Origin of the sequence: Streptomyces olindensis (genome assembly GCF_040645895.1) — a bacterium.
Lineage (GTDB): Bacteria > Actinomycetota > Actinomycetes > Streptomycetales > Streptomycetaceae > Streptomyces > Streptomyces olindensis.
The window spans coordinates 1-56,224 of the sequence record NZ_JBEYZD010000053.1 but is presented as its reverse complement, the minus strand read 5'-3'; the positions used below and the strand labels follow the sequence as shown (position 1 = coordinate 56,224).

Annotated in this window: 50 protein-coding genes, 1 tRNA gene and 1 pseudogene (1 of these 52 cut by a window edge); 19 read left to right on the top strand and 33 right to left on the bottom strand. The window is 73.0% G+C overall.

The genetic code is table 11. The annotated features are described in order from the left end of the window. Together ABZ948_RS28930 and ABZ948_RS28925 are read left to right on the top strand one after the other, a co-directional pair. Window positions 1-55: the 3' end of a M18 family aminopeptidase gene (locus ABZ948_RS28930; protein ID WP_359764324.1), read on the top strand. The gene continues 1,244 nt to the left of window position 1, outside the view; 55 of the gene's 1,299 nt are visible here — the last part of the coding sequence; its start codon lies beyond the left edge, outside the window; its stop codon occupies window positions 53-55. A gap of 86 nt (window positions 56-141) precedes the next feature. Next, entirely contained in the window at window positions 142-396 is a 255-nt protein-coding gene (locus tag ABZ948_RS28925; protein WP_031118113.1) for a DUF6458 family protein, read from the top strand. A 12-nt stretch (window positions 397-408) separates the two neighbouring features. Here the strand turns inward: ABZ948_RS28925 and ABZ948_RS28920 are convergent, their stop codons facing one another. Both ABZ948_RS28920 and ABZ948_RS28915 read right to left on the bottom strand, forming a co-directional pair. Further along, window positions 409-2,226 carry an NHL domain-containing thioredoxin family protein gene (locus tag ABZ948_RS28920; RefSeq protein ID WP_359764322.1) on the bottom strand — a complete coding sequence of 606 codons (1,818 nt, stop codon included), beginning with the start codon at window positions 2,224-2,226 and terminating at the stop codon, window positions 409-411. Window positions 2,227-2,255: 29 nt separating this feature from the next. Beyond that, complete coding sequence (locus ABZ948_RS28915) at window positions 2,256-2,648, bottom strand: cupin domain-containing protein (RefSeq protein ID WP_359764320.1); 393 nt, start codon at window positions 2,646-2,648, stop codon at window positions 2,256-2,258. 52 nt (window positions 2,649-2,700) lie between these two features. On the opposite strand from ABZ948_RS28915, the gene ABZ948_RS28910 reads away from it, so the two are divergent. Together ABZ948_RS28910 and ABZ948_RS28905 are read left to right on the top strand one after the other, a co-directional pair. Continuing rightward, window positions 2,701-3,699: a GlxA family transcriptional regulator gene (locus ABZ948_RS28910; protein WP_359764318.1), complete on the top strand. Its 999-nt coding sequence runs from the start codon at window positions 2,701-2,703 to the stop codon at window positions 3,697-3,699. Further along, entirely contained in the window at window positions 3,696-4,187 is a 492-nt protein-coding gene (locus ABZ948_RS28905; protein ID WP_359764316.1) for an LURP-one-related/scramblase family protein, read from the top strand. The genes ABZ948_RS28910 and ABZ948_RS28905 overlap by 4 nt, the downstream gene beginning before the upstream one ends. A 10-nt stretch (window positions 4,188-4,197) precedes the next feature. On the opposite strand, the gene ABZ948_RS28900 is transcribed toward ABZ948_RS28905, so the two are convergent. Then, window positions 4,198-4,995 (bottom strand): carbon-nitrogen family hydrolase, encoded by a 798-nt coding sequence (locus ABZ948_RS28900; protein WP_359764314.1) that lies wholly within the window; start codon window positions 4,993-4,995, stop codon window positions 4,198-4,200. Between the two features lie 193 nt (window positions 4,996-5,188). Between ABZ948_RS28900 and ABZ948_RS28895 the strand changes: the two genes are divergently transcribed. Next, window positions 5,189-6,013: a maleylpyruvate isomerase family mycothiol-dependent enzyme gene (locus ABZ948_RS28895; protein ID WP_359764312.1), complete on the top strand. Its 825-nt coding sequence runs from the start codon at window positions 5,189-5,191 to the stop codon at window positions 6,011-6,013. Between the two features lie 57 nt (window positions 6,014-6,070). Next, the gene (locus tag ABZ948_RS28890; RefSeq protein WP_359764310.1) at window positions 6,071-6,805 is read left to right on the top strand and encodes an SAM-dependent methyltransferase; all 735 of its coding nucleotides are present in this window, start codon (window positions 6,071-6,073) and stop codon (window positions 6,803-6,805) included. A gap of 9 nt (window positions 6,806-6,814) precedes the next feature. On the opposite strand, the gene ABZ948_RS28885 is transcribed toward ABZ948_RS28890, so the two are convergent. Further along, window positions 6,815-8,110 (bottom strand): MFS transporter, encoded by a 1,296-nt coding sequence (locus ABZ948_RS28885; RefSeq protein ID WP_359764308.1) that lies wholly within the window; start codon window positions 8,108-8,110, stop codon window positions 6,815-6,817. Then, window positions 8,107-8,757 (bottom strand): GntR family transcriptional regulator, encoded by a 651-nt coding sequence (locus ABZ948_RS28880; protein ID WP_359764306.1) that lies wholly within the window; start codon window positions 8,755-8,757, stop codon window positions 8,107-8,109. Before ABZ948_RS28880 ends, ABZ948_RS28885 begins: the two co-directional genes overlap by 4 nt. Window positions 8,758-8,965: 208 nt before the next feature. Between ABZ948_RS28880 and ABZ948_RS28875 the strand changes: the two genes are divergently transcribed. Further along, the gene (locus tag ABZ948_RS28875; protein ID WP_359764304.1) at window positions 8,966-9,865 is read left to right on the top strand and encodes a D-alanyl-D-alanine carboxypeptidase family protein; all 900 of its coding nucleotides are present in this window, start codon (window positions 8,966-8,968) and stop codon (window positions 9,863-9,865) included. Between the two features lie 81 nt (window positions 9,866-9,946). On the opposite strand, the gene ABZ948_RS28870 is transcribed toward ABZ948_RS28875, so the two are convergent. The 6 genes from ABZ948_RS28870 to ABZ948_RS28845 all read right to left on the bottom strand — a co-directional run bounded on the left by ABZ948_RS28870 (window position 9,947) and on the right by ABZ948_RS28845 (window position 18,781). Next, complete coding sequence (locus tag ABZ948_RS28870; protein WP_359764336.1) at window positions 9,947-10,696, bottom strand: hypothetical protein; 750 nt, start codon at window positions 10,694-10,696, stop codon at window positions 9,947-9,949. Between the two features lie 77 nt (window positions 10,697-10,773). Next, window positions 10,774-13,008 (bottom strand): glycoside hydrolase domain-containing protein, encoded by a 2,235-nt coding sequence (locus tag ABZ948_RS28865; protein ID WP_359764302.1) that lies wholly within the window; start codon window positions 13,006-13,008, stop codon window positions 10,774-10,776. A gap of 155 nt (window positions 13,009-13,163) precedes the next feature. Next, complete coding sequence (locus tag ABZ948_RS28860) at window positions 13,164-14,612, bottom strand: dihydrolipoamide acetyltransferase family protein (RefSeq protein ID WP_359764300.1); 1,449 nt, start codon at window positions 14,610-14,612, stop codon at window positions 13,164-13,166. A gap of 10 nt (window positions 14,613-14,622) precedes the next feature. Further along, window positions 14,623-15,600 carry an alpha-ketoacid dehydrogenase subunit beta gene (locus ABZ948_RS28855; RefSeq protein WP_359764298.1) on the bottom strand — a complete coding sequence of 326 codons (978 nt, stop codon included), beginning with the start codon at window positions 15,598-15,600 and terminating at the stop codon, window positions 14,623-14,625. Window position 15,601: 1 nt separating this feature from the next. Next, a complete protein-coding gene (gene pdhA, locus ABZ948_RS28850; RefSeq protein ID WP_359764296.1) occupies window positions 15,602-16,795 on the bottom strand; it encodes a pyruvate dehydrogenase (acetyl-transferring) E1 component subunit alpha in 1,194 nt (397 codons plus the stop codon). A 390-nt stretch (window positions 16,796-17,185) separates the two neighbouring features. Further along, on the bottom strand, window positions 17,186-18,781 hold the full coding sequence (locus tag ABZ948_RS28845; protein WP_359764294.1) for a protein kinase domain-containing protein: 1,596 nt from the start codon (window positions 18,779-18,781) through the stop codon (window positions 17,186-17,188). 345 nt (window positions 18,782-19,126) lie between these two features. Between ABZ948_RS28845 and ABZ948_RS28840 the strand changes: the two genes are divergently transcribed. Next, a complete protein-coding gene (locus tag ABZ948_RS28840) occupies window positions 19,127-20,776 on the top strand; it encodes a protein kinase domain-containing protein (protein ID WP_359764292.1) in 1,650 nt (549 codons plus the stop codon). Between the two features lie 109 nt (window positions 20,777-20,885). Here ABZ948_RS28840 and ABZ948_RS28835 read toward each other — a convergent pair whose 3' ends face one another. After that, window positions 20,886-21,428: a bacterial proteasome activator family protein gene (locus ABZ948_RS28835; protein ID WP_031118134.1), complete on the bottom strand. Its 543-nt coding sequence runs from the start codon at window positions 21,426-21,428 to the stop codon at window positions 20,886-20,888. Between the two features lie 300 nt (window positions 21,429-21,728). Between ABZ948_RS28835 and ABZ948_RS28830 the strand changes: the two genes are divergently transcribed. After that, window positions 21,729-22,241 (top strand): hypothetical protein, encoded by a 513-nt coding sequence (locus tag ABZ948_RS28830; RefSeq protein WP_359764289.1) that lies wholly within the window; start codon window positions 21,729-21,731, stop codon window positions 22,239-22,241. Window positions 22,242-22,324: 83 nt separating this feature from the next. Here the strand turns inward: ABZ948_RS28830 and ABZ948_RS28825 are convergent, their stop codons facing one another. Then, complete coding sequence (locus ABZ948_RS28825; protein ID WP_359764287.1) at window positions 22,325-23,314, bottom strand: NAD(P)H-quinone oxidoreductase; 990 nt, start codon at window positions 23,312-23,314, stop codon at window positions 22,325-22,327. A gap of 169 nt (window positions 23,315-23,483) precedes the next feature. On the opposite strand from ABZ948_RS28825, the gene ABZ948_RS28820 reads away from it, so the two are divergent. Together ABZ948_RS28820 and ABZ948_RS28815 are read left to right on the top strand one after the other, a co-directional pair. Continuing rightward, window positions 23,484-24,503: an ATP-binding cassette domain-containing protein gene (locus tag ABZ948_RS28820; RefSeq protein WP_359764285.1), complete on the top strand. Its 1,020-nt coding sequence runs from the start codon at window positions 23,484-23,486 to the stop codon at window positions 24,501-24,503. Further along, complete coding sequence (locus ABZ948_RS28815) at window positions 24,500-25,348, top strand: ABC transporter permease (RefSeq protein ID WP_359764283.1); 849 nt, start codon at window positions 24,500-24,502, stop codon at window positions 25,346-25,348. The genes ABZ948_RS28820 and ABZ948_RS28815 overlap by 4 nt, the downstream gene beginning before the upstream one ends. 84 nt (window positions 25,349-25,432) lie before the next feature. On the opposite strand, the gene ABZ948_RS28810 is transcribed toward ABZ948_RS28815, so the two are convergent. The 6 genes from ABZ948_RS28810 to pdhA (ABZ948_RS28785) form a co-directional block, all read right to left on the bottom strand. Further along, complete coding sequence (locus ABZ948_RS28810; RefSeq protein WP_359764281.1) at window positions 25,433-26,530, bottom strand: potassium channel family protein; 1,098 nt, start codon at window positions 26,528-26,530, stop codon at window positions 25,433-25,435. Continuing rightward, complete coding sequence (locus tag ABZ948_RS28805; RefSeq protein WP_359764279.1) at window positions 26,527-27,897, bottom strand: molybdopterin molybdotransferase MoeA; 1,371 nt, start codon at window positions 27,895-27,897, stop codon at window positions 26,527-26,529. The genes ABZ948_RS28810 and ABZ948_RS28805 overlap by 4 nt, the downstream gene beginning before the upstream one ends. Beyond that, window positions 27,894-28,901 carry an NTP transferase domain-containing protein gene (locus ABZ948_RS28800; RefSeq protein WP_359764277.1) on the bottom strand — a complete coding sequence of 336 codons (1,008 nt, stop codon included), beginning with the start codon at window positions 28,899-28,901 and terminating at the stop codon, window positions 27,894-27,896. The genes ABZ948_RS28805 and ABZ948_RS28800 overlap by 4 nt, the downstream gene beginning before the upstream one ends. 86 nt (window positions 28,902-28,987) lie before the next feature. Next, the gene (locus tag ABZ948_RS28795; protein WP_359764275.1) at window positions 28,988-30,544 is read right to left on the bottom strand and encodes a dihydrolipoamide acetyltransferase family protein; all 1,557 of its coding nucleotides are present in this window, start codon (window positions 30,542-30,544) and stop codon (window positions 28,988-28,990) included. Continuing rightward, entirely contained in the window at window positions 30,544-31,548 is a 1,005-nt protein-coding gene (locus tag ABZ948_RS28790) for an alpha-ketoacid dehydrogenase subunit beta (protein ID WP_359764273.1), read from the bottom strand. Before ABZ948_RS28790 ends, ABZ948_RS28795 begins: the two co-directional genes overlap by 1 nt. Then, the gene (pdhA, locus tag ABZ948_RS28785) at window positions 31,545-32,684 is read right to left on the bottom strand and encodes a pyruvate dehydrogenase (acetyl-transferring) E1 component subunit alpha (RefSeq protein ID WP_359764271.1); all 1,140 of its coding nucleotides are present in this window, start codon (window positions 32,682-32,684) and stop codon (window positions 31,545-31,547) included. Before pdhA (ABZ948_RS28785) ends, ABZ948_RS28790 begins: the two co-directional genes overlap by 4 nt. Window positions 32,685-32,871: 187 nt before the next feature. Between pdhA (ABZ948_RS28785) and ABZ948_RS28780 the strand changes: the two genes are divergently transcribed. Further along, window positions 32,872-33,357: an Lrp/AsnC family transcriptional regulator gene (locus ABZ948_RS28780; protein ID WP_359764334.1), complete on the top strand. Its 486-nt coding sequence runs from the start codon at window positions 32,872-32,874 to the stop codon at window positions 33,355-33,357. 11 nt (window positions 33,358-33,368) lie between these two features. Here the strand turns inward: ABZ948_RS28780 and ABZ948_RS28775 are convergent, their stop codons facing one another. After that, window positions 33,369-33,959, bottom strand: coding sequence for a TetR/AcrR family transcriptional regulator (locus ABZ948_RS28775; RefSeq protein WP_359764270.1), 591 nt, complete (start codon window positions 33,957-33,959; stop codon window positions 33,369-33,371). After that, window positions 33,956-35,473, bottom strand: a complete 1,518-nt coding sequence (locus tag ABZ948_RS28770) for a 3-hydroxyacyl-CoA dehydrogenase (protein ID WP_359764268.1) — start codon at window positions 35,471-35,473, stop codon at window positions 33,956-33,958. The genes ABZ948_RS28775 and ABZ948_RS28770 overlap by 4 nt, the downstream gene beginning before the upstream one ends. A 160-nt stretch (window positions 35,474-35,633) precedes the next feature. On the opposite strand from ABZ948_RS28770, the gene paaN reads away from it, so the two are divergent. Continuing rightward, window positions 35,634-37,325, top strand: coding sequence for a phenylacetic acid degradation protein PaaN (paaN, locus tag ABZ948_RS28765; protein ID WP_359764267.1), 1,692 nt, complete (start codon window positions 35,634-35,636; stop codon window positions 37,323-37,325). Here paaN and ABZ948_RS28760 read toward each other — a convergent pair. From ABZ948_RS28760 to ABZ948_RS28750, 3 genes are read right to left on the bottom strand one after another with little or no spacing between them, the layout of a single operon-like run. Next, the gene (locus tag ABZ948_RS28760) at window positions 37,322-38,068 is read right to left on the bottom strand and encodes a TrmH family RNA methyltransferase (protein ID WP_359764265.1); all 747 of its coding nucleotides are present in this window, start codon (window positions 38,066-38,068) and stop codon (window positions 37,322-37,324) included. The two genes, paaN and ABZ948_RS28760, sit on opposite strands and share 4 nt — an antisense overlap. Continuing rightward, window positions 38,065-39,294: an HTTM domain-containing protein gene (locus ABZ948_RS28755; protein WP_359764263.1), complete on the bottom strand. Its 1,230-nt coding sequence runs from the start codon at window positions 39,292-39,294 to the stop codon at window positions 38,065-38,067. Before ABZ948_RS28755 ends, ABZ948_RS28760 begins: the two co-directional genes overlap by 4 nt. Beyond that, a complete protein-coding gene (locus ABZ948_RS28750; RefSeq protein WP_359764261.1) occupies window positions 39,291-40,064 on the bottom strand; it encodes a DUF5819 family protein in 774 nt (257 codons plus the stop codon). Before ABZ948_RS28750 ends, ABZ948_RS28755 begins: the two co-directional genes overlap by 4 nt. A gap of 374 nt (window positions 40,065-40,438) precedes the next feature. Between ABZ948_RS28750 and ABZ948_RS28745 the strand changes: the two genes are divergently transcribed. Next, window positions 40,439-41,572: an acyl-CoA dehydrogenase family protein gene (locus ABZ948_RS28745; protein WP_359764259.1), complete on the top strand. Its 1,134-nt coding sequence runs from the start codon at window positions 40,439-40,441 to the stop codon at window positions 41,570-41,572. A gap of 151 nt (window positions 41,573-41,723) precedes the next feature. On the opposite strand, the gene ABZ948_RS28740 is transcribed toward ABZ948_RS28745, so the two are convergent. The 4 genes from ABZ948_RS28740 to ABZ948_RS28725 all read right to left on the bottom strand — a co-directional run bounded on the left by ABZ948_RS28740 (window position 41,724) and on the right by ABZ948_RS28725 (window position 45,360). After that, window positions 41,724-42,053 carry a rhodanese-like domain-containing protein gene (locus ABZ948_RS28740; protein WP_359764332.1) on the bottom strand — a complete coding sequence of 110 codons (330 nt, stop codon included), beginning with the start codon at window positions 42,051-42,053 and terminating at the stop codon, window positions 41,724-41,726. Window positions 42,054-42,117: 64 nt separating this feature from the next. Next, complete coding sequence (locus ABZ948_RS28735) at window positions 42,118-42,933, bottom strand: hypothetical protein (RefSeq protein WP_359764258.1); 816 nt, start codon at window positions 42,931-42,933, stop codon at window positions 42,118-42,120. Between the two features lie 108 nt (window positions 42,934-43,041). Beyond that, on the bottom strand, window positions 43,042-44,463 hold the full coding sequence (locus ABZ948_RS28730) for a DUF2252 domain-containing protein (RefSeq protein ID WP_359764256.1): 1,422 nt from the start codon (window positions 44,461-44,463) through the stop codon (window positions 43,042-43,044). Between the two features lie 162 nt (window positions 44,464-44,625). Next, window positions 44,626-45,360, bottom strand: a complete 735-nt coding sequence (locus tag ABZ948_RS28725) for a ScbR family autoregulator-binding transcription factor (RefSeq protein WP_359764254.1) — start codon at window positions 45,358-45,360, stop codon at window positions 44,626-44,628. 159 nt (window positions 45,361-45,519) lie between these two features. On the opposite strand from ABZ948_RS28725, the gene ABZ948_RS28720 reads away from it, so the two are divergent. Together ABZ948_RS28720 and ABZ948_RS28715 are read left to right on the top strand one after the other, a co-directional pair. Further along, entirely contained in the window at window positions 45,520-46,689 is a 1,170-nt protein-coding gene (locus ABZ948_RS28720; protein ID WP_359764252.1) for a ScbA/BarX family gamma-butyrolactone biosynthesis protein, read from the top strand. After that, window positions 46,686-47,609, top strand: a complete 924-nt coding sequence (locus ABZ948_RS28715) for an NAD-dependent epimerase/dehydratase family protein (RefSeq protein ID WP_359764250.1) — start codon at window positions 46,686-46,688, stop codon at window positions 47,607-47,609. Before ABZ948_RS28720 ends, ABZ948_RS28715 begins: the two co-directional genes overlap by 4 nt. Window positions 47,610-47,613: 4 nt before the next feature. Here the strand turns inward: ABZ948_RS28715 and ABZ948_RS28710 are convergent, their stop codons facing one another. From ABZ948_RS28710 to ABZ948_RS28695, 4 genes are all read right to left on the bottom strand, one after another. After that, window positions 47,614-48,882: a cytochrome P450 family protein gene (locus ABZ948_RS28710; RefSeq protein ID WP_359764248.1), complete on the bottom strand. Its 1,269-nt coding sequence runs from the start codon at window positions 48,880-48,882 to the stop codon at window positions 47,614-47,616. A 129-nt stretch (window positions 48,883-49,011) separates the two neighbouring features. Next, a complete protein-coding gene (locus ABZ948_RS28705) occupies window positions 49,012-49,710 on the bottom strand; it encodes a ScbR family autoregulator-binding transcription factor (RefSeq protein WP_359764246.1) in 699 nt (232 codons plus the stop codon). 100 nt (window positions 49,711-49,810) lie between these two features. Beyond that, on the bottom strand, window positions 49,811-50,470 hold the full coding sequence (locus tag ABZ948_RS28700) for a response regulator (protein WP_359764330.1): 660 nt from the start codon (window positions 50,468-50,470) through the stop codon (window positions 49,811-49,813). Continuing rightward, on the bottom strand, window positions 50,460-51,731 hold the full coding sequence (locus ABZ948_RS28695) for a sensor histidine kinase (RefSeq protein ID WP_359764244.1): 1,272 nt from the start codon (window positions 51,729-51,731) through the stop codon (window positions 50,460-50,462). The genes ABZ948_RS28700 and ABZ948_RS28695 overlap by 11 nt, the downstream gene beginning before the upstream one ends. A 180-nt stretch (window positions 51,732-51,911) precedes the next feature. Between ABZ948_RS28695 and ABZ948_RS28690 the strand changes: the two genes are divergently transcribed. Beyond that, window positions 51,912-52,637: an ABC transporter ATP-binding protein gene (locus ABZ948_RS28690; RefSeq protein WP_359764242.1), complete on the top strand. Its 726-nt coding sequence runs from the start codon at window positions 51,912-51,914 to the stop codon at window positions 52,635-52,637. Continuing rightward, window positions 52,631-55,048, top strand: coding sequence for an ABC transporter permease (locus tag ABZ948_RS28685; protein WP_359764240.1), 2,418 nt, complete (start codon window positions 52,631-52,633; stop codon window positions 55,046-55,048). Before ABZ948_RS28690 ends, ABZ948_RS28685 begins: the two co-directional genes overlap by 7 nt. Before the next feature lie 113 nt (window positions 55,049-55,161). On the opposite strand, the gene ABZ948_RS28680 is transcribed toward ABZ948_RS28685, so the two are convergent. Continuing rightward, window positions 55,162-55,245 (bottom strand) — tRNA-Leu (locus ABZ948_RS28680). 473 nt (window positions 55,246-55,718) lie between these two features. Here ABZ948_RS28680 and ABZ948_RS28675 point away from each other — a divergent pair. Beyond that, window positions 55,719-56,132 (top strand): annotated as a pseudogene (locus ABZ948_RS28675) (DUF3662 domain-containing protein); the annotation flags it as partial. Between the last annotated feature and the right edge of the window lie 92 nt (window positions 56,133-56,224).

Below are 56,224 nucleotides of genomic sequence, written 5' to 3'. Positions count from 1 at the left end.
CGCCGACGACCCGTTCCTGCTCGCCAACGCGCTCACCGCGTTCCTGGAGGGGTAGAACAGGCCACCGCCGCATGGGTGTTCCCCACGGGGGTACCCGGTGTGCGGACCGGAACGACCGGACCGTACAGGGAGGCGACACTCATGGGCCTCGGCGGATGCATCATCCTCATCGCCGTGGGAGCCATCCTCACGTTCGCGACCGACTGGGACATGCAGGGGGTCAACCTCGACCTGGTCGGCATCATCCTGATGATCGTCGGACTGATCGGCGTCACCACGTTCAGCAGCATCGCCAGGCGCCGGCGGGTGGTGGTGCCACCGACCACACCGGTGGTCGACGACCCGGCGGTGCACCACCACCGCCGCGACGGCTACAGCGACGGATACGGGGTGTGACGCCCCAGGCGATCAGGCGTCCATCCCCGCCAGCACCAGGGGAAGCCGGTCCGTCCCCGCCTCCGTGAGGCGGACGGGGACGCCCCAGTCCTGCTGGTGGACGTGACAGGCCGGGTACTCGTTCGACGGATCGTCGTCGCAGGAGGCTGCCATCGCGGAGACGTGCAACACACCCTCCGGCACGGAGGGGTCGAGTTCGAGGGCGCGGGACAGCTCGGTTCCCGCGCCCTCGCCGCTGCGCAGCAGCTCCGGCGGGCTGGCGGAGACCAGCAGGCGGGTCGAGGGACCGTACCGGGTGTCGAGCTTCTGGCCCGCCGGGGCCTGGAAGACGACGTCCAGACGGAGCCGCCCCGGGGCGACTTCGGTGGCCTCGCGCCGTGTGCGGTGGGCGACCTCCGGCACCTTCACCGCCTCCTCGGGCAGCCGCAGCCGGGTCAGCCGGTGCCGGGCCGACTCCACGACCACGATGTCGTCGCCGTCGAGCACCGCGTCGCTGGGCTCGCGCAGGTCCGTGGCCAGGGTCGTCACCTCGCCCGTCGCCGGGTCGTAGCGGCGCAGGGCGTGGTTGTAGGTGTCGCTGACCGCGACCGAGCCGTCGGGCAGCGCCGTGACGCCCAGCGGGTGCTGGAGCAGGGCCTGTTCCGCGGCGCCGTCCCGGTGCCCGAAGTCGAACAGGCCGGTGCCGACGGCCGTGTGGACGGAGCCGTCGGGCTCCACCCAGCGCAGGGCGGACGTCTCGGAGTCGGCGAGCCAGAGCCGGTCGGGCGTCGCGGCGAGTCCGGAGGGCTGCGCGAACCAGGCCTCGCCGCCCGGTCCGTCGACCAGCCCCTCGTTGGTCGTCCCGGCCGTGACGGACACCGTCCCGTCCGCCGGGTCGTACGCCCACAGCTGGTGGACCCCGGCCATGGCGATCCACACCCTGCCCTGCCACCAGGCCACGTCCCAGGGGGAGGAGAGGTCGGTCTCGCGGGCCGGGCCCGAGGTGGGCGAGCCCTGCCACCACTGCCGGCCCGTACCGGCGAGGGTGGTGACCTCGCCGGTGGCGAGGTCCAGCCGCCGCAGCGCGTGGTTGACCGTGTCGGCGACGACCACCGAGCCGTCGTCGAGGAGGGCGAGCCCCTGTGGCTCGTTGAAGGCGGCCGTCCCGGCGGATCCGTCGGCGAAGGCGCGCGCCCCGGAGCCGATCCGCCGCACGACGCTCTCCCCGTCCTCGGCGAACTCCACCAGTTGGTGCCGGGTGGTGTCGCTCACCAGGAAGCTCCCGCCCGGCAGCAGCAGGGCCTTGCCCGGGAACCGCAGCACAGACGGCTCCGGCTCCGGCGGCACGTACGGCCCGTCCCCGCGCCGCAGCGTCCCCTTCGCCTCGTGCTCGGCCGCCAGCTCCGCCACCAGCCGCTCGATGGCGTGCACATGCCCCTCACCGGCGTGCTGGGCGACGACGTACCCCTCGGGGTCGATCACGACGAGCGTCGGCCAGGCCCGCACGGCGTACTGCTTCCAGGTGGCCAGCTCGGGGTCGTCGAGCACCGGATGCTCCACCCCGTACCGCTCCACGGCGTCGACGACCGCCTGGTGCTCCGCCTCATGGACGAACTTCGGCGAGTGCACCCCGATCACCACGACCGTGTCCCGGTGCTTGTCCTCCAGGGCGCGCAGCTCGTCCAGGACGTGCAGGCAGTTGATGCAGCAGAACGTCCAGAAATCCAGGACGACGATGCGCCCCCGCAGGTCGGCGAGGGTGTACTGCCGGCCGCCCGTGTTCAGCCAGCCGCCCCTGCCGGTCAGCTCGGGGGCGCGGACACGGGCGCGTCGGGGTGCGGAGTGGTTCATGCGTCCAGGGTGTCATCCGGCACCGACAGTCACCCGAGGGCGTGCCCCGTCGTCGCGTCGACGTGGTCCGGGACCTCGTCGTGGCGGTCGCCGACCGTGAGGGTGCCGGTGGGCTCGAACAGCAGGATCGCGGTCGGGACGGGGGCGTACGGCTTGTGTTCGGTGCCGCGCGGGACGGTGAAGACGCTGCCCTTGGGCAGGACGACCGTGCGCTCGCCGGCCGGTTCGCGCAGGGCGATGTGGAGTTCGCCGTCGAGGACGAGGAAGAACTCGTCGGTGTGGTCGTGGACGTGCCAGACGTGCTCGCCCTCGACCTTGGCGATCCGGACGTCGTAGTCGTTGACGGCGGTGACGATGCGGGGGCTCCACTGCTCGGCGAAGGAGGCCAGGGCGTGGGCGAGGGAGACGGGTTCCTGGGTCATGTGCAGATCCTGCGGGGTACCGCGGGGCGGGCACGAGTGCTAGGAATCGCACATGTCGCAAGGATCCTCGCACCGCCCGCACCGGGTCGCCGTGATCGTCGACGAGGGCACCAACCCCTTCGAGGTCGGGGTGGCCACCGAGTTGTTCGGGCTGCCCCGGCCCGAGCTGGGGCTGCCGGGGCCGTTGTACGAGGTGACGCTGTGCGCGCCCGCGCCGGAGATCCGGATGAACCACGGCTTCTTCACGCTCACGGGCGTCCGGGGCCTGGACGCCGTGGACCGGGCGGACACGCTGGTCGTGCCCGGCCGACCGGACAACGTCGTCCCACGCGCCCCCGCCGTGCTGGACGCCATCCGGCGCGCACACGCGCGTGGCGCCCGGGTCATGAGCTTCTGCACCGGCACCTTCGCGCTCGCCGAGGCCGGGCTGCTGGACGGGCGGCGGGCGGCCACGCACTGGCGCTGGGCGGACTCCTTCCGCCGGCTGCACCCGCGGGTGCTGCTGGAGCCGGACGTCCTCTTCGTCGACGAGGGCGACGTCCTCACCGCGGCGGGCAGCGCGGCCGCGCTCGACCTCGGGCTGTACGTCTGGCGCCGTGACCACGGCGCGGAGATCGCCAACCACGTCTCGCGCCGGCTGGTGTTCGCCGCGCACCGCGACGGCGGGCAGCGGCAGTTCGTGGAACGGCCGGTCCCCGACGTGCGGGACGAGTCCCTGGGGCCGCTGCTGGCATGGGCGCAGGAGCGGCTGGGCGAGCCGCTGACGGTGGCGGACCTGGCGGCCCGCGCGCGGGTCAGCCCCGCCACGCTGCACCGCCGCTTCCGCGCACAGCTGGGGACGACTCCGCTGGCGTGGCTCACCGGGGAGCGGGTGGCGCTGGCCTGCCGGCTGATCGAGCGGGGCGAGGAGCGGCTGGACGTGGTGGCGGCCCGGAGCGGGCTCGGGACGGCCGCCAACCTGCGGGCGCGGCTGCGGCGGGCGACCGGGCTCAGCCCGTCGGCCTATCGACGGCGTTTCGGAACCGGTGGCGGGGAAGCCCTGGTCTCATGAGATTCCTCGTGTACGACCGGCTCCTCGGCTTCGGTGACGACTACTGGATCGAGGACGACCGCGGCAGCAAGGTGTTCCTCGTCGACGGCAAGGCCCTGCGGCTGCGGGACACCTGGGAGCTGAAGGATCCCCAGGGGCGCGTCCTCGTCGACATCCACCAGAAGATGCTCGCCCTGCGCGACACCATGGTGCTCCAGCGGGCCGGGGAGCCGCTGGCGACGATCCGCCGCAAGCGGCTGTCCCTGCTGCGCAACCACTACCGGGTGTCCCTGGCCGACGGCAGCGAACTGGACGTCAGCGGCAAGGTCCTCGACCGGGAGTTCGCCGTCGAGTACGACGGGGAGCTGCTGGCGGTGATCTCCCGGCGGTGGCTGACCGTGCGGGACACCTACGGCGTGGACGTCGTCCGCGAGGACGCGGATCCGGCGCTGCTCATCGCGGTGGCGGTGTGCGTGATCCACCTGGCGGAGAAGGAGCGAGAGGACTGAGGGCGCCCGGTCAGGGCCTGCGCGGGGGCTGGAGACCGAGCACCCGGTCCTTCAGCGCCGGGAACTGCTCCCGCGTGGTGGCGACCTTGCCCGGGGCGAACTCCACGGTCAGGACCTCCTCGGCGGCGCCCGCCTCGGCCAGCACCTCGCCCCACGGGTCGACCACGACCGAGTGACCGGACTGGGGAACTCCGGCGTGCGTCCCGGCCGTTGCGCAGGCGAGGACGAACGACTGGTTCTCCACGGCCCGTGCCCGGGCGAGCAGCGTCCAGTGGGCCCGGCGGCGCTCCGGCCAGCCCGCCGACACCACGAGCGTCTCGGCCCCGGCGTCGACGAGCCCGCGGAAGAGTTCGGGGAAGCGGAGGTCGTAACAGGTGGCCACGCCCAGGGTCGTCCCGGGCAGACGGACCGTCACCAGTTCGCGGCCCGCGCCCATCAGCACGGCCTCGCCCTTGTCGAAGCCGAACCGGTGGATCTTGCGGTAGGCGGCGGCGAGGTCGCCGGAGGGCGAGAAGACGAGGGAGGTGTTGTACAGGGGGCCGTCCGGGTCCCGCTCGGGGATGGACCCGGCGTGCAGCCACACGCCCGCGTCGCTCGCGGCCTTGGCCATCGCCTCGTACGTCGGCCCTTCGAGCGGCTCGGCCTCGCGCCCGAACTCCTCGTAGGCGAAGGCACCCGTGGTCCACAGCTCCGGCAGGACGACGAGATCGGCACCGGCCTGGTCCCGGACCATCGAGGCCACCCGCCGACGACGCGATTCGACCGATTCGCCCTCGTCTACGGAGATCTGGATCACAGAGGCGCGCACACTACCACCGTCCTGGCATTCGACCCGTCCACAAGGGCTTCCCCACGGGCCTACGATCGTCACACGAAAGCACTGCCGGGGTGCCTCACAGCAGCGTAACTTAGCTGGCAAGACACCCGCCGACAGCCGCCACCTCCCACTGGCAACGCCGCCACCACCTGCCCGTGCACCGACCGCCGAGGGGTCCCGTTCCGTGAGTCTGCATCCCACCCTCCAGCCCTACGCCGACGCCTGGACCCACTCCATCGAAGCGATATCCGAGCTGCTCCAGCCGCTCGCGGAGGCCGACTGGAACCGGCGCACACCGTGCCCCGGGTGGTCGGTGCGGGACGTGGTCTCCCATGTCATCGGGCTGGACTGCGAGATGCTCGGCGACCCGCGGCCCATCCACACGCTGCCGCGGGACCTGTTCCACGTCACCAACGACCACCAGCGCTACATGGAGATGCAGGTCGACGTCCGCCGCCACCACACGGCGCCGGAGATGACCTCCGAGCTGGAGTACGTGATCATCCGCCGCAACCGCCAGCTGCGGAACGACTCGCGTGACCCGGGCACCAAGGTGCGGGGCCCGCTGGGCAAGGAGCTCACCCTCGAGGAGTCGATGCGGCGGCACGCCTTCGACGTGTGGGTGCACGAGCAGGACCTGCGCACGGCCCTCGGCCGGCCTGGCAACCTCGACTCCCCCGGCGCCCACGTCGCCCGTGACGTGCTGCTCGGCGAACTCCCGCGCGTGGTGGCGGAGGACGCGCAGGCGCCGCGCAGCTCGGCCATCGTCTTCGACGTGCACGGGCCCGTCGAGTTCCTGCGCACGATCCGCGTCGACATCCAGGGCCGCGGCACCCTGGAGACGGCCCCCGCGCTGGGCCCCGCCGCGACCCTCACCCTCGACTGGGAGACGTACGTCCGGCTGGCCTGCGGCCGCGTGAGCCCGGAGTCGGTGTCCGACCGGCTGAAGCTGGAGGGCGACCCGGACCTGACGGCGGCGATCCTCCGCAACTTCACGGTGACGCAGTAGGCGGCTCCCGGAAAATCGCGTGCCGCGGCCCGGCCTCCCGCCGTAGCGTCGCCTGCCATGACCCCACCCCGCCGCACCCGCCTCACCTTCCACGGCCCCCTGTCCGAGGCCCGGGCGAACCGGCTCGTGCACCGCCTCGCGGGCAACGCACCCGCGACCGTCCTGGACATCGGCTGCGGCTGGGGCGAGCTGATGCTGCGCGTCCTGGCCGCCGCGCCGGGGGCGACCGGCACGGGCATCTACCTGGACGCCGAAGACCTGGCCCGCGGCCGGCAGGTCGCCCAGGCGCGCGGGCTCTCGGACCGGGTCCGTTTCCTGGAGGAGTCCGCCACCGGCACCACGCGCGGTCCGGCCGACCTCGTCCTCTGCGTCGGCGCGAGCCAGGCCCTCGGCGACCTCTCCCGGGCCCTCGCGGAACTGCGCCGCCTCGTCCGCGACGACGGGCGCGTGCTGCTCGGCGAGGGCTTCTGGCAGCGCACCCCCGCCCCGGCGGAACTGTCCCGCATGTGGCCGGACGCCGCCGCCACCGACCACCCCGACCTCGCCACGCTCGTGGACTTGACGGTCGAGGCGGGGTTCAGGCCGGAGTGGACGGAGACGGCGAGCCACGACGAGTGGGAGGAGTTCGAGTCGGCGTACCTCGCGGACACCGAGGTGTGGCTCGCCGGGAACCCGGGCCATCCCCTGGCGGAGGAGAACCGGCAGCGTGCCGACCGCCACCGGGCCGCCTGGATGGCCTACCGGGGCGTCCTCGGGCTGGCGTACCTCACCCTCGTGCCGGTGGCCCGCTGACCCGGGCGGCTACGCCGGCACGTGCACCGTCTCCACCCGGCTCGCCACCAGCCGCTCGCGCTCCCGCCGGGCCGCCCGCCTGCGCAGCCGCAGGATCTGGGTGACACCGAGCGCCTGGAGCAGGAACACCACCGAGAAGGCCACGGTGTAGTCGTCTCCGGTGGCGTCCAGCAGGACCCCGACGGCGAACAGCGTGGTCATGGAGGCGACGAAGCCGCCCATGTTGGTGATGCCGGAGGCCGTGCCCTGCCGCTCGGGCGGGTTGGCCGGGCGGGCGAAGTCGAAGCCGATCATCGACGCGGGCCCGCACGCCCCGAGCACCGTGCACAGCGCGATCAGCAGCCACATCGGGGCGTGCGCGCCGGGGTAGGCGAGCGTCGCCGCCCACAGGGCCGCCGTCGTGCCGACCGTGCCGAGCGCGAGGGGCAGCCGCGCCCCGTGGTGGCGGGCGACGATCTGGCCGTAGACCAGGCCGACGACCATGTTCGAGAGCACGACGAGCGTGAGGAGTTCACCGGCCGCGGCCCGGGACAGCCCCTGCGCCTCGACCAGGAACGGCAGGCCCCACAGCAGCAGGAACACCATGGCCGGGAACTGGGTGGTGAAGTGCACCCACAGGCCCAGCCGGGTCCCCGGCTCCCGCCAGGCGGCGGCGATCTGCCGCCGTACGTACGCGGCCCCCTGGTGCGGCAGCGGCTCCGGCTCCTGGCCCTCCGGGTGGTCCTTCAGGAACACCAGCACCAGCACGAAGACGACGGCCCCGGCGACCGCGCTGCCGGCGAACGCCGCCGTCCAGCCGATGCCGTGCAGGAGCCGGGCGAGGACGAGCGTGGAGACCAGGTTGCCCGCCATGCCGACCAGCCCCGCGAACTGGGCGACGAGCGGTCCGCGCCGGGCCGGGAACCACCGGCTGCCGAGCCGCAGCACGCTGATGAACGTCAGCGCGTCACCACAGCCGAGCAGCGCCCGGGAGGCGAGGGCCGTGCCGTACGACGGGGAGAAGGCGAAGCCCAGCTGCCCGGCCGTGAACAGCACCGCGCCGAGCGCCAGGACCTTCTTGGTGCCGAGCCGGTCGACGAGCAGGCCGACGGGTATCTGCATGCCCGCGTAGACCAGCAGCTGGAGGATGGAGAAGGTCGACAGGGCCGAGGCGTTGACGTGGAAGCGGTCGGCGGCGTCGAGTCCGGCGACGCCCAGGGACGTGCGGAAGATGACGGCCACGAAGTAGACCGAGACGCCGATGCCCCAGACGGCCAGCGCCCGCCGGCCGCCCGGAGGATCGCCCGGCATCGCGGTGGCGCTCATCGGACCTCCCCCCGGGCCAGGTGCGAGAACCAGCCGACGTGCCGGTGGACGAGCCCGACGGCCGCCTCGGCGTCCCCGGCGCGCAGCGCGTCGAGGATCTCCTCGTGCTCGGCGAGGGATTTGGCGAGCCGGTCGGGATGGGAGTGCAGGACGGCGACGCCCATCCGCAGCTGGCGGTCGCGCAGCTGGTCGTAGAGGCGGGAGAGGATCTCGTTGCCGCCGCTGCGGACGATCTCGGCGTGGAAGCAGCGGTCGGTGACGGCGGCCCCGGCGAGGTCTCCGGCGGCGGCCTGCTTCTTCTGCCGGGCCAGCAGCTCCTCCAGGCGCTCGATGAGCCCGGGGGGCGCGGGGACGGCCTTGCGCGCCGCGTGCTCCTCGACGAGCAGCCGGGTCTCCACGACGTCGGCGATCTCCTGCGCGGAGACCGGCAGGACGAGGGCGCCCTTCTTCGGGTAGAGCCGGAGCAGCCCCTCGGCCTCCAGCCGAAGCAGCGCCTCGCGCACGGGCGTGCGCGAGACCCCGACGGCCTCGGCGAGCTCGCCCTCGGTGAGGAGGGTGCCGCCCTCGTAGCGGCGCTCCAGGACGCCCTGTTTGACGTGGGTGTAGACGCGGTCGGCGGCGGGAGGTTGCTTCACGGCCAGGGACATGCCGACAGCATAGATACAACAGGTACCCATGGAGTGATACGTCCAGTATGCGGACTCGAATGTCACACATCTGTGGCAAAGCCGGGGTCCCCCTCGGCAAGGACACAACCGGGTGTGCTAGTTACAAGTCAGACACGTGCGGCCCCTTTCCCCTCGTCCTCAACTCGGCCGCACCGATGGGGCATTCAACGCAATCGGGGTACTTCACTTGATAACCGGCATTCAGGGCACCCGTTTCCGGAGAGCCGCGGCCGTGGCCGTGACCACCGGCGCCATGCTCGCGAGCGGAGCCCTCACCATCGCGCCGGCGCAGGCCGCCACGGCGCCCACGATCGCCGCCAAGGGCGGCTACGTGATGAACAACGCGACCGGCAAGTCGCTCTACACCAAGGCTGCCGACACGCGTCGCTCCACCGGCTCGACCACCAAGATCATGACCGCGCTGGTGGTGCTGAAGCAGTCGAACCTCAACCTGGACAGCAAGGTCACGGTCCAGAAGGCGTACAGCGACTACATCGTCGACAACAACTGGGCGTCGAACGCCAAGCTGATCGTCGGCGACAAGGTCACCGTCCGCCAGCTGCTGTACGGGCTGATGCTGCCGTCGGGCTGCGACGCGGCGTACGCGCTCGCCGACAAGTTCGGCTCGGGCTCGACGCGCGCGGCGCGCGTGAAGTCGTTCATCGGCAAGATGAACACCACCGCCAAGAACCTGGGTCTGAAGAACACCCACTTCGACTCGTTCGACGGCATCGGCAAGGGCGCCAACTACTCCACGCCGCGCGACCTGACGAAGCTCGCCAGCGCGGCGATGAAGAACTCCACGTTCCGCACGGTCGTCAAGACGAAGAAGTACACGGCGAAGACGACCACCAAGTCCGGCGGCACGCGGACGATGGCGCCGTGGGAGAACACCAACCCGCTGCTCAGCAGCTACACCGGCGCGATCGGTGTGAAGACCGGCTCCGGCCCGGAGGCCGGGTACTGCCTGGTCTTCGCCGCCACCCGCAACGGCAAGACGGTCATCGGCACGGTCCTGTCCTCGACCAACGGGACCACCCGCAAGTCGGACGCGACGAAGCTGCTGAACTACGGCTTCACCAAGTAGCGAACACAGCGAACACACAGCGAAAAAAAAGGGGGGCTCGCCGCAGCCGGTGGCGAGCCCCCCTTCGCGTGTCCCGGAGCCTTACGCCGCCGTCCGCTGGCGGCGCTCCAGCGCCCGCGCCGCCTTGCGCCGGCCACCGGCCAGCACGTTCACCCGGGAGCCCGCACCGGCCCCCGGCTCCAGCTGCCAGCCGCGGATCCGCGCCGCGACCTCGGCCAGCCGCTTGTCACCCGGCCGTACGTCGATGGAGAACAGGGACTCGTCGGGCGTGCGGTCGTCGCCGCCCCAGCGGACCACACCGTCGAGCTCGGCGAGGATGTCGCGGATGACGACCTCCTGCTGCGGGAAGAACCCGCCCCGGACGCCGCGCGGGTAGGAGCCCGGCCTGATCCGCACCGCCGTGCCGGACGCCAGGTTGGACTCCGGCCGGGCCCGGCCGACCTCGGACGGGTCGTGCCAGCCGACGACGTCGCCCCGGCGCAGGGCGTCGACCTCGTAGTGGAACCGGCGCAGCAGATGGACGAGGACGGTCTCCACGTCACCCATGCGCACGGCGACGCCCTTGAGCGGGGTGCCGGGCACGGGGCGGGTGTAGACGGTGCCGCCGTCGTCGGCGACGTTCTCCATCTCCCAGCCGTTGTGTGAGCGCGAACCGGCCAGCACGCGCCGGGTCCGGTCCTGCGCGCTGCGCAGCGCGTCCCGCACGCTGCCCGGGATGGGGTTGTTCGCGTCGGCGTACGCCTGGGAGAGGAAGTGGGAGACGGGCAGGGCGGCGACGCCCACGGCGCCGCCGATCGCGGCGATCCGGCCGAGCAGGGCACGGCGGGACAGCCCGCGGCGGTGCGCGGCACCGGGCCGGGGCTCTCTGCGGAGGAAGGCGAGCTTCAACGGGATCTCTTTCCGGAGGTTCACGCGTTGCGGGCGATGCTGTTGTACTTCTCGAAGATCTGGTAGACGGCCATGCTCTGGTGCGTCTGGGCCTCCACGTCGGGGTCCCAGGCCCGGTAGCGGCGCAGCAGTTCGGTGATCTCGAACTCGGCGAGGTCCAGGCGCATGGACCGCGGGGTGGTGACGCGGTCACCGGGCGGCAGTTGGCCGCCGGGCCGGCCCCGGGTGCCCCACAGGTGGATCAGGGCCGCGGTGCGCACGCTGAACCCGTCGTCCTTGCTCAGCTGCTGCCACACGGCCCACAGGTCGGCGTCCTTGGCGGGATCGCGGTGGTCGCCGGTGGCGAAACCCCAGCCGATGCAGTGGTTCCAGGCCTGGATGGCGTCGGCGGCGCTGATCTCGCCGATGCCGGTGTGCGAGTCCCTGACCGAGCCGGAGCCCGACAGGTGGTGGTCGGCGACCTGCTGGTCGGTGGCCTGGTCGGCGAGGCTGTAGTCGCGCATGGCCCAGTAGACGACGGTCTGGATCAGCGCCTTGCGCATCGTGTATGTGGTCGACAGCTCGGTGATCAGCGCGTCCTGGTCCTGGATCGCCTCCACGGCCTGCGCGTTGGTGTAGAGCTTGGCGTCACCGCCGACGCCGCCCATGTCGGGCCGTCCGATGGACCGCATGTAGCGCGCGAGGTCGGACCGCAGCGCCGGCACCTGGCGGCTGTCGAAGGCGACGTCCGGGACGGCGGGCCGCGGGCGGTCGAACGAGCCCTGGCCGGTGTCCCGCCCGGAGGCGATGTCGACGTCGACCTCCAGCTGCCCGTCGCCCGAGCCGAGGGTGCGGATGACGAACTGGTCGTAGGCCCAGTCCTGCGGCAAGGGGCGCCCGGCGTTGCCGTCGAAGCCCGGGGACATGTCGGCCACGAAGCTCGCGGTGGAGTAGCCGGCCGCGCCGACCTGCGCGCAGACGTTGCGGGAGCCGTAGACGCCGATCTCGTACGGGTGGCCCGAGTCCGCCATCGCCTCCTTGACGCCCTTGAAGTGCGGCAGCACGTTCGCGGTGATCTCGGCGTCGATCGCGTCGAAGTCGACGGCGAAGAAGATGCGCGTGCCCCGCTTGAAACCGTGGTCCCGGGCGGCGTTGACCGCCGCGTACCCGGCGGTGCGCCCGGCGACGTAGTCGAAGTCGGCGGCCTCGCTGTTGACGGTCTGGTAGATCGGGAAGCAGCGCAGGCCCTGCTGGGCGAGGGTGGCCAGCTCGCCCGGCTGGATGGCCTTCTCCGGCAGGGACTTGGCGCTCGGGTTGGTGAGGTAGCGGCCGACGTAGGTGATGCCCGCCGCCTTGAGCGTGGCCGCCCGCGCCGGCGTGACCTTCGAGACGGTGTCGCAGGCCCGGCCCGGGCGGGACTGGTCGCCGTAGGACGCCAGCAGGGAGGCGAAGGTGGGGAAGTCGCCCTCTCCCGTGGCCGGCAGCGCGACGAAGGTCTGGAAGGCGCGGACGGCCGAGGCGAGGTAGGAGTCGAAGGTGTCGGTGAGGGCGACGGGCCGCCGGTTGAGGACCATCCCGGCGGAGAACAGCCGGACGTACACGCCCGTGTCGCCCTGCTTCACCGGGTGCGACTTCAGGGCCGACTGGGTGCCGGGCCCGAAGTTGCCGTTGGCGGTGCCGTCCGCCATGCCGACCTCGTACTGCACGGCGAAGACCAGCGCCCTGACGGTGTCGCGGGTGACGCGGCCGTCGCAGGCGAGGACGAAGAAGTCCTGCCGCTGGAGGTAGCGGCCGTTGAGCCACTGCTGGACCTCGCGGACCTGCCGGGTGCCCGAGGGGCCGAGGACGTACGCGTCCATCGTCAGCAGCGCCTTGAACACCTTGGGCGTCAGATCCGCGCCGGGGAGGGCCTGTTCGACGCCCATGTCCGTCTTCAGCTTCGTGACGGCCGCCGCCGTCCGCTCGCCGTACGTGCCGTCGAGGTCGCCGCCGTCGTAGCCCTTGCAGTACAGACCGGCCTGGATGATGCGGCAGAAGTCGGGCGAGGGGACGGTGTCCGCGTTGAGCTCGGGGTACTTGGCGGTCAGTGTGGAGAGCGTGGTGGGGCCGAAGTTGTCGGACAGTGCCGTGATGCCCAGCTCGTACTGCAGGGCACGGGTCAGTGCGTAGAGAGTGGCCCAGTCGGCCTCACCGGTCTCCTCCACGGTCGTGCCGATACGGCTGCCGTAGACGGAGTTCACGAATCTCTGGGCCTTGAGCACCATCGCGTCACGCATGAAAGTGATCGTATGTCCGGCTAAACCGCTTACTGTGGGGTACTTGGGCGGGTCCGAGGAGCTTCTTGTGCCCTTCGGACCCCCGCCGGTTCACCCTCGCGGACAGACGCCGACGGCCCCCGCCCCGGGTAGGACAGGGGGCCGCCGGCGGTCGCTCACGCCCAGGTGATCAGCCGCTTCGGCTGCTCCAGGATCGCCGCCACGTCGGCCAGGACCTTCGAGCCCAGCTCGCCGTCGACCAGGCGGTGGTCGAAGGAGAGGGCCAGGGTGGTGACCTGACGGGGCTTCACCTTGCCCTTGTGGACCCACGGCTGGAGCTTGATCGCGCCGACCGCGAGGATCGCGGACTCGCCCGGGTTGAGGATCGGCGTGCCCGTGTCGACGCCGAAGACGCCGACATTGGTGATCGTCACCGTGCCGCCCTGCATCGCGGCCGGGGAGGTCTTGCCCTCCCGGGCCGTGGACACCAGCTCGCCCAGCGACTCGGCCAGCTGCGGCAGCGTCTTGGCGTCGGCGTCCTTGATGTTCGGCACGATCAGACCGCGCGGGGTCGCCGCCGCGATGCCCAGGTTCACGTAGTGCTTGACCACGATCTCCTGGGCCGCCTCGTCCCACGACGCGTTGATCTCCGGGTTGCGCCGGATCGCGACGAGCAGGGCCTTGGCGATCAGCAGCAGGGGGTTCACGCGCAGGCCCGCGAACTCCTTGTCCTTCTTGAGCTCCTCGACCAGCTTCATCGTGCGCGTCACGTCGACCGTCACGAACTCCGTGACGTGCGGCGCGGTGAACGCCGAGCCGACCATCGCGGCCGCCGTCGCCTTGCGGACGCCCTTGACCGGGATGCGGGTCTCGCGGGCGGTGCCGTACGAGGCCGGGGCGGCGACCGGGGCGGGCGCGGCCGACGGCTCGGGGGCCTTCGGCTCGGCGGCGGCCACCGCCGCGTGCACGTCCTCGCGGGTGATGATGCCGTCCGGGCCGGTCGGCACGACCGTCGCCAGGTCGACGCCCAGATCCTTGGCCAGCTTGCGGACCGGGGGCTTGGCCAGCGGACGCTCGGCGGTGACCGGGGCCGTCGGAGCCGGGGCAGCCGGGGCCGTCGGGGCCGGGGCGGCCGGGGCCGTCGGGGCCGGGGCGGCCGGCGCGTGGCCGTTCAGCTCCGTCTGGATCGCCGTGGAGACCTGCTGGACCGGGACCTCCGGGCCCTTGCGGGGGCGGCGGCGCGTGGACGAGGTCGCCACGCCGTAGCCGACCAGGACCGGCTGGCGGCCGGAGCCGGAACCTTCCGCCTTCGGCTCCTCGACGGACTTGGGGGCCTCCGGCTGCGGCTCGGCCGGCGCGGACCCTCCGCTCACGTCCACCGCGATGATCGCCGTGCCCACGTCGACCGTGGTGCCCTCGGGGAAGTGCAGCTCCCGGACGACGCCGTCGTACGGGATGGGCAGCTCTACGGCCGCCTTCGCCGTCTCGACCTCGCACACCACCTGGCCGTCGGTGACCGTGTCACCGGGCTGGACGTACCACTTGAGGATCTCGGCCTCGGTGAGTCCCTCGCCCACGTCGGGCATCTTGAACTCACGCACGGACGCTTCCGTCATCGTCGTCACGACCCTCTCCTCAGTACGCCAGCGAGCGGTCGACGGCATCCAGCACCCGGTCCAGGTTCGGCAGGTACTCCTCCTCCAGGCGGGCCGGCGGGTACGGCGCGTGGTAGCCGCCGACGCGGAGCACCGGGGCCTCCAAGTGGTAGAAGCAGCGCTCCGTGATCCGGGCGGCGATCTCCGCGCCCGAGCCGAAGAACACCGGCGCCTCGTGGACGACGACCAGGCGGCGGGTCTTCTCGACGGAGGCCTGGATCGAGTCGAAGTCGAGCGGGGAGACCGAGCGCAGGTCCAGGACCTCCAGGTTCCGGCCCTCCTCGGCGGCCGCGTCCGCGACCTCCTGGCAGAGCTTCACCATCGGGCCGTAGGCGGCGAGCGTGAGGTCGGTGCCCTCGCGGACCACCTGGGCCTTGTGCAGCGGGCCCGGGATCGCCTCGGTGTTGACCTCGCCCTTGTCCCAGTAGCGGCGCTTGGGCTCGAAGAAGATCACCGGGTCGTCGCTCTGGATGGCCTGCTGCATCATCCAGTACGCGTCCGACGCGTTCGACGGGCTGACGATCTTCAGGCCCGCCACGTGCGCGAAGAGCGACTCGGGCGACTCGGAGTGGTGCTCCACCGCGCCGATGCCGCCGCCGTAGGGAATGCGCACGACGACCGGCATCTTGACCTTGCCCAGCGAGCGGGCGTGCATCTTCGCGAGCTGCGTGACGATCTGGTCGTACGCCGGGAAGACGAAGCCGTCGAACTGGATCTCCACCACCGGGCGGTAACCGCGCAGGGCCAGGCCGATCGCCGTGCCGACGATGCCCGACTCGGCGAGCGGGGTGTCGATGACGCGGCTCTCGCCGAAGTCCTTCTGCAGGCCGTCCGTCACCCGGAAGACACCGCCGAGCTTGCCGACGTCCTCGCCCATGATCAGGACCTTGTCGTCGGACTCCAGGGCGCGACGCAGCGACTCGTTGATCGCCTTGGCCAGAGCCAGTTTCTCAGCCATTTCAGTTGCCCCCCTCGTCGGCGAACGACGCCTGGTACGCGGCGAACTGGGCACGCTCCTCGTCGACGAGCGCGTGTCCGTCCGCGTAGACGTTCTCGAAGATGGCGAAGTGGTCCGGGTCCGGCATGGCACGGACCGCCTCGCGCACTCGTTTGCCCAACGCCTCGGACTCGGCCTCCAGTTCCGCGAAGAATCCCTCGTCCGCGTGGTTTGAGACCTCCAGGTAGCGGCGAAGGCGCAGGATCGGGTCCTTGGCCTCCCAGGCCTGGCGCTCCTCGTCGCCGCGGTAGCGGGTGGGGTCGTCGGAGGTGGTGTGGGCGCCCATGCGGTAGGTGAACGCCTCGACGAGGGTCGGGCCCTCGCCGGCGCGGGCCCGCTCCAGGGCCCACCGGGTGACCGCGAGGCAGGCGAGCACGTCGTTGCCGTCGACCCGGACGCCCGGGAAGCCGAAGCCCTGGGCGCGCTGGTAGATCGGCACGCGGGACTGCTTCTCGGTGGGCTCGGAGATGGCCCACTGGTTGTTCTGGCAGAAGAACACGACCGGGGCGTTGTAGACCGCGGAGAACGTGAACGACTCGGCCACGTCGCCCTGGCTGGAGGCGCCGTCGCCGAAGTAGGCGATCACCGCGCTGTCCGCGCCGTCCTTGGCGACGCCCATCGCGTAGCCGGTGGCGTGCAGCGTCTGGGAGCCGATGACGATCGTGTAGAGGTGGAAGTTGTTGCCGTTCGGGTCCCAGCCGCCGTTGTTCACGCCCCGGAACATGCCGAGCAGGTTGGTCGGGTCCACCCCGCGGCACCAGGCGACGCCGTGTTCGCGGTAGGTGGGGAAGACGTAGTCGTCGTCGCGCAGGGCCCGGCCGGAGCCGATCTGGGCGGCCTCCTGGCCGAGCAGCGAGGCCCACAGGCCCAGCTCCCCCTGGCGCTGCAGGGCGGTGGCCTCGGCGTCGAAGCGACGGGTGAGCACCATGTCGCGGTACAGGCCGCGCAGCTCTTCCGGGGTGACACCGGCGACGTACTTGTCGTACTCGGCGTTCTTGACGCGCTTGCCTGCGGGCGTCAGCAGCTGCACGAGCTGGGGCTCGGCACCGGCGTCCTTCTTGGCGGTCGTGCGGGTGGTGCGCTTGGTGCCGGTGGTGCCGGCCTTGCTTCCGGCGCTGCGTCGCGGTGTGCGCGCGGCAGTGCTCTCCACGGTCACGTGTGCTCCTCCGTCGGTCCGGCCCCCGGGGTTGCCGGTAGGCCAGTGCGGCTCACCTGTTCCGACCCCGGGGCACGGGGTGGGTGCCACTCGGCCGGGAACAGGCGTGACAGGTGCCCCGGCGAGCGCCCTGCAAAAAGCACGTTACCCAGTGCGCCACATTTCTGTGAAACCCCTCCTGACCTGCGATTTTGCTTGGATATCCAAGTAAATCGGAGAGGCGTCGAAGGGGCCCTGGTCACAGCCTTGCAGGAGGCCGGAGCTACCGCACGTTAACCCGGTGACCCAGGTCACGGGAAGACTTGTTCTGTCGGCGTGCCCCAACGACACGCGCGCGTGGGCCCCGTCTCCGGGTCCCACGCGCGCGTGGAGCAGGTGTTTCCGCGGCTGTCAGCCGCCGCCTTCCTCGCCCGGGCCGCCGACGACACCGGTGGTGGTGCCGGCGTCGGTGCCGCCCGTGTCGCCCGTCGGCGTGCCGCCCGGGTCCGTGGGCTCCCCACCGGTCGGCTCCGCGGTGGTCGGCTCACCCGTCGGCTCACCGGTCGGCTCACCGGTGGGCGACTCGGGGGCGCTCTGCGACGGCGTGACGGACGGGGTGTACGACGGCGTCCAGTTGCCGTTGCCGTTTCCGGTGCCGGTGCCGTCGTCCGTGGACGTGTCGGTCGGCTCGTCGGTGGCCTCGTCGCTCGGCGTCTCGCTGGGCGTCTTCTCCTCGGTCGTCTGCGAGGAGGTCGGCGACTGCTTCTTGCTCGGGTCGTCCTTGTTGTCCCCGGTGTTCTGCAGGGCCAGGGCGACACCCGCGGCGATGGCGATCACCGCGAGCACGGCGAGGATCCACAGCTTGCCCCGGCCGCTGCCCTTGTTGCCGTTGCCCTCGAAGCCGCCGTCGTCCCCGCCGCCGTAGCCCGCGGGCAGGATCGGCGAGGGGATCTGCGCGGTGCCGGAGGCGTCCCCGGGGTGGCCCATCACGGCCGTCTGGGCGAAGCCGCCCGACGGGGTGTGCCGGCCCTCGTGCATGTCGACCGGGCCGGTGTTCCAGGTGCCGGTGTGGCCGCCCTGGTCGTAGAGCATCTGCAGCGCGTACTGGACGAGTCCGCGCATCTCCTCGGCCGTCTGGAAGCGGTCGTCGGGCTCCTTGGCGAGGGAGCGCATGACCAGGCCGTCCAGCTCCGGCGGGCAGGCGTCGGAGGCCTCGGACGGCGGCGTCGGGATGTCCTGGACGTGCTGGTAGACCACCGACAGCGGCGTCTCGCCGGTGAAGGGCGGGCGCAGCGAGAGCAGTTCGTAGAGCAGGCAGCCCGTCGCATACAGGTCGGAGCGGTGGTCGACGGCCTTGCCGAGGGCCTGCTCGGGGGAGAGGTACTGCGGGGTGCCCATGACCATGCCGGTCTGCGTCATCGTGGTGGACGCGCCGTGCAGGGCGCGGGCGATGCCGAAGTCCATCACCTTCACGGCGCCGTTGTGCGTGATGATGACGTTGGCCGGCTTGATGTCGCGGTGCACGATGCCGTGCTGGTGCGAGTAGGCGAGCGCCTCCAGGACACCGGAGACGATGATCAGCGCCTGCTCGGGGCCGGGCGCCTCGGCGTTCAGGAGGAGGTCGCGGATGGTGCGGCCCTCGACGATCTCCATGACGATGTACGGCACGGACTGGCCGCCCACGAAGTCCTCGCCGGAGTCGTACACGGCGACGATCGCGTGGTGGTTGAGACCGGCCACCGACTGGGCCTCGCGCGTGAAGCGCGCCTTGGACACCGGGTCCTCGGCGAGGTCGGACCGGAGCAGCTTGACGGCGACGGTGCGCCCGAGGCGGACGTCCTCGGCTGCGAACACCTCGGCCATGCCGCCCCGGCCGAGTCTGCGGGTCAGCCGGTACCGGCCGTCCCCGACCAGCCCGCCATTACCCCAGGACTCCGGCGCGTCCGACATGCCGCCGCCAGTCGCCTCGGGGTCGGACGGGCCCTGAGCGCGCTGCTGCTGTGCCATCAGTCCTCGCCGTCGTTTCTGCCCGCGGTGCGCGCGGTGTTGTTACGGTCTCCGTCGGCCACGCTACAGCCTCCGCGCAAGCCTCCGGTCCGAGACGGGTGCCAGGACCGGCACGGGACGGACGGGCCATGAAACCTTTACTCCGTACTGTCGTGCAAATTCTGTGCACCGGCCGTACGCCCCCTGTAACGCTTCCGCGACGCTTCCTTCGCGTACGGTCACGGAACGGGCACCGCGCTTGACGTGTCGGTGCCCTGGGGCAGACTTGGCCGGGAATGGCGGTTTGGATCAACGACGGATCACACCGGTCGGCGGCGCCTTCAAGGGCTACGGGGGACAGGGAACATGAGCCAGGACGGCGCACAGGGCCGGCACACGGGGCGGGCGCTCGCCAACGGCCGCTATCAGCTGCGTGATCTCCTCGGCCAGGGCGGCATGGCCTCGGTGCACCTCGCCTACGACAGCGTGCTCGACCGACAGGTCGCGATCAAGACACTTCACACGGATCTCGGACGGGAACAGGCCTTCCGCGAGCGGTTCCGCCGCGAGGCCCAGTCCGTGGCCAAGCTCACGCACACCAACATCGTCTCGGTCTTCGACACCGGCGAGGACACCCTCGACGGCATGACGACGCCGTACATCGTCATGGAGTACGTCGAGGGCCGCCCGCTCGGCTCGGTGCTCGACGACGACGTGCGGCAGCAGGGCGCGATGCCCGCCGACAAGGCGCTGAAGATCACCGCCGACGTGCTGGCCGCGCTGGAGATCAGCCACGAGATGGGCCTGGTCCACCGCGACATCAAGCCGGGCAACGTGATGATGACCAAGCGCGGCGTGGTCAAGGTCATGGACTTCGGCATCGCCCGCGCCATGCAGTCCGGTGTGACGTCGATGACGCAGACCGGCATGGTCGTCGGCACCCCGCAGTACCTCTCGCCGGAACAGGCCCTCGGCCGGGGTGTGGACGCCCGCTCCGACCTGTACTCGGTCGGCATCATGCTGTTCCAACTGGTCACCGGGCGGCTGCCCTTCGACGCGGACTCACCGCTGGCCATAGCGTACGCACACGTCCAGGAGGAGCCGCCGGTCCCGTCCTCGGTGAACCGCGCGCTGCCCCCGGCCGTGGACGCGCTGATCGCCCGCGCCCTGAAGAAGAACCCGAACGAGCGCTTCCCCAGCGCCGAGGCCATGCGCGACGAGTGCCTGCGTGTGGCGGCGTCCTTCCAGGCCGCGCCGCCCAGCATCGTCCCGGGCGCGCAGACCCCGAGCGGCGCGGGCGTCGGCTCGGCCGTCTTCCCGCCGGTCGACCAGGCGGCCCCGGCGCCCTCGGGCCAGGTCCAGACGCCGTACCAGCCGACCCCGCCGCCGAACCCGTACGGCACGCCCGCCCCGGCGGCGCCGTCCCCGGCCTACGGCTATCCGCAGCAGGGCGGCTACCAGACGCCGTCCCCGGCCGGCTACTCCCCGCAGCCGGGCCCGTCGACGCCGCCGCCGTACAACCTCACGCCCCAGACCGCGCCGGCCTCCTCGGGCGGCGGCCGGAGCAACCGGCCGGTGATCATCGGCTCTATCATCGTGTCCGTCGTCGCGGTCGGCGGCCTGGTCACCGCGCTGCTGCTGAACGGCGGCGGCGAGAAGAACCAGGGCGGGGGCGGCGGCGCGAGCGCGTCGGCGTCGGCCTCCGCGACCAAGGAGGCCGGCTACCGGGGCCCGGACACCTCCAAGACGATCGACACGGAGGAGTGCACGGAACCGCAGGAGTCCTACAACGACCCCGACAAGATCCGTGTCCCGGACTTCAAGTTCAAGAACATCACGTCGGTCAAGGCCTGCCTGCAGGCGGCCGGCTGGCAGCTGAAGACCACGGACGTCGACGAGAACACCTACGGCGACGGGACGGTCATGAACCAGTTCCCGTCCGCCGGCACCGACGTCGACCCGGAGAACATGCCCGAGATCGAGCTCGGCGTCTCGACGGGCAACCCGCCGTCCTGACGGCCCGGACATGCCGTCCTGACGGTCCGGACATGCCGTCGTGACGGTCCGGACATGAGGAGGGGCCCGGTGGCTTCGGCCACCGGGCCCCTCTTCGTCCCCGCGAGGTCTACAGGTACGGGCCGCCCGAACGACCGCCCGGGTGCTGCTCGTCGAGTCCGTCGTGGCCGACGCCCGGAGGGAGGGCGCGGCGCATCTGCTCCAGCTGGGCGCGGGCCGCCATCTGCTGGGCGAACAGCGTGGTCTGGATGCCGTGGAACAGCCCCTCCAGCCAGCCGACCAGCTGGGCCTGGGCGATGCGCAGCTCCGCGTCGCTCGGGGTCGCCTCGTCGGTGAACGGCAGGGAGAGCCGCTCCAGCTCCTCGACCAGCTCGGGCGCCAGACCGTCCTCCAGCTCCTTCACCGAGCTGGCGTGGATCTCCTTGAGCCGGACCCGGCTGGCCTCGTCCAGGGGAGCCGCACGCACTTCCTCCAGCAGCTGCTTGATCATGCTGCCGATCCGCATGACCTTCGCGGGCTGCTCCACCTGTTCCGTGACCGGGGTCTCGCGGGACTCCTCGTCTCCGCTGCCGCCGCCGAGCGCCATGCCGTCCTGGCCCACGACCAGGATCTGCGGGTTCTCCGGCGACCTTTCGTTCCTCGGCATCTCCATGCCGCCATTCTCTCGCACGCCTGCACCTCACCTCCGTGGTGCCCCCACGGGAGGCTGATCCACCGTGCTGGGAGAGACGTGTTGCTCAGGGCCGGGGTTGCTCCCCGGCGGGCGGTTCCCCCTCGCGGGTGAAACGGAGCACAACCGGTGGTGTATCGGCACAACCGGACTGCGCCGCGATTCCACCCGTCGGCCGAACCCGGAATGCCGGATGTCATGCGGAATGTGAGGCTGATGGCCTCTATACGACCGAACTTGCCGATCTTGCCCTACCGGGCACGGCGGGAGGGGGTCACCCACGTGACTCCATGGCAACGCGCACTGCGGGCGGCGGGACTGGCGCTCGCTCTGGGGGCGGGTGCGGTCGTCTCACCGTACGGATCCGTCCCGTCCCACGGTGCCGTCCTCGTGTACGACGACCGGGCCGGGGCCGGGGCGGTCGCCGCCGCTCCGACGGCCCCGTCCGCCCTGGCCGCGCCGTCCGCCCTGGCAGCTCCGTCCGCCCTGGCCGCGCCGTCCCGGCCCGGCGAGCCCTCGCGGGCCGGGAGCCGGGCGGGTGAGGGGCGGCAGCGCCCCGGGCGGCCGGAGGACACCCGGAAGCCGGACGCCGACGCCACCACCGCCAGGCCCGAGGCGTCCCGGGAGGCCGCCCCGGTGCCCTCCGCGCCGGCGGAGCAGCCGGTACGGGAGGCCGCGACCACCGAGCGCCCCGTCGGGCCGGTCCTGCGGATCCTGCCGCTGGGCAGCGGGCTGGTGCTGATCGGCCTGGGACTGGGGCTGGCGTTCGTGGCGCTGCGGCTGCGGCGGGTCTAGCGGGTCCGGAGGTCTAGCGGGTCTGAGGTCTGGAGGGTCTGAGGTCTGGAGGGTCTGGAGGGTCCTCTGGCTCGGGGCCGGCGTCAGGCCGCCCGCGGGGCGATCAGCAGCACCTTGCCGATGTGGCCGCTCTCCTCCACGACCCGGTGGGCGGCGGCCGCCTCCGGCATCGGGAGCTCGCGGTCGACGACCGGACGGAGATGACCGCCGGCGAACAGGGGCCAGACGTGTTCGCGCACGGCCGCGACGATGGCCGCCTTCTCCTCCAGCGGCCGGGCGCGCAGGGACGCCGCGGTGACGGCCGCGCGCTTGGCGAGCAGGGCGCCGATGTTCAGCTCACCCTTGACGCCGCCCTGCATGCCGATGATCGCCAGCCGGCCGTTGACCGCGAGGGCCTTGACGTTGCGCTCCAGGTACTTGGCGCCCATGTTGTCGAGGATGACGTCGGCACCCGCCCCGTCCGTGGCCTTCCTGACCTCCTCGACGAAGTCCTGCTCGCGGTAGTTGACCAGGATGTCGGCGCCCAGCTCGGCGCACCGGTCCAGCTTCTCCCTCGTACCGGCGGTGACGGCGACCCGGGCGCCGACGGCCTTGGCGAGCTGGATGGCCATGGTGCCGATGCCACTGGAGCCGCCGTGCACCAGGAGCGTCTCGCCCGGGCGCAGGTGGGCGATCATGAAGACGTTCGACCAGACGGTGCAGACCACCTCGGGCAGGGCCGCGGCGTGCTTCAGCTCGACGCCGTCGGGCACGGGCAGCAGCTGTCCGGCCGGGACGACCACCTTCTCGGCGTAACCGCCGCCGGCGAGCAGCGCGCACACCTCGTCGCCGACGTTCCAGCCGGAGACGCCGGGGCCGATCTCGGCGATCCGCCCGGAGCACTCCAGGCCGGGGTAGGGGGAGGCGCCGGGCGGCGGGTCGTAGAAGCCCTGCCGCTGCAGGAGGTCGGCCCGGTTGACGGCGCCGGCCGTCACCTCGACCAGGGCCTCGCCCTCGCCGGGCGCGGGATCCGGGACCTCGTCCCAGACCAGCGCCTCGGGCCCACCAGGTTCGGGAATCGTGATCGCATGCATGGAAGGGACGCTACCCCTCGGTCCCCGGACGGAGTCCCCTCCGTCTCCGGTACGGCTCCGCCTACGCCGTTCGTCCGGTCCTGGCGGAAACCCATGTGCGGGACCGATGAGTTTGGGCGACGGTGAAGGTCTCCCCATGCGTAGCCCAGTACTCGGAAGGACCCGAAGCATGAGCACGCAGTCGTCCGGCCTGGCGATCGAGACCGCGGGCCTGGTGAAGACGTTCGGTGAGACGAGGGCCGTCGACGGAGTCGACCTGTCCGTGCCGGCGGGCACGGTCTACGGCGTGCTCGGCCCGAACGGCGCCGGCAAGACCACCACCGTGAAGATGCTCGCCACACTCCTGCGACCGGACGGCGGCGAGGCCCATGTCTTCGGCCACGACATCGTCCGCGACGCCGACGAGGTGCGCGGCCGGGTGAGCCTCACCGGCCAGTACGCGTCGGTGGACGAGGACCTCACCGGCACCGAGAACCTGGTCCTGCTGGGCCGGCTGCTCGGCCACCACAAGAAGGCCGCCCGCGAGCGCGCCGCCCAGCTCCTGGAGGCCTTCGGGCTGACGGAGGCGGCCGGGAAGCAGATCAAGCACTACTCGGGCGGCATGCGGCGCCGGATCGACATCGCCGCGTCCATCCTCAACACGCCCGACCTGCTGTTCCTCGACGAGCCGACGACCGGCCTGGACCCGCGCAGCCGCAACCAGGTGTGGGACATCGTGCGGGCCGTGGTCGCCCAGGGCACCACCGTGCTGCTGACCACGCAGTACCTGGACGAGGCCGACCAGCTGGCGTCCCGGATCGCCGTCATCGACCGCGGCCGGGTGATCGCCGAGGGCACCAAGGGCGAGCTGAAGTCGTCCGTCGGCGCCGGCTCCGTCCACCTGCGGCTACGGGACCCCGACCGGCGGACCCTCGCGGCCGACCTGCTGCGCCGGGCCCTCGACGCCCAGGTGCAGCTGGAACCCGACCCGGTGGCCCTGACCGCCCGGCTCGGCACGGCGGCGAGCGACGACTCCGCCGCCGAGCAGGCCGCCCGGGCGCTGAGCGAGCTGGCCCGGGCCGGGATCACCGTCGACAACTTCTCGCTGGGCCAGCCCAGCCTGGACGAGGTGTTCCTCGCCCTCACCGGACACGACACGCACGACTCCTCCGACCGCTCCGACGACCCGAAGGACGAGGTGGCTGCATGAGCACCGCGACGACCACCGAGAGCAAGGACCTCGCCCCGGTCAGCGCCGAGTCCCTCGCCGCGCTGCTCATCGCCAAGGACCGGCCGCCGCGGCCCAGCGCCTGGTCGGCCTCCATGACGTTCGGCTGGCGCGCGATCCTGAAGATCAAGCACGTGCCGGAGCAGCTCTTCGACGTCACGGCGTTCCCGATCATGATGGTGCTGATGTACACGTACCTGTTCGGCGGGGCGCTGGCCGGCTCGCCGAAGGAGTACATCCAGTTCCTGCTGCCGGGCATCCTCGTGATGTCGGTCGTGATGATCACGATGTACACGGGCGTCTCGGTGAACACCGACATCGAGAAGGGCGTCTTCGACCGGTTCCGCAGCCTGCCGATCTGGCGGCCGTCGACGATGGTCGGCTATCTGCTCGGTGACGCCCTGCGGTACACGATCGCGTCGGTGGTGATGCTCACCGTCGGGATGATCCTCGGCTACCGGCCGGACGGCGGGATCGCCGGTGTGCTCGCCGGGATCGCCCTGCTCGTGCTGTTCTCGTTCGCGTTCTCGTGGATCTGGACGATGTTCGGGCTGATGCTGCGCACCGAGAAGTCGGTGATGGGCGTCAGCATGATGGTGATCTTCCCGCTCACGTTCCTGTCGAACGTGTTCGTCGACCCGAAGACCATGCCGGGCTGGCTCCAGGCGTTCGTCAACAACAGCCCCATCACGCATCTGGCGTCGGCGGTGCGCGGCCTGATGGGCGGCGACTGGCCGGCCGCCGAGATCGCCTGGTCGCTGGGGTGGGCCGGACTGTTCGTGCTGGTCTTCGGGCCGGTCACGATGCGGCTGTACAACCGGAAGTAGCGCTCGAACCCGGAAGCAGCCCTCTGGCCTCGGCCGGCCGTCGCGCCCGGGCGGGTGCGGGCGGCCGGCCGTCCGCTGCCGCGGTCAGTCCCGGGACATCGGGCGGATGTCGGGCGTGACCTGGGTGGCCGGTGTCTTCCGCACGATCGTGATGAGCCGGTCGGCCAGCTCCAGCCGTCCGACGGCCGGATCGTCGTAACCGAGCACGCGGTGCCCGCGTATGACGCTCACGACCAGATCGGCGACCTCCCGCGGCGTCTTGCCCACCTCGGCCTTGACGACCGGCCGTTCGACGATGTCAAGCCCGCTGCCCTGCTGGATGAGGTCCTCCATCACCATGCCGGCCGAAGGGCTGAGCACGGACAGGCCGAGCAGACGGCCGGCGGCGCTGGCGCTGGTGATGACGGCGTCGGCGCCCGACTGCTTGACCAGCGGCGCGTTCTCCTCCTCCCGGACCGTGGCCACGATCTTCGCCCCGCGGTTGAGCTGCCGGGCCGTCAGCGTCACCAGCACGGCCGTGTCGTCGCGCTGGGTCGCGATGATGATCTGCCGCGCCTTGTGGACCTCGGCCCGCTTGAGCACCTCACTGCGGGTCGCGTCCCCGACGATGCCGGTGTAGCCCTCCGCGGTCGCGGCATCGATCACCTTGGAGCTCGGGTCGACGACGACGACCTGCTCCTTCTTCAGGCCCGTCGCGCAGACGGTCCGGATCGCCGACCTGCCCTTCGTGCCGAAGCCGATGACGACGGTGTGATCGCGCAACGTGGACCTCCAGCGGGTCAGTCGCCACTCCTCACGGGTGCGTTCGGTGAGGGCCTCGAGGGTGGTGCCGACCAGGATGATCAGGAACAGCACGCGCAGGGGCGTGATGACGAGGATGTTCGTGAGCCGGGCGGCGTCGCCGGCGGGGGTGATGTCACCGTAACCGGTGGTGGAGAGGGTGACGGTCGCGTAGTAGAAGGCGTCGAGGAGGGTGATGCCGCCGCCCGCGTTGTCGTTGTAGCCGTCTCGGTCGGCGTAGACGATCAGCGCGGTCGCGACGAGGACCACCAGCGCCATGGAGAGCCGCTTGGCGACCTGGCGGATCGGATGTTCCACCACTTTCTTCGGGAGTTTCACCCGATGGGTCACCAGATGCTCGTCCGCCTGGCGGGCGATCGCGTCCTGGCCCGGAAGTTTCACGTGAAACACACCCCGATTCCTGCGGACGCCCAGGGCAGGTCGAGCAGTTCCGCCTCCTGCCCGGGACGTGTACCCCCCGGTGGCACGACGGCCAGCGCGTCGGCCGCCGCGATGCCGCGGAGCATGGCCGGGCCGTTGTAGTGCAACGGCACCGCCTCGTCTCCGCGCAGCACGACGGGCACGAGCCGGGTGTCGTACGGGTGCCCCTGAACGGGGTCCCTGAGCGGCAGCGTGTACGGCTCCGGGGCCGGGCGGGCCGCGAGGGTCCGCAGCAGCGGCTCGGCGAGGGTCAGCAGCCCGGAGACCGCGGCGAGCGGGTTGCCGGGCAGGCCGACGAGGTGCTGGGTCTCGCCGGTGCGGGCCAGCAGCATGGGGTGGCCCGGGCGCACCCGGACGCCGTCCACGAGGAGTTCGGCGCCGATCCGGCGCAGGGTGGGGTGGACGTGGTCGACCGGGCCCGCGGCGGTGCCGCCGGTGGTGACGATGACGTCGGCGTCGGCCGTGGCGATCGCCTCGTGCAGGGCGTCGGCGTCGTCGCGGATCCGTCGTACGGCGGTGATCTCGGCTCCGAGCGCGCGCAGCCAGGGCGGCAGCATCGGGCCGAGCGCGTCCCGGATCAGGCCGTCGTGCGGGCGCCCTTCGGTGAGCAGTTCGTCGCCGAGGACCAGGACTTCGGCGCGGGGGCGGGGAACGGCGGTGACCGTGTCGTATCCGGCCGCCGCGGCGAGTCCGAGGACGGCCGGGGTGACGAGGGTGCCGGCGGGGAGGAGCTGGTCGCCGCTGCGGCACTCCTGGCCGCGCGGGCGGATGTCCTGGCCGGGGACGACGTCCCGGGTGGCGTGCAGGCGGCCCTTGTCGTCGGTGCGGCCGTGCTCGCTGCGCAGGACGGCGGTGGTGTCCGGGGGGATGCGGGCGCCGGTGGCGATCCGGACGGCTTCGCCGTCGGTGAGGGGCGCGGGGGTGGCGTGCCCGGCCAAGACGCCCTCGTCCCGTACGGCCCAGGGGGCGGGTCCGGCGACCGCCCAGCCGTCCATCGCGGAGGTGTCGAAGGAGGGGAGGTCGGTGAGGGCGTCGAGCGGGGCGGCCAGGGTGAGGCCGAGGGCGGCGTCGAGAGGCGCGGAGACGGGGGCGCGGCGGGCGGCCCGGACGGCGCTCCGGGCGGCGCGTTCGGCCTGGGCGCGGGCTTCGGGCCAGGGGGTGGCGTGGTGGCGGGCGTCCGGCCGGTGCGGTGTGCCGGGGCTGTCGGTTCCGGCTCGGGGCGCGGGCTCGGGCGGAGGGTTGCCGTTGCTGTTCCTCACGAGGGCGAGCACCTCCTCGACGTCGAGGTCCTCGGCGTCCTCACCGGCGCGCGTGCCGTGCGGGGTCATCCGGCGTCCGGGCGGGTGTCGGGCGTGGCGTCGGGGGCGACGTCGGGCTGGGCCGCGGCGGCGGACCGGCCCGAGGAGGCGGACTGGTCCGATGCGGCGGGCTGGGTCTTCGCGCTGCTCTCCTCCGCCCAGCGGGCCGCGAGGGCCGCTGCCTTGCGGGAGGCCTCGGCGACCGCCTCGGGGCCTGCACCGGCCCGCGCGGCCGCGTAGCCGACGAGGAAGGTGGTCAGCGGCGCCGCGGGCCTGGCCACACCGTGGGCGGCGTCGCGGGCGAGGTCGAGCAGGGCGCGGGTGTCGACGTCGAGGTCGATCCCCAGTTCGTCCTTGACGGCGGAAATCCATTCATCCAACACGTGACCATGCTCCCTGATGCGTGCCCTGGCGGTGGCGATGTCGTCCCAGGTGTCGCAGTCGAACGACGCGACGGGGTCGGAGACGCGGGTGAGGTCCAGCTCGGCGACGAGGCGCCGCAGCGGCAGGCCGTCCAGACCGCCGTGCCTCGCGGCGAGGAGTTCCAGCGTCTCGTGCAGGTGGCGCGTGCGGTACGCGGCCACGAGCGGCTGGTCGCGGCCGTCGGGGTCGGTCAGCAGCACGCCGTCGGTCCCGCTCGCCCGGAGCGTCCCCAGCAGCCGCCCGACGGTCCGCTCCTGGAGGAACGGCAGGTCGGCGGAGAGCACCACGACGTGCTCCGCGGTGACGGGCCGCAGCCCGGCGCCGAGCGCGGCGAGCGGGCCGCCGCCGGGCGGGTCCTCCCGGGCCCAGGTCACGGGGCGTGCGGTCGGCCGGGGCGCGGCGACGACGACGGTGGTGCGGGCGCCGCCGCACGCGGCGAGCACACGGTCGAGCAGGGCCCGTCCGCCCACGCGCACACCGGGTTTGTCGGCGCCGCCGAGACGCCGGGCGGCACCACCGGCGAGCACGACGGCGTCGTACGCGGCGGGGTCCGCCCGCTGCGCGGGGCCGGCGTCGGCGCCGGGTTCTCCGGGGGGCTCGTAGGCGGTCACCCCCCGAGTATGCGTGCCCCCGCGATCACAGGGAACGCGGGGGAACCGGCGCGATCACGGGCGCCTGCTCACGCCGGGAACAGGAATCACAGCGTCCGCAGCAGCACCGCCGGCTGTTCCACGCAGTCCGCCACGTACCGCAGGAAGCCGCCCGCCACGCCGCCGTCGCACACCCGGTGGTCGAAGGTGAGCGAGAGCTGGACGACCTGCCGTACCGCCAGCTCGCCCTCGTGCACCCACGGCTTGGGGACGATGCGGCCGACGCCGAGCATGGCGGCCTCGGGGTGGTTGATGATCGGCGTGGAGCCGTCGACGCCGAAGACCCCGTAGTTGTTCAGCGTGAAGGTCCCGCCGGTGAGGTCCGCGGGCGTCAGCGTCCCGGCGCGGCCCGCCTCGGTCAGCCGCGCGAACTCCGCGGTGAGCGACTCGGCGTCGCGGGCGTGCGCGTCCCGTACGACCGGGACGACGAGCCCCCGGTCGGTCTGCGCCGCGAAGCCCAAGTGCACGTGGTCGAACCGGACGACCTCCCTGGCCTCCGTGTCCACGGTGGCGTTGAGCTCCGGGAAGCGGGCGAGCGCCGCCGTGCAGATCCGGGCCAGCAGGGCCAGGAGGGAGATCTTCGGTCCGCCGGCCGCGTTCATGGCCGTGCGGGCGCGCATCAGTTCCGTGGCGTCGGCGTCCACCCAGCAGGTCGCGTCCGGGATCTCCCGGCGGCTGCGGGCCATCTTGTCGGCGACGGCGCCGCGGATGCCCTTGAGGGGCGTGCGGATCTCGCCGGGGGCCGTGGTCGCGGAGGACCGGGTCGCCGGTGCGGCCGTACCCACGGCCTGCGCGGCACCGGCCGCGTCCGCCGGCTGCGGCACGGGCACGTGCGGCTGCGCCGCCGTGCCGCCGCGGCCCGCCGCGCGCAGCGCGTACTCGACGTCCGCCCGCAGGATCAGCCCGTCCGGGCCGGAGCCGGTCAGCTCCCGCAGGTCGAGGCCGTTCTGCCGGGCCAGCCGGCGGACCAGGGGCGAGATCACCGGGACGGGGCCGTCGTCGACGGCGACAGCGCCCGCGTGCCCGTTCACCGGGCCGGAGGGGCCGTCGGCCGCCGCCGGTACGGCCGCGTCGGCTCGCTCGGACCCGGCCACGTCGGCTCGGGCGGCCCTGGCCACATCGGCTCCGGCGGTCCCGGCCGCTCCGGCTCGCTCCGTCCCGGCCGCTCCGGTCCCGCCGCCCGGGGCCGCCCCGGCCCCGGCGGAGGCACTCGTCACCGGCCGTCCCGGCCGCACCCTGCGGCGCCGCGCGGGTGCCTCGGACGTGCCGTAGCCGACCAGGACGTTGCCCGAGCCCTCGCCACCGGCACGGGACGGGCTCCCGGCGCCGGATTCCGGGCTGCCGCCGGACGGCGGGCGCTCCCCCACCGCCACCGTGATCAGCGGCGCCCCGACGGGCAGTTCCGTGCCCTCCTCGCCGAAGCGGGCGGTGACCACGCCGCCGTAGGGGCAGGGCACCTCGACCATGGCCTTGGCCGTCTCGACCTCGACGACCGGCTGGTCGATGGCTACGACGTCGCCGACCTCGACCAGCCAGCGCACGATCTCCGCCTCGGTGAGCCCCTCACCGAGGTCGGGCAGCTTGAACTCCAGCACCTGTGCCATCAGCTCTCGGCCTCCCACTGCAGGCGCCCCACGGCGTCCAGGATCCGGTCCACACCGGGCAGGTGGTGGCGCTCCAGCATCGGCGGCGGGTACGGGACGTCGAACCCGGCCACGCGCAGCACCGGCGCCTCCAGGTGGTGGAAGCAGCGCTCCGTGACCCGGGCCGCGATCTCCCCGCCCGGGCCCCCGAAGGAGCCCGACTCGTGGACGACGACCGCGCGTCCCGTCCGCCGCACCGAGGCGCACACCGTCTCGTCGTCGAACGGCACCAGGGAGCGCAGGTCGACGACTTCGAGGTCCCAGCCCTCGGCCCGGGCCGCCTCTGCCGCCTCCATGCAGACGGGTACGGACGGCCCGTACGTGATGAGCGTGGCGCTCCGGCCGGAGCGCCGCACCACCGCGCGGCCGATCGGTTCAACGGGCGTGGGCTCCTCGGGGTTCCAGGAGTCCTTCGACCAGTACAGCCGCTTGGGCTCCAGGAAGACGACCGGGTCGTCGGAGGCGATGGCGGCGCGCAGCAGCCCGTAGGCGTCGGCGACGGTCGCGGGCGTGACGACATGGAGCCCCGGAGTCGCCATGTAGTACGCCTCGGAGGAGTCGCTGTGGTGCTCGACGCCGCCGATGCCGCCGCCGTAGGGGACGCGGATGGTGATCGGCAGGGGCATGGCGCCGCGGGTGCGGTTGCGCATCCGGGAGACGTGCGAGATGAGCTGCTCGAACGCCGGGTAGGCGAACGCGTCGAACTGCATCTCCACGACCGGCCTGAGGCCGTACATGGCCATGCCGACGGCCGTGCCGAGGATGCCCGCCTCGGCCAGCGGGGTGTCCGTGCAGCGCTCCTCGCCGAACTCCTTGGCGAGGCCGTCGGTGACGCGGAAGACGCCGCCCAGGGTGCCGACGTCCTCGCCCATGACGTGCACGGCGGGGTCGGCGGCCATCGCGTCGCGCAGCGCGCGCGTGAGGGCCTGTGCCATGGTGGCCGGCTTCACGGCGACGGTGGTCATCGGTGCGTGCCCCCCTCGGCCTCGGCCTCCAGCTCGGCCCGCAGCTGCTCCCGCTGCTCGCGCAGTTGCGCGGTGGGCTCGGCGTAGACGTGGGTGAACAGGTCCATCGGGTCGAGCGCCGGGTCCTGGTTCATGCGCTCACGCAGGGCCGCCGCCATGGTCTCGGCGTCCTGCCGGGCGGCCTCGATGCCGGACTCGTCGAGCAGGCCGCGCGTGGTCAGCTCCCGCTCCAGCAGCCGGATCGGGTCGTGCGCGCGCCAGGTCTCGACCTCGGCGTCACCGCGGTAGCGGGTCGCGTCGTCGGCGTTGGTGTGGGCGTCGACGCGGTAGGTGATGGCCTCGACGAGGGTGGGGCCGCCGCCCTCGCGCGCGTGCCGCACGGCGTCGGAGAGCACCTCGTGCACGGCGGCGGCGTCGTTGCCGTCGACCAGGCGGCCGGGCATGCCGTAGCCGACGGCCTTGTGGGCCAGCGACGGGGCCGCGGTCTGCTTGGCCAGCGGGACGGAGATCGCGAAGCCGTTGTTCTGCACGAGGAAGACGACCGGGGCCTGCCAGACGGCGGCGAAGTTCAGCGCCTCGTGGAAGTCGCCCTCGCTGGTGCCGCCGTCGCCGACCATGGCCAGCGCGACGACGTCGTCGCCCTTGAGGCGGGCGGCGTGCGCGAGGCCCACGGCGTGCGGCAGCTGCGTGGCGAGCGGCGTGCACAGCGGGGCGACCCGGTGCTCGTACGGGTCGTAGCCGGTGTGCCAGTCGCCGCGCAGCAGGGTCAGCGCCTCGACGGGGTCCACCCCGCGGGCCACCACGGCGAGGGTGTCGCGGTAGCTCGGGAAGAGCCAGTCCTGCTCCTTCAGGACCAGCGCGGCGGCGACCTCGCAGGCCTCCTGGCCGGTGGTGGAGGGGTAGACCGCGAGACGGCCCTGCTTGGTGAGCGCGGTGGCCTGCGCGTTGTAGCGCCGGCCCTTCACCAGCTCCGCGTAGAGCCGGCGCAGCAGCTCCGGGTCGGCCTTCGCGGCCGCCTCGGTGCCGAGGACGCGGTACGGCTCGGCGTCGGGCAGCAGCGGCGCGGGATCCATGCGCGGCTGCCAGGCGGGCGGCGGGGTCGGCCGGTACGCGCCCCGCTGCTCCATGACCGTCATGACGGCACCTCCTCGTGGGAGCTTCGAGAGGCACGTCGGCTGTGATGCGCCTCACCTACCGATTGTTCGGTCGTCGGCACATTTTGGCTACGGGTGGCCTCAGGCTGTGGACAAACGGTTCTCCACAGCCTGAGATGGACGCAGTACGTCCATGGCAGGGAGGGTGGCGCGGGTGGCATCTGAACAAATGGCCGAGAGCCCGCAGGACAGCGGTGCGCTGCCGCCGGCGCGGCCCCTGGACGCCATCGACCAGGACATCCTGCGCATGCTCCAGGCGGACGGCCGCGCCTCGATAAGGTCGGTCGCCGAGCGGGTCCACGTCTCGCGCGCGAACGCCTACGCCCGCATCAACCGGCTCGTCGAGGACGGCGTCATCCGCGGCTTCGGTGCCCGCGTCAACCACGAGCGGGCCGGTCAGGGGACGTCCGCGTACATCACCCTGAAGATCGTCCAGAACTCCTGGCGCACGGTGCGCGAGCAGCTCAGACAGCTGCCCGGCGCCTCCCACATCGCCCTGGTGGGCGGGGACTTCGACGTGCTGCTGCTGGTGCACGTGTCCGACAACCGGGCCCTGCGCGAGCTGGTGCTCACCCGGCTCCAGGCGATCCCGGAAGTGCTCAGCACGCGCACGCTGCTGGTCTTCGAGGAGGAGGACCTGGAGCCGCAGAGCTGAACCGGCCGGGCTCAGGCGTCCTTGCGGAGCCCGCCGAACGCCAGCTGCACCACCGCGTCGGCCACCTCGCGCTCGCTCATGCCCCGCCCGTCCGGGCGGTACCACTCCACGATCGAGTTGATCATCCCGAAGACCAGCCGGGTCACCAGCCGGACCTCCACGTCGCCCCGCACGTCCCCGTCCGCCGCCGCGGCCTTCAGCAGGTCGGCGACCCGGTGGTCGAAGTCGCGGCGGCGCTCCAGGGCCCACCGCTCGGTGTCGGTGTTGCCGCGCACCCGCAGCAGCAGCGTCACGTAGGGCAGCTCGGCTATGAGCACCTCGACCATGCGCCGCACGACGTACTCCAGGCGCTCCGCGGCGCGCCCCACGCGCGCGTGCTCCTCGTCGAGGATGCCGAAGAGGCCGTCCAGGGCCCGGCTCACGGCCCGGCGCAGCAGCTCCTCCTTGCCGGAGACGTGGTGGTAGATCGACGACTTGGAGATGCCGGCCGCCTTGGAGAGGTGCTCCATGGAGGTGCCGTCGTAGCCGCGCTCGTTGAACACCCGGACGGCGACGGACAGCAGGGTGTCCGGGGTGTAGGTGTCGCGTTTGGCGGTGGTCATGAGGCGGTGCCCTCCCGCTTGTCGGAGGCGTGGGCGTGGCGGTACAGCGCGAGGGACGGCGCGTAGCGCCCCGAGGGGTCGCGCAGGTGCAGGTCGTCCAGGAGGGCGTAGGCCCAGGAACGGCCGAGCCTGCGGCTCCACTCGAAGGGGCCCAGGGGGTAGTTGACGCCGAGGCGCATCGCGGTGTCGATGTCCTCCTCGGTGGCGACGCCCTTGGCGACGGCGTCGTGCGCGAGGTCGATGATCCGCGCGACCGTGCGGGCGACGATCATGCCGGGGACGTCGCCGATGACGGTGACCTTCTTGCCGAGCGCCTGGAAGAGGCCGGTGGCCTCGGCGAGGGTCTGCGGGGCGGTGTCCTGGGAGGCGGACAGGGCGATCCGGGTCGCCTTGCGGTAGTCCAGGGCGAGGTCGAAGTAGACGACGTCCCGGAACTCCACGGAGGTCTGCCCGTCGGCGAGGACGAGCTGGCCGCCGCTCGGCAGCACCAGGCGGGTGCCGTTGTCCTCGTCCTCCTCGCGGACCGGGATGCCCGCCTCGCGGATCAGCGCGAGCAGGTCGGAGGCGGGACCCAGGTCGCCCTCGGCGACGACGTAGGCGGGCGGCTGCCGCTGCTCGGCGGTGTCCGGCTCGGGCCGCTCGGCGCCACCGCCGTGGTCGTACCAGCCCTGGCCGGTCTTGCGGCCCAGCCGGCCCGACTCGACCAGGCGGCGCTGGGCGAGGGACGGGGTGAAGCGCACGTCCTGGAAGAAGGACTCCCAGACCGACCGCGTCACCGACTCGTTGACGTCCTGGCCGATCAGGTCGGTCAGCTCGAAGGCGCCCATCCGGAAGCCGCCCGACTCGCGCAGCACGGCGTCGATGGTGGCCGGGTCGGCGCCCTGTGCCTCGTACACGGCGAAGGCCTCGGCGTAGAAGGGCCGGGCGATGCGGTTGACGATGAAGCCGGGGGTGTCCGCGCAGGCGACCGGCGCCTTGCCCCAGGCGCGGGCCGTCTCGTACGCGCGCGTGGCGTACGTGACGTCGGTGGCGAAGCCGGAGACGACCTCGACCAGCGGCAGCAGCGGCGCCGGATTGAAGAAGTGCAGGCCGACGAAGCGGCCGGGGGCGCGCAGGGCCCCGCCGATGGCGGTGACGGACAGCGACGAGGTGTTGGTGGCGAGCAGGCAGTCGTCGTCGACGATGCCCTCCAGCTCGCGGAACAGCTCCTGTTTGACGTCCAGCCGCTCCAGGACCGCCTCGACGACGAGGGAGCAGTCGGCGAGCTCGGCGAGCGTCCCGGCGGGCAGCAGGCGGGCGCGGGCGGCGTCCCGGTCGGCGGCGGTGAGCCGGTCCTTCTCGACGAGCCGGTCCAGCCGGGCGCCGATCGCCTCGGCCGCCTCCCGAGCCCGCCCGGGGGCCGCGTCGTACAGCCGTACGGGATGGCCCGCGACCAGCGCGACCTGGGCGATTCCCTGGCCCATGGTGCCGGTGCCGACGACGGCCACGGGGCTGCTGAGGTCCAGTGCTGTCATGTGCGCGATCCTCCCGCACGGGGTTTTCCACAGATGCGGCGGACCCCCTTGAACCGACCGATCGTTCGGTTACTCTAGCTCTGTCCGAGTGTTCCTGCCCAGGTTTCTGCCCAGGTCATGAACTCGACGAGGAGTTCTTGAGACGAGGAGTTGGTCACCCATGACCGCCGCACTCTCGGCGCACGAGCTGATCGCCCGGCACCGGTCCACCCTCGACCAGGCGCTGGAAGCGATCCGCACGCGCGCGTACTGGTCCCCGCACCCCGAGCACCCCAAGGCCTACGGGGAGAACGGCAGCCTGGACGCGGCCGCGGGCAAGGCCGCCTTCGACGCCCTGCTCGGCACCCGCCTCGACTTCGGCCAGCCCGGGACGGACGACTGGGTGGGCGGCGAGACCTCCCCGTACGGCATCGACCTGGGCGTGACGTACCCGCACGCGGACCTCGACGTGCTGCTGCCCGCCATGAAGGCCGGGCAGCGGGCCTGGCGGGACGCGGGCGCGGAGCAGCGCGCGGTGGTCTGCCTGGAGATCCTCAAGCGCATCAGCGACCGGACGCACGAGTTCGCGCACGCGGTCATGCACACCTCCGGCCAGGCGTTCATGATGGCGTTCCAGGCGGGCGGGCCGCACGCGCAGGACCGCGGCATGGAGGCGGTGGCGTACGCGTACGTGGAGCAGGTGCGCACGCCGGACAACGCCGAGTGGACCAAGCCGCAGGGCAAGCGCGACCCGCTGGCCATGAACAAGCAGTTCACGCCGGTCCCGCGCGGCATCGGCCTGGTGATCGGCTGCAACACCTTCCCGACGTGGAACGGCTACCCGGGCCTGTTCGCCTCCCTGGCCACGGGCAACGCGGTCCTGGTCAAGCCCCACCCGCGCGCGGTGCTGCCGCTCGCGCTCACCGTGCAGGTCGCCCGCGAGGTGCTGGCCGAGACGGGCTTCGACCCGAACCTGGTGGCGCTGGCCGCCGAGCGCCCGGGCGAGGGCATCGCCAAGACGCTGGCCCTGCGCCCCGAGATCCGGATCATCGACTACACGGGCTCAACGACCTTCGGCGACTGGCTGGAGGCCAACGCCCGCCAGGCCCAGGTCTACACGGAGAAGGCCGGCGTCAACACGGTCGTCGTCCACTCCACGTCCGACTACAAGGGCATGCTCTCCAACCTGGCCTTCTCGCTGTCCCTGTACAGCGGCCAGATGTGCACGACCCCGCAGAACCTGCTGGTCCCGCGCGAGGGCATCGCGACGGACCAGGGCCCCAAGTCGTACGACGAGGTCGTCGCGGACCTCGCGAAGGCCGTGGACGGCCTGCTCGGCGACGACGCCCGGGCGAACGCGCTGCTGGGCGCGATCGTCAACCCGGACGTGAAGGCGCGGCTGGAGAAGGCGCCGGGCCTGGGCGAGGTCGCCCTGGCGTCCCGGGAGATCACCAACGCGGACTTCCCGGGCGCGGTCGTCCGCACGCCGGTGATCGTGAAGCTGGACGGGGCCAAGCCGGACGCGGAGGCCGCGTACATGAGCGAGTGCTTCGGGCCGGTGTCCTTCGCCGTCGCGGTGGACTCGGTGACGGACGCGGTGGAGCTGCTCGGCCGGACCATCCGCGAGAAGGGCGCGATGACGGTCGGCGCGTACACCACCGACGCCGAGGTCGAGCAGGCCGTGCAGGAGGTGTGCCTGGAGGAGGCGGCGCAGCTGTCGCTGAACCTGACGGGCGGGGTGTATGTGAACCAGACGGCCGCGTTCTCCGACTTCCACGGATCGGGCGGCAACCCGGCGGCCAGCGCGGCGCTGTGCGACGGGGCGTTCGTCGCCAACCGGTTCCGGGTGGTCGAGGTGCGGCGGGAGGCCTAGGGGGTGCCCGCGCGGCAGCTCCAGTGGTACAGGGTCATGGCCACGCTCGTCGCCAGGTTGTAGCTGCTGACCTGGGGGCGCATGGGCAGGGACAGCAGGTGGTCCGCACGCGCGCGCAGTGCCGTCGACAGGCCCGTGCGCTCCGAGCCGAACGCGAGGACGGCGTCGTCCGGGAGCTTGACGCCCCGGATGTCGTCGCCCTCGGGGTCGAGGGCGAACAGCGGGCCGGACGGCAGCTCGGACACCTCCAGCCGCTCCACCGCCGTCGCGAAGTGCAGCCCGGCCCCACCGCGTACGACCGTGGGGTGCCAGGGGTCGACCGTCCCCGTGGTGACCACCCCCGTCGCCCCGAAGCCGGCGGCCAGGCGGATCACCGCCCCGGCGTTGCCCAGGTTGCGCGGGTTGTCGAGGACCACGACGGGGGCCGTGCGGGGCGTGGCCGCGAGCTTGTCGAGGTTGGATTCACGGGACGGCCGTACGGCCAGGGCGGCCACCGCCGTCGGATGCGGGCGCGGCACGAGCGACGCGTACGTCTCCGGCGGCACCTGAGTCAGCAGCGCGGCCAGACCGTCCCGTACGTCGGGAGCCAGCTCGTCGGCGAGGGCGAGCGCGGCCGTCCGGTCCGCGGCGACCGCCACCGGCACCTCGGCGCCGAACCGCAGCGCGTGCTTGAGGGCGTGGAAGCCGTCGAGCAGGACGGTGTCGCCGGCGAGCCGGTGCCAGAGGGCGACGGGGTCGGTCATGCTCCGAAGCCTACGTGCGTGCCCTCGGGGCTCTCGTGCGCGTGCGGCCCGGCCGGCGGCTCACGGCGGTGGCGCCGGTCGCGCCGGAGGAGAAGGAGGAGGCGGTTACGTGCGCGCGCCGCCCCGCCGCCCAGGCGGCGCAGGAAGGTCGTCGGCAGGAACACCGCGTCCGCCGCGATCATCGCCAGCGAGAAGAACGGCAGGCCCAGGACGACGGCGATCACGGCGTGCTCGGTGATCATCACGGCGAGCAGGACGTTCTTCACCCGCCGGTTGAACAGGGTGAACGGGAAGGCGACCTGCACGAGGACGGTCCCGTAGGTCATGAGCATCACCAGCGTGCCGCTGGCGGACAGCAGGTCGGCGAGCGCCGGCCAGGGCGAGAAGTACTCCAGGTGGAGCGGGTAGTAGACCGCGGTGCCGTCCTGCCAGCGGGAGCCCTGGATCTTGTACCAGCCGGCCGTGGCGTAGATCAGGCAGGCCTCCGCCATGATCACGAGCAGGGCGCCGTTGTGCACGACGTTCGCGACGACGTCGAGCAGGAGCCGCGTCTCACCGGACCTCGCGCGGCGCCCGGCCAGCCACCACAGCGCCTGCCCGGCCCACACGGTCCACAGCAGCGCCGGTATCAGCCACTCGCCCTGCATCCGGCCGGCCAGGGTCGCCGCGACCAGCACGAACCCGAGCACGCCCCACAGGACCGGTCCGGTCCGGTCCGTGACCCGCTCGCCCCGCGCGCGTGCCGCCCCGGCCCGCGAGGCCCGCCGGGCGTCCAGGGACCACACCTGGGCGCAGCGCGTGAACACCAGGTAGACCGACATCAGGTGCAGCACGTTGTCGCCGCCGTCGCCCATGAAGACGCTGCGGTTCTGCAGCGACAGCACGCCGACCATGAACAGCACCGACATGGTGCGGGTCCGCCAGCCCAGCATCAGCAGGGCACTGGCGAGGATCGCGAGGGCGTAGACGCTCTCGAACCAGATCCGGCCGTCGGACCACAGCAGCGCGGTGAAGGCCCCGTTCGTGCCGATCAGCTGCTCGGCCAGGTTCCAGCTCCACGGGCCGTCGGGGCCGTAGAGCTCATGGCGGTGGGGCAGCTCGCGCAGCAGGAACAGCAGCCAGGTCGCGCTGAAGCCGATGCGGATGACGGCGGTCTGGTACGGGCCGAGGGCGGCCTCGGTGACCCGGGCGATCCCACGCGAGACGCACAGCGAGAAGCGGTTCACCGCACACCTCCCGCGGCCTCGTCCCGCGGCACCCTCCACCACGGCAGCTCGCGGTAGGACGGCGTCGTGGAGACCTTCTCGCGGCTCCACTCGGGCGGGGGCACGTTGCTGGTGCGGGAGCGGACCTGCACCCGCTCGACGGCACCGCCGCCCCCGGTCGTCGCCCGCACCGCGTCGTCGCGGTCCAGGCGCAGCACCGCGATCCGGCGCAGGTACGACTCGGAGAGCGAGCCGCGCAGGCCCACCGGGCGGTTCTCGGCGTCGTGCGTCGCGACGAAGAAGTCCCAGGCGCGGCGCAGCTCGTTCTGCTGGGTGTGGCTGGGCAGCAGATTGCCGTCGATGGCCCGGCCGTCCTCGGCGGACAGGTCGTACCAGCCGGTCGTCAGCGTCATGCCGTCCGTCGTCCGGACCTGGGCACGGACCTGGATCGAGATGTTCTGCTGCAGCGGGTTCGGCGCGAAGAGCTTCCAGTTCTGCTCGAACTCCGGATAGACCCAGTCGTCCACGGCCCTGCCGTGCTCCTTGGTGACCGTGTTCGGCGGCGCGACGTGCAGGAACATCATCCCCAGATGCACACAGACCCCGATCGCGACGACCGCCAGCGCCACGGCGACGACGACCTGGTAGCGGAGGGGGAGCGCCGCGACACCGCTGCGGGGGTCCGCGGGCGGAGGCGGCACCAAGGGCGGGCCGGGCTCGGCGGGCGGAGGCGGCTCGGCCGGCGCGTCCGGCCCGTGCCGGGCGTCCGAGCCCTCGTCGTACGCGTTCATTCCGCCCCGTTCCCGATCACGGTCCGTCGTTCCGCCCGCCCGGCCGCGGGGCCTCGTACCGCCCACGCGGCGCCGCGCGCGTCGGCACCGGCACGGTACTCAGGCCTCCCACCCGGGCACAGCCCCTGACACCGGTCCGGACCATGGCCCTCGCCACACCGCGCGAGCCGACCGTACGGCGCCCGCGTCCGCCCGGGAGCGCGGTCCCCCTGGTCCACAGGGGACCCCCGCAGGTTATCCACAGGGCGCGCCGGCGGATGGCCCGCAGGAGTGACACCCTACGGCGCACGCCCGTACACCCATTCCCTTCTTCTAGAACCTGTTCTATCTTGACGCCCCGTCAGCTCAACGGGATCGCCGGGAGGACAGGCACCGTGGACTTCACCTTCACCGAGGAGCAGCAGGCGGCGGCCGAGGCGGCGAAGGGCGTGTTCGCCGGGGTCGCCCCCGACGCCGTGCCGAGCCCGGCCCTCACCCGGGGCGCCGTCGCCGAGGCCTGCGACCACGCCCTGTGGGCCCGGCTCGCCGACGCGGACCTGCTCAGCCTGCTGCTCGACGCCGAGTACGGCGGGGCCGGTCTGGACGCCATCGCGCTGTGCCTGGTGCTGCGGGAGTCGGCCCGGGTGCTGGCCAGGGTGCCGCTGCTGGAGAGCAGCGCGGCAGCGGCGGCCGTACAGGCCTACGGCGGTGACGAGGCGAAGTCCGCGCTGCTCGCCCGGGCCGGCCGGGGCGAGACCGTGCTGACCGTCGCCGCGCACGGCCGCACCGGCCACGACCCGGCCGAGCTCGCCGTGACCGCGCGGCGGGACGGCGGGGTCTGGGTGCTGGACGGTGTGCAGACGGCGGTGCCGTGGGCGTACGACGCGGACGTCACGGTCGTCCCCGCGCACACCCCGACCGGCCGGAGCGTGCTGGCCCTGGTCCCGCGCGGGCACCAGGGCGTCGGCCTCGCCGAGCAGTTCTCCACCAGCGGCGAGCGGCTCGCCGAGCTGCGGCTGGAGTCGGCGCGGCTCGCCGCCCGGGACGTGATCGACGCCGACGGCGCCTGGGAGTGGCTGCGGGACCTGCTGGCCACCGGGACGTGTGCGCTGGCGCTCGGGCTCGGGGAACGCGTGCTGCGGATGACCGCGGAGTACACGAGCGGGCGGGAGCAGTTCGGCTTCCCCCTCGCGACCTTCCAGGCCGTCGCCGTGCAGGCCGCCGACCGGTACATCGACCTGCGCGCGATGGAGGCCACGCTGTGGCAGGCGGCGTGGCGGATCGCCTCGGGGGCACCGGGCGCGCTGCCCGCCGCCGGTGACGTCGCCGTCGCCAAGATCTGGGCGGCGGAGGGCGTGCGCCGGGTCGTGCAGACCGCGCAGCACCTGCACGGCGGGTTCGGCGCCGACGTCGACTACCCGCTGCACCGGTACCACGCCTGGGCCAAGCACCTGGAGCTGTCGCTCGGCCCGGCGGCGGCCCACGAGGAGGCCCTGGGCGACCTGCTGGCCACGCACCCACTGGCCTGACCACGCGCTGGCCTGACCAGTCGCCGGCCTGATCACCCGCTGGCCTGGCCAATCGCGGTCTGACCAGTCGCCGGCCTGACGCATCGCGGCCCGACCAGCCGCCGGCCTGACCCATCGCGGCCCGACCAGCCGCCGGCCCGAGCAGCCGACGCTAGAGGACGAACCCGGGCTGGCCCTCGTCCGTCACGACGGGTCGGCCCGCCGCCTCCCACACCTGCATGCCGCCGTCGACGTTCACCGCGTCGATGCCCTGCTGGGCCAGGTACATCGTGACCTGCGCGGACCGGCCGCCGGAGCGGCAGATCACATGCACCCGGCCGTCCTGCGGGGCGGCCTCGGTCAGCTCACCGAACCGGGCGACGAACTCGCTGATCGGGATGTGCAGCGCGCCTTCGGCGTGACCGGCCTTCCACTCGTCGTCCTCCCGGACGTCCAGCAGGAAGTCGTCGTCCTTGAGGTCCGCGACCGCGACCGTGGGCACACCAGCTCCAAAACTCATGCGTCCGACGCTACCGGACTGCCCGGTGGGACGGCCGGGGCGCGGCTCAGCCCTCCCCGAGCAGCGCGGCCAGCTCCCTCTCCCGGTCGGCGAGCTGGGTGAGCAGCCCCTGCCCGATCTCGTCCAGGAGACGGTCCGGGTCGTCCGGGGCCAGCTGGAGCATGTGGCCTATGGCGCTCTCCTCCAGTTCCCGGGCGAGCAGGGCGAGCAGTTCCTTGCGCTGGGCGAGCCACTCGAGCCGGGCGTACAGCTCCTCGGCGCGGCTCGGGCCCCGCTTCAGCTCGGGCCCCTTGGCCCACTCCTCGGCGAGTTCGCGCAGCTCCGCCTCGTCGCCCCGCGCGTAGGCGGCGTTGACGCGGGTGATGAACTCCTCGCGCCGCTCGCGCTCCTTCTCCTCCTGGGCCAGGTCGGGGTGGGCCTTGCGGGCCAGGTCGCGGTAGAGCTTGCGGGCCTCCTCGCTGGGGCGGACCCGCTGCGGGGGCCGGACCGCCTGGTCCGTGAGCATCGCCACGGCCTCGGGGAACAGGCCGCTGTCGTCCATCCAGCCGTGCAGCAGCTCCTCGACGCCCGGGATGGGCGCGAGCCGGGATCTGGCCTCCTCCGCCCGGCGCCGGTCCTCGGGATCGCCGCTGCGGGCGGCCCTGGCCTCCAGGATCCGGGCGTCCAGCTCCTCGAGCCGGGCGTACAGCGGGCCGAGCTTCTGCTCGTGCAGGCGGGAGAAGTTCTCGACCTCGACGCGGAAGGTCTCCACCGCGATCTCGTACTCGATCAGCGCCTGCTCGGCGGCCCGCACGGCCCGCTCCAGCCGTGCCTCGGGGCGGGCGGCGTCGCCACCGTCCTGCTCAGCTTCGGGGGTCGTCACCCGACCAGCGTAGGCCACGGGCCGACCGCCTCCGCGCCCCTGCCCTCCGGGCACCCTGGGAGCGGACCCGGGGTGCCGCACGGACCGGCGCAGCCGCCTGCCGTCCCGCTACACCCCCAGCTCCGCCGCGACCTTCCCCGCGCGCACGCCCGCCACCAGCTCCGCGTGGTCCGCCTCGGTGCGGTCCGCGTAGGCCACGGCGAACGCCGCCATCGCCTCGTCCAGTTCCTCGCTCTTGCCGCAGTACCCGGCGATGAGGCGGGGGTCGGCGCTGTGGGAGTGGGCCCGGGCCAGGAGGGCGCCGGTCATCCGGCCGTAGTCGTCTATCTGGTCGGCGGCCAGGGCGGCGGGATCGACGCTGCCCTTGCGGTTGCGGAACTGGCGGACCTGGAAGGGGCGTCCGTCGACCGTCGTCCAGCCGAGCAGGATGTCGCTGACGACCTGCATCCGCTTCTGGCCGAGCACGACCCGCCGTCCCTCGTGGCCGGCCTCCGGCGCCTCGAAACCGGCGGTCACCAGATGCGGCACCAGGGCCGACGCCCGCGCCTCCTTCACCTGGAGCACCAGCGGCTCGCCCCGGTGGTCCAGGAGCAGCACGACGTAGGAGCGGGTGCCGACGCTGCCGGTGCCGACGACGCGGAACGCCACGTCGTGCACCGCGTGCCGGGCGAGGAGGGGCAGGCGGTCCTCGGGCAGCGTGCCGACGTACTCCTCCAGGGACGCCGCGACGGCCGCCGCCTCCTCGTCCGGGACGCGCCGCAGCACCGGCGGGGCGTCGACGAAGCGGCGCCCGCCGCCCTCGACGGCCTCGGTCGACTTGGCCGCGAAGCGTCCGCTGGTGTTGTGGCGGGCCTTCTCGGAGACCCGCTCCAGGGTGCCGAGCAGGTCATGGGCGTCCGTGTGGGAGACGAGTTCCTCGTCCGCGATGGCGTTCCACGCGTCCAGCACCGGCAGTTTGGCCAGCAGCCGCATGGTGCGGCGGTAGGCGCCCACCGCGTCGTACGCCGCCTTGCGGCACTGGTTCTCGTCGGCGCCCGCTTCCCGGCCCGCGAGCACCAGAGAGGCGGCGAGGCGCTTGAGGTCCCACTCCCAGGGGCCGTGCACCGTCTCGTCGAAGTCGTTCAGGTCGATGACGAGGCCGCCGCGCGCGTCGCCGTACAGGCCGAAATTGGCCGCATGGGCGTCGCCGCAGATCTGGGCCCCGATCCGGGTCATGGGGGTGCGCGCGAGGTCGTAGGCCATGAGGCCCGCGGCGCCGCGCAGGAACGCGAAGGGCGTGGCGGCCATGCGGCCGACCCGGATCGGCGTGAGTTCGGGCAGGCGGCCGCGGCCCGACTCCTCGACGGCGCTGACCGCGTCGGGCCGGGAGGTGTCCAGGTCGAGCGCGGCGTGCGCGTGGCGCGGGATCCGCCTGCGCAGGGCCTTGCCCTCCTCCTTGGGCGAGCCCTCGGCCGGCCACTCGGCGAAGCCCCGCACCCGGGGCAGCCGACGCCCCGTCCCGTTCCCGGTCTCGTCCTCAGCCCTGGTCATACCGACCGCCTCCCCCGCACGCGCACGAACATCAACTCGTGCCGACCGTACAACCGGCGGCCGAAACGCGTCAGACCCTGTGGACAACTCCACATCTGTGGACAACCTGCGTCAAGGCAGCGGCCGTACGCCGGACGACCCGGTCTCCGAGTGCCCCGGCCGTCACGCCCCCGACGAGGCCTGCGCAGGCACAACCGCCCCCTGCTCCGCCTGTCGCTCGTCCACGGGTGCGTGGGCCGCCCGTCCGTCATCCACCGGCCCCTGCTCCACCCGCCCCTGGGCCAGCACCTGTTCGGCCCGGTCCACCGAGATGTCGAGGCGGGCCAGCACCGCGGGGACCGTGATGCTGGGCAGGAAGTGCTCGAACATCACGACGACACGGCGCTCCAGATCCTGCCGCTGGCAGCGCAGCTGGGACAGCAGCTGCACCCCCGAGAAGCTGCCCACCAGCAGCTCCGCCGTCTCGGCCACGTCGACGTGCGGCAGCAGCTCGCCCTGCGCCTTCGCCTCCGCCAGTCGCTGCACGTTCTGGTCGAACCACATGCGGAAGGCCGCCGTCCGGTCGAGGTCCATGGCCCCCTGGTCGAGGGCGAGCCCCACGCTGGCCCGCACCAGCGGCTCGGACCGCAGCCGCCGGGCCAGGACCAGCCCGGAGTCGACGAGTTCCTGGAGCTTGCTGGACTGCGGCGGGAGCGTGATCGCGAGCTGCTCCTCGAACACCCCGACCGCCAGCTCCTCCTTGGAGCCGAAGTGGAAGTACAGCGCGCCCTTGGTGACGCCGGCGCGGTCCAGGATCTCCCCGATGGTCGCCGAGGTGTAGCCGCGTTCGTCGAAGACGGCCGCCGCCGCCTCCAGGATGGTCCGCCGGGTGCGGATCGCGCGCTCCTGTCGCGCCATCGGATGCCTCCTGATCTCCGTCGATCCCTGTGAAGTCGCTGTGCAGCGAGGGCGCGAGAGCCTGTCCCGGCAGCTTGACCCACCCTTTGAAAAAAACCGGCTCGTCCGTATCTTAGTCAGACGCCGACCGCAGCCAGGCAGCCGATCCTGGGGGTTCTCATGCCGCAGACAGGACCTTTAAGCGCACTCACGGACGATCAGACCGGACGAGAGGGCCGTCCGGCAAACAGAACTGTTGCGACCGTCGAGAACACGCCACAGACGACCGCCACCGCGGAGGCCCCGCCGCAGCCCGCAACTGCCGCCACCAACGCCACCGCCAGCGCCGAAGAACACGCATCCCACACCGCCACCCCCGAAGAACCCGCACCCCACGCCACCGCCGAGCCCAGCCCCGTCACCCACACCAACCCCGTCACCAAGGAACTCGCCCACCGCACCACCGACACGGACGTCTTCCCCACCCGGTGGAGCAGAATCTCCGACACCCGCTTCCGTTTCACCGCGCACTGGCCGGCCGCCCACCCCTTCTTCGGCCCCGTGGACGACCGCCACCAGGACCCGATGGTCGTGGGCGAAACGTTGCGGCAGGCCTCGATGGTGCTCGCGCACGCCGAGTTCGGCGCCCCTGCCGACACCCACTTCGTCATGTGGGACCTGACGGTGTTCGCCGACCCGTCCGCGCTGCTGCTGTCGGACGCCGCCGAACCGGTCGAGATCGACGTCGTGTGCTCCGAGATCCGCCGCCGCGGCCGCGGCCTGGCGAGCATGCGGACCACGATGGAGTTCCGCCGCGCCGGCCGCTTCGTGGCCCGCGGCACGGGCAGCACCGGCTGCACCTCGCCGCTCGCCTACCGCCGCCTGCGGGGACGGCAGCTGGCCGCGGCGGACACGCCCGTGCCGCTGCTGCCCGGCATCGCGCCGGAACTCGCCGGCCGCTCCCGCCCCGAGGACGTCGTCCTCGCCCCCGAAGACCACCCCGCCGGCCGGCCCGACGACCACCCCGGCGTCTGGCTGCTGCGCGTGGACACCGGCCACCCGGTCCTCTTCCCCCGGCCCAACGACCACGTCCCCGGCATGGTCCTGTTCGAGGCGGCCCGCCAGGCCGCGGCCGCCGCGTCCGGCCACCGTCCCTTCCTGCCCCGCACGATGACGGCCGACTTCGCCCGGTACGCCGAGCTGCACAGCCCGTGCCGGCTCGAGACGGAGCTGCTCGACAAGGACCCGGAGGAGGTGACCGTGCGCGTGTCGGGGCGGCAGGACGGCGAGACCGTCTTCACCGCCACGCTGACCTCCGCGCGGACGGCGGGGGTACGGTCCCTGCCGTGACGGTCACCTTCCTGATCACCGGCGCGAGCGGTTTCGTCGGCAGCCGCGCGGTCGCCGCGGCCCGCGGCCGGCCCGGCGTCCGGGTGCGGACGCTGTCCCGGCACGCGGGACCCGGGGCCGACACCGTCCACGGCGACCTGTCCGACCCGGCCTCCCTGCGCGGCGCCTGCGCGGACACCGACGTCCTGGTGCACTGCGCCACCCGGATCGGCGGCGACGCCGCGACGGTGGAGGCCGTCAACGACCGGGGCACCCGGGCCCTGGTCGAGGAGGCCGTGCGGGCCGGAGTGCGCCGGATCGTGTACGTGAGCACGGCCGCCGTGTACGGCCGGGGCCCCTTCCGCGGCGTACGACCCGGCGAGGTGCCGGTCGCGCCCGCGTCGGCCACCAGCCGCACCCGGGCCGCCGCCGAACGGCACGTCCTCGACGCGGGCGGCCTGGTGCTGCGACCGCACCTCGTGTACGGCGAGGGCGACCGCTGGGTCGTCCCCGGACTGGTCGGGCTGCTGCGCGAGTTGTCGGCGACGGTGACCGGCTGCACGGCGCTGCAGTCGATGATCGACGTGGACACCCTGGGCCGCGCGGTCGTGGCCGCGGCGCTCTCCCCGGCGCGCAGCGGCGGCGTACACCACGTCGGCCATCCCGAGCCGGTGGCGGTTCCGGAGCTGCTCGGGGCCGTGCGCGAGCACCTGGGGGAGCCCGGCGGCGGTGCGGCGGTGGACGTCGCCACCGCCCTGGACCGGGCCGCCGGTTCGCCGCTCGCCCTCCATCACCTCGGCATGCTGACCGTCGACCACTGGTTCGTGGACGACGCCTTCTGGAAGGACCTCGACTGCTCTCCCGGCGAGGGCTTCGCGGCCGGATTCCGGCGCGCGGCACCCTGGTACCGCTCCTTCCTGCGCGACCGGCCGGCTTCCTGACCCTCTACGCCTCCTCCGGACGCGGACCCGCCTCCCGGCCGTGCAGCAGCACGGGCAGCGACTCGTGCCCCGTGGAGATGATCGACCGGAGCCGCTTCGGCGGTCGGGACGGATCGGCCAGGGCCAGCCGCGGGAAACGGTCGAACAGGGAGGTCAGGGCCGCCGTCGCCTCGGCCATGGCCAAGGGCCGGCCCAGGCAGTGGTGCACGCCGTGGCCGAAGGAGATGTGGTCGCGGCTGGTGGCGCGGGTGACGTCGAACCGGTCGGCGTCGGGGCCGTGCCGCTCGGGGTCGCGTCCGGCGCCGGCGAAGGACACGACCACCGCGTCGCCCTTCGGGATGGTGAGCCCGGGCTCGATCTCGATGTCCTCGACGGCGTAGCGCAGGCCCGACATGGCACCCGGCGCCTCGTGGCGCAGCGACTCCTCGATGGCGTCCTCCCAGGACACCCGCCCGGAGCGGACGAGGTCGAGCTGGTCGGGGTGGGCGAGCAGGCTGTGCACGGTGTTGTCGATGAGGTTGACGGTCGTCTCGAAGCCCGCCGTGAGCAGCAGGATCAGGTTGTCCATCAACTCCTGTTCGCTGAGGCTGCCTTCGTCGCGCGCGGCGATGAGCGCGGTCGTCAGGTCGTCGGCCGGGTGCGCGCGCTTGTCCTCGAGGAACGCGGTCAGCGTGGCGTAGAGGTCGACGGCGTTGGCCTGGGCGTCCTCCAGGGAGATCGCCGTGTCGAAGAAGCCGTTGATGATGCGGTAGAGCGCGGCCCGCGGACCGTCCTCGCCCTGCGGTACGCCGAAGAGTTCGCAGACCACCTCGTGCGGCACCGGCGCCGCGAACGCCGCGCGCAGGTCGACGACTTCGCCCTCCGGAAGCCGCTCCAGGTCGTCCAGGGCGCGGTCGACGATCTCCTGGACGCGCGGCAGCAGGGCGTCGACGCGGCGCTTGGTGAAGGCGGCGGCCATCGGTTTGCGCAGCCGGCTGTGGTCGGTGCCGTAGGCGGTGACCATGTTGCGCACGGAGACCCAGATGGCGAGCGGCCAGGTGCGGGAGATGTCCCCGTTGATCCAGGCCGGCCAGTGCTGGTAGGCGTCCTTGCTCGTCTCGGGACCGGCCAGGAGCCGTTTGTTCAGCTCCAGGCCGTTGATCCACCACGCCCTGACGCCGCCGGGGAGTTCGACCTCCACGGCCGGGCCCTGGGCGCGGATGCGGGATATCTCGCCGTAGAGATCCTGGCCGGACGGGTGGATCGCCAGGAAGGGGCAGGCCTGTTGTGCCATGACTCATCGCTCCTCGGTCCAGAGGCTGGGACACCATGGTGCGATCCGGGCGGGGAGAAAACTTGGCATCCGGTTTGTTTTGGCCATTGCTTCACACGCTGTCGGCCATGGGGGTGGTCCGGAGCGCCCCTACCGCAGCGCGAGCCCCGCCGCCGTGCCGGACTCCTCCCGGTCCGCGCGCGCGGCCGGACCCGCCTCGGCGTCCCCGCCCTCCGGGTCGGTGCCCGCCGGGTCCAGCGCACCGGCCAGGTGCGGCGCCGCCACGCACGGCAGGAGCAGCTGCCACACGTCCGTCAGCGAGGGCTGCGCGAGCCACCCGTGGTCCTCCCGGGCCAGCACCTCGATGCCGGTGGTGGCGGCGAGGACGACGGCGCTGGTGCGGTGCGGCGGCACACCGGCGGCGAGTTCACCCCGCCGATCCGCCTCGGCCAGCAGCTCGTGCACGCACTCCCGCCACTCCCGGCGCAGATCGCGCACCCGCCCGGCGACCGCCTCGGCGTTGAGCCGTAACCCCGCCCGCACCACGACGTCGGCACACAGCAGCCGGGCGACCTGGTGGGTGACGTCGACGAGGCGCTGCAGGGCGCACCCGTCCCCGTCACGGCTCCGGCGCGCGATCCGGCGCAGGGCCAGGGCGGCGGCGTCCTCGACGGCCTCGGCCACGGCGGCCTTGTTCGCGAAGTGGAAGTGCAGCGCACCGGAGCTGACCCCGGCCCCCGCGCTGATCTCCGCGAGACTGGCCCGGACGTACCCCCGTGCCTCGAACTGCTCGGCCGCCGACCGGATCAGCGCGAAGCGGGTCCGGACGGCCCGGTCCTGTTTGGTCACCCGTGGCTCCCCTGCAGGGCTGCGATGGCGACGCAATGAAACCAACTCGCTGGTTTTTGCACAACGCGCCGCCGACTGCCGGGACTAGCCGCCGCCAGGACTACGCCCGCAGGTACGCGAGCACGGCCAGCACCCGGCGATGGGTGTCGTCCGCCGGCGGCAGGTCCAGCTTGGTGAGGATGCCGGAGACGTGCTTGCCCACGGCCGCCTCGGAGACGACGAGTTCCCGCGCGATCGCCCCGTTGGACCTGCCCTGCGCGATCAGCGCCAGCACCTCCCGCTCACGCGGGGTGAGCCGCTCCAGCGGGTCACGGCGGCGGCGCAGCAACTGCCGTACCACCTCGGGGTCGACGACCGTGCCGCCGTCCGCGACCTCGCCGAGCGCCGCGACGAACTCCTCGACCTGGCCGACGCGGTCCTTGAGCAGGTAGCCGACGCCCGTGCCGTCGCCGGAGTCCAGCAGCTCGGCGGCGTACCGGCGCTGCACGTACTGGCTGAGGACCAGGACGGGCAGCGTGGGCCGCTCCCGGCGCAGCCGCACGGCCGCGTGCAGGCCCTCGTCCTGGAAGCCGGGCGGCATCCGCACGTCCGTCACCACCACGTCGGGCGCGTGCTCCCCGACGGCGGCGACCAGCGCCTCGGCGTCCCCCACGGCCGCGGCGACCTCGTGGCCGCAGCGTCCGAGCAGCCCGACGAGCCCGTCCCGCAGCAGCACGCTGTCCTCGGCCAGGACGACCCGCAGCGGCCGGTCAACTCGCAGGCTCACAAGGGATCTCCACACGCAGCAGGGTCGGCCCGCCGGCCGGGCTGGACAGGGAGAGTCTGCCATCGAGCACCGACACCCGGTCGGCGAGCCCGGTCAGCCCACTGCCCGCACCGGCCCGGGCACCGCCCCGCCCGTCGTCGCGGATCTGCAGGACCAGCCGGCCCTCGCGGTGACCGCCGCTCACCTCGGCCCGGCTCGCCCCGCTGTGCCTGCCCACGTTGGCGAGCGCCTCGCACACCACGAAGTACGCCGCCGCCTCGACCGCTTCGGACAACCGGCCGGGCAGCTCCAGGTCGACGTCGACGGGCACGGCCGAGCGGTCGGCGGCGTCGGCGACGGCCGCTTCGAGCCCGTAGTCGGCGAGGACCTTGGGGTGGATGCCCTGGATGAGCTCGCGCAGCTCCGCGAGGGCCGCGCCCGCCTCCTCGTGCGCCTTGGCGAGCTGGTCGGCGAGCGGGCCGGGCGGGGCGTCGAGACGGGCCAGGCCGAGCGTCATCGTCAGGGCGACGAGCCGCTGCTGCGCCCCGTCGTGCAGATCGCGCTCGATCCGCCGCCGCTCCGCCTCGAAGGCGTCCACCAACCGCAGCCGGGACCGGCTCAGTTCGACCACCCTGGCCCCCAGGTCGGCCTCGCGCGGGGCGACCAGCAGCCGGGCCAGCCCCGCCCGGGCCCCGGCCACGACGCCCAGCAGGTAGGCGCCCAGGGCCAGCATGAGCAGCCCCAGGACGGCACACCCGGCGGCGGCCGGCCAGGTGCTGACGAGCCACACCTTGAGCACCTTCGCCTCACCGTCCACGGCCAGCACCAGCGGAGTCGCGACCACGGTCAGCGGGCCGAGCAGGAAGACGGCGAACGCGAGGGCGTCGACCGGCCACAACAGTCCCGCGAACAGCAGCGCGTGGCCCAGCTCCCGCCAGGTGGCCCGCTCCCGCAGCCGCGTCACCAGCCAGGGCCGCAGCCCCGGCTCCCCGGGCGGCTCGTGCGGGTCGGACGCCGGCTCGGCGTCGACCAGCCGCAGCCGCCGCCGCTCCACCGCCGCCACGGGAACGCCCGCCAGGGCCGTCCCGAGCAGCAGCGGCAGCCCCACCAGCGCGAGCGCGAGCACCCCGCCGGCCACCGCCGACGTCACGATCCCCACCAGCACGACGACGCCGGTCACCGCGCCGGTGAGCAGGTAACAGGCCGCCCGCCAGGGCCACGCCGACAGCAGATAGCCAGGGCGGGACAGGGCCTGCCACACGTTCCGAGGAAGCATGGGGATCACCGTAAGAGCCGCCCGCGGCCCGGGCCATGGGCCCAGAGGGAGGCTCCGGGGTAGGCCTGGCCCTACCCCCAGGTCTAGGCCCCGCCGCACTGCGCCGACCCACCCCCGACCGGTTTCGTGGACGCCACACCGAAACACCGGTGGACGCCGCACCGACACCAGGGGAACCCCATGACACACGACGCCGTCCGGCTGGACTCGGTCACCAGGACCTACGGCCCCGTGACCGCACTCCACGACGTCTCCCTCGCGTTCCCCAAGGGCACCTTCACCGCCGTCATGGGCCCCTCCGGCTCCGGCAAGTCCACCCTGCTCCAGTGCGCCGCCGGACTGGACCGGCCCACCTCCGGGTCGGTCACCGTGGGCGGCACCGAACTGACCGGCCTGGGCGAGCGGCGCCTGACCCTGCTGCGCCGCGAACGCGTCGGGTTCGTCTTCCAGGCGTTCAACCTGCTGCCCTCACTGACCGCCGAGCAGAACGTGGCCCTGCCCCTGCGCCTCGCCGGCCGCCGCGTCGCGAAGACCCGGGTGCGCCAGGCACTCGACCGCGTCGGCCTGGCCGAGCGGGCCCGGCACCTGCCCGGGCAGTTGTCCGGCGGCCAGCAGCAACGCGTCGCCCTGGCCCGCGCGTTGATCACCCGCCCCGACGTGCTGTTCGGCGACGAGCCCACCGGAGCCCTGGACACCCGCACCGCCCGCGAGGTGCTCGGCCTGCTGCGCGGCTTGGTCGACCACGAGGGCCAGACGGTCGTCATGGTCACGCACGACCCGGTCGCCGCCGCGTACGCCGACCGCGTGCTCTTCCTCGTCGACGGCCGGGTGAGCGGGGAGTTGACCGCCGCCGGCGCCGACACCATCGCCGCGCGCATGACCCGCCTGGAGGCCGTGCCGTGCTGACCGTCACCCTGCGCACCCTGCGCACCCGCTGGACCGCCTTCACCGGCAGCTTCGTCGCCCTCTGCCTGGGCGTGGCCCTGCTCACCGTGACGGGCCTGGCCCTGGCCTCGTCCGCGACCGCCCCGGAACGCGGCCCCGAGCGCTTCGCCGCCGCGCCGGTCGTCGTCAAGAGCCAGGACACCCTGCGCGTCCCGACCCCCATCGGCGACCGCACGGCCCGGCTCACCCACCCGCGACCCCTCCCCGCGGGGACCGTCGCCGCCGTGCGGAAGCTGGGCCCGGTCGTCGAGGACCGGTCGTTCCCCGTGCGCAGCGGCCCCGCCCGCCTGGTGGGCCACCCCTGGTCCACCGCCCGGTTCGCCCCCTACGACCTCGCCTCCGGCCGGGCACCCCGCACGGCCGGCGAGGTCGTCGTCACCGGCGCCCCGGCACGCCTCGGCGAGCGGCTCCGCACGGACCGCGGCACGCTACGCGTCGTCGGCACCCTGACCCCGCGCGGCTTCGAGGACGCCGTGTTCTTCACGGACGCCCGCGCCGCCCGGCTGGCCCCCGCGCTCCACCAGCTGGCCGTCACGGCCGATCCGGCGGCCGTGCGGCGGGCGGTGGACGGCGACGCCCAGGTCCTCACCGGTGACGCCCGCCGCCTCGCCGACGCCGACCCCGACCGGGACAGCGAGGCGCTCACCGCGATGAACGCCCTGTTCGGCACCGCCGGCGGCGTCACCGCCTTCGTGTCGGTCTTCGTCGTGGCCTCGACCTTCGCCTTCGCGGTGGCCCAGCGGCGCCGGGAGTTCGCCCTGCTGCGCACCACCGGCGCCACCCCGGGCCAGATCCGCCGCGCCGTCCTCACCGAGGCCCTCGCCGTCGGCACGATCGCCTCGGCCGCGGGCTGCGTGCTCGGCTCCCACCTCGCGCCCCTGCTGGCGGCCCGGGTCGCCGACGAGGGCCTCGCCCCCGCCTGGTTCACCATCGGCGACCACACCTGGCCCTACCACGCGGCCTTCTGGACCGGCCTCCTCGTCGCCCTGGCCGGAGCGACCGCGGCCTCCTGGCGCGCCGGCCGCACCGCACCCACCCGGGACCTGCGCGAGGACAGCGGACGGATCACCCCGGGCCGCCTGCTGTGCGGCACGGCCCTCCTGCTCACCTCCGCCGTGACCCTGACCCTCTCCCTGACCGGCGACCCCGGCGACCTCCTCCACCGCAAGACCTACATCAGCCGCCCCATGCTGCTGATCACCGCGGCCGCCCTGCTCGCCCCCCTCGCGCTGCGCCCCCTGACCCGGCTGCTGACCTGCCGGCCCTCGACCACCGGCATGCTGGTCCGCGCGAACACCGCCACCGGGGCACGCCGTACCGCGGCGCTCGCGGCACCCGTCCTGGTCACCGTCGCCCTCACGGGTTGCCTCCTCGGCGCCACCGGGACCCTGGACCGGGCGAAGGCCACGGAGACGAGCGACCGCACCACCGCCGCCTTCGTCATCACCCCACCGGCCGGAACCGCCTTCGACGACACCACCCTGCGCAGACTGCGCGCCGTCCCCGGCACCGCGCTGTCACCCACGTCCTCGACGGCCGTCCACGTCCTGGAGGACGGCGCGGCCCTGATCCGCTCCGAGGGCCGCGCCGCCACCCCCGGCGCCCTGGCGGCCACCACCCGCCTCCCGCTCGCCGCGGGCAGGGTGAGCGACCTGGACGACGACTCGATCATCGTCAACGAGGAGTGGCGGCGGCACCGGGTGGGCGAGCGGGTACGGGTGTGGCTCGGCGACGGCACGCCCCGCACCCTGCGCATCGCCGCGGTGATGACCACCGGCACCGGGAACAACGGCGTCTACGTCACCCCGCGCAACGCCCCGGGTGCCGCGATCGACCGGATCGACGTCGCCCTCGTCGACGGCGCGGACCCGGCGGCCGTGGCCACCGCCCTCGACCGGGCCGCGGGCCCCGCCCAGGTCCTCACCCGCGACGCATGGCTCCGGGCCACCCACCCCGCGACGAAGCACACCACCCGCCTCGGTCTGCTGATGGTCCTGGGCATCGCCCTCCTCTACACGGGCATCTCCGTGGCCAACACCATGGTCATGGGGGCCGCCGGCCGGGCCCGCGACGTGGCCGCGCTGCGGCTGGCCGGGGCCACCCGGTGGCAGGTGCTGCGGCTGGCGGGCGCCGAGGCCCTCACGGTCGTCGCGGCCGGGGCGCTCCTCGGCCTCCTGGTCACGGCCGTCAACCTGGCCGGCCTGACCGGCGCCCTCGCGCTGCTGTCGGTCCGGCCCGCCCCCGCCCTGCCGTGGCAGGCCCTCGGCGCGACGGTGACGGCCTGCGCCCTGCTCGCCACGGCCTCCGCGGTCGTCCCCACCGCCCTCGCCCTGCGCCGCCGCCCGGCGGACCCGGCAGGCCTTCGGGAGTGAGCCCGCGGGGACAGCCCTGAGAGCTTCCTCACACGGCGGGACACCGAGACAACCGTCACACCCGCAGACACGAAGAACGGGCGGCATCTGATCGATGCCGCCCGTTCCGACGGTGCGCGAGGGGGGAGTTGAACCCCCACGCCCTTGCGGGCACTGGAACCTGAATCCAGCGCGTCTGCCTATTCCGCCACCCGCGCATTGGGTGTGTCCTGGGCCCCTTGCCCCTTGGGGGCTGGCGCCTTCCGACACCCAGAACATTAGCACGCTGGACGGGGTGGGTTCACATCCCTTGTTCCGCAGGCAGAACCCCCGCCGAACCTTCGGTGCCCCCGCCACGTATCAACGCGTGTCGCTTCACGTATCAACCTCGTACCGGTACCCCCTGTCTCCCCACGAGGGGGTCGGGGTCCACAGTCCGGTGCGGGACACTGGTCTCCGGCCGCCTCTACGATCCTTGGCAGGAGTACCTGAAGCGGTTGCGCGCGGCAGTACTCCCGCCGGAGTTCGAAGAGGAGCTCCACAGGGAACTTCGTCATGCGTCGACACCCGTCGGCCGGGCTGACAGGGGGAACCAGCCGATCGACCGGCGCGTGGATACGATCAGTAAGCAGTACCAGGCAAGCGGCCCGCAGGGCAGTACACAGGACGGCAGCGACGGAGGAGGTGCCCCATGGGAGTCCTGAAGAAGTTCGAGCAGCGTCTCGAAGGTCTGGTCAACGGCACCTTCGCCAAGGTGTTCAAGTCCGAGGTCCAGCCCGTGGAGATCGCCGGAGCGCTCCAGCGCGAGTGCGACAACAACGCCACCATCTGGAACCGCGACCGGACGGTGGTGCCCAACGACTTCATCGTCGAGCTGAGCACGCCGGACTTCGAGCGGCTCAGCCCGTACTCCGGCCAGCTCGGCGACGAGCTCGCCGGCATGGTGCGCGACTACGCCAAGCAGCAGCGCTACACCTTCATGGGCCCGATCAAGGTGCACCTGGAGAAGGCGGACGACCTCGACACCGGCCTGTACCGGGTGCGCAGCCGTACGCTCGCCTCCTCCAGCAGCCAGGCCGGCCCGGCGGGCGGCGCCGCGCCCGCCCGTCGGTGAGGTCGTAGGCGACGAGGTACCACCGCGCGGCCCAGACGACCAGGTGGTGGGGCTCGATGCGGTGCGCGGGCAGGAAGTCGGGG

Coding starts and splice junctions, on each gene's coding strand:
- ABZ948_RS28845 (WP_359764294.1), bottom strand. CDS start 18,781: ATGGCACAGCAGCAGCGCGCTCAGGGCCCGTCCGACCCCGAGGCGACT.
- paaN (WP_359764267.1), top strand. CDS start 35,634: ATGACCGCCGCACTCTCGGCGCACGAGCTGATCGCCCGGCACCGGTCC.
- ABZ948_RS28760 (WP_359764265.1), bottom strand. CDS start 38,068: ATGACCGACCCCGTCGCCCTCTGGCACCGGCTCGCCGGCGACACCGTC.
- ABZ948_RS28805 (WP_359764279.1), bottom strand. CDS start 27,897: ATGACCCCGCACGGCACGCGCGCCGGTGAGGACGCCGAGGACCTCGAC.
- ABZ948_RS28915 (WP_359764320.1), bottom strand. CDS start 2,648: ATGACCCAGGAACCCGTCTCCCTCGCCCACGCCCTGGCCTCCTTCGCC.
- ABZ948_RS28865 (WP_359764302.1), bottom strand. CDS start 13,008: ATGCGTGACGCGATGGTGCTCAAGGCCCAGAGATTCGTGAACTCCGTC.
- ABZ948_RS28770 (WP_359764268.1), bottom strand. CDS start 35,473: ATGACAGCACTGGACCTCAGCAGCCCCGTGGCCGTCGTCGGCACCGGC.
- ABZ948_RS28720 (WP_359764252.1), top strand. CDS start 45,520: ATGCCGCAGACAGGACCTTTAAGCGCACTCACGGACGATCAGACCGGA.
- ABZ948_RS28725 (WP_359764254.1), bottom strand. CDS start 45,360: ATGGCGCGACAGGAGCGCGCGATCCGCACCCGGCGGACCATCCTGGAG.
- ABZ948_RS28820 (WP_359764285.1), top strand. CDS start 23,484: ATGAGCACGCAGTCGTCCGGCCTGGCGATCGAGACCGCGGGCCTGGTG.
- ABZ948_RS28855 (WP_359764298.1), bottom strand. CDS start 15,600: ATGGCTGAGAAACTGGCTCTGGCCAAGGCGATCAACGAGTCGCTGCGT.
- ABZ948_RS28815 (WP_359764283.1), top strand. CDS start 24,500: ATGAGCACCGCGACGACCACCGAGAGCAAGGACCTCGCCCCGGTCAGC.
- ABZ948_RS28925 (WP_031118113.1), top strand. CDS start 142: ATGGGCCTCGGCGGATGCATCATCCTCATCGCCGTGGGAGCCATCCTC.
- ABZ948_RS28825 (WP_359764287.1), bottom strand. CDS start 23,314: ATGCATGCGATCACGATTCCCGAACCTGGTGGGCCCGAGGCGCTGGTC.
- ABZ948_RS28775 (WP_359764270.1), bottom strand. CDS start 33,959: ATGACCACCGCCAAACGCGACACCTACACCCCGGACACCCTGCTGTCC.
- pdhA (WP_359764271.1), bottom strand. CDS start 32,684: ATGACGGTCATGGAGCAGCGGGGCGCGTACCGGCCGACCCCGCCGCCC.
- ABZ948_RS28885 (WP_359764308.1), bottom strand. CDS start 8,110: ATGAGCGCCACCGCGATGCCGGGCGATCCTCCGGGCGGCCGGCGGGCG.
- ABZ948_RS28790 (WP_359764273.1), bottom strand. CDS start 31,548: ATGACCACCGTCGCCGTGAAGCCGGCCACCATGGCACAGGCCCTCACG.
- ABZ948_RS28835 (WP_031118134.1), bottom strand. CDS start 21,428: ATGGAGATGCCGAGGAACGAAAGGTCGCCGGAGAACCCGCAGATCCTG.
- ABZ948_RS28840 (WP_359764292.1), top strand. CDS start 19,127: ATGAGCCAGGACGGCGCACAGGGCCGGCACACGGGGCGGGCGCTCGCC.
- ABZ948_RS28880 (WP_359764306.1), bottom strand. CDS start 8,757: ATGTCCCTGGCCGTGAAGCAACCTCCCGCCGCCGACCGCGTCTACACC.
- ABZ948_RS28780 (WP_359764334.1), top strand. CDS start 32,872: ATGGCCGAGAGCCCGCAGGACAGCGGTGCGCTGCCGCCGGCGCGGCCC.
- ABZ948_RS28910 (WP_359764318.1), top strand. CDS start 2,701: ATGTCGCAAGGATCCTCGCACCGCCCGCACCGGGTCGCCGTGATCGTC.
- ABZ948_RS28905 (WP_359764316.1), top strand. CDS start 3,696: ATGAGATTCCTCGTGTACGACCGGCTCCTCGGCTTCGGTGACGACTAC.
- ABZ948_RS28695 (WP_359764244.1), bottom strand. CDS start 51,731: ATGCTTCCTCGGAACGTGTGGCAGGCCCTGTCCCGCCCTGGCTATCTG.
- ABZ948_RS28710 (WP_359764248.1), bottom strand. CDS start 48,882: ATGGCACAACAGGCCTGCCCCTTCCTGGCGATCCACCCGTCCGGCCAG.
- ABZ948_RS28730 (WP_359764256.1), bottom strand. CDS start 44,463: ATGACCAGGGCTGAGGACGAGACCGGGAACGGGACGGGGCGTCGGCTG.
- ABZ948_RS28795 (WP_359764275.1), bottom strand. CDS start 30,544: ATGGCACAGGTGCTGGAGTTCAAGCTGCCCGACCTCGGTGAGGGGCTC.
- ABZ948_RS28920 (WP_359764322.1), bottom strand. CDS start 2,226: ATGAACCACTCCGCACCCCGACGCGCCCGTGTCCGCGCCCCCGAGCTG.
- ABZ948_RS28690 (WP_359764242.1), top strand. CDS start 51,912: ATGACACACGACGCCGTCCGGCTGGACTCGGTCACCAGGACCTACGGC.
- ABZ948_RS28890 (WP_359764310.1), top strand. CDS start 6,071: ATGACCCCACCCCGCCGCACCCGCCTCACCTTCCACGGCCCCCTGTCC.
- ABZ948_RS28750 (WP_359764261.1), bottom strand. CDS start 40,064: ATGAACGCGTACGACGAGGGCTCGGACGCCCGGCACGGGCCGGACGCG.